Origin of the sequence: Flavobacterium sp. ABG, assembly GCF_001027725.1 — a bacterium.
Taxonomy (GTDB): domain Bacteria; phylum Bacteroidota; class Bacteroidia; order Flavobacteriales; family Flavobacteriaceae; genus Flavobacterium; species Flavobacterium cupriresistens.
In genome coordinates this window covers 1-57,671 of sequence record NZ_LEKS01000005.1, presented here as the reverse complement: position 1 = coordinate 57,671, position 57,671 = coordinate 1, and the positions used below count along the sequence as shown (strand labels likewise).

The following is a 57,671-nucleotide window of genomic DNA, read 5'->3' as shown; positions in this document are numbered from 1 at the left end:
GCGAACAATTAAGTACTTAAGAAGAGGGAGACCATAAATTATACGATTGTTATTTTTTTAAAAAGGGAATTATCATATATTTGACAAGTCATTTATACGCTGCCAGAAATGAAAATCTTTTTTGTGTTTTTCTTCAAAAACAGAAACAAGAGAATCGTTAACAGGAACAGCTACAAATAAATATTAAATTTAATTTTGAATATGAAATTACTAGAAGGAAAAGTTGCCATCATTACAGGCGCTAGTCGTGGAATTGGAAGAGGAATTGCAGAAGTTTTTGCTAAACATGGCGCAAATGTTGCCTTTACATACAGTTCATCTGTCGCTTCAGCAGAAGCTTTAGAAGCTGAATTGAACAGTTTAGGAGTTAAAGCCAAAGGATACCAATCTAATGCAGCTGATTTTAATGAGGCTCAAACTTTTGTCGAAGCAGTTTTGGCTGATTTCGGAACGGTAGATATTTTAATTAACAACGCCGGAATTACAAAAGACAATTTGTTAATGCGTATGTCTGAAGCTGATTTCGATCAGGTAATTGATGTTAATTTGAAGTCTGTTTTTAATATGACAAAAGCAATTCAAAAAACTTTCCTAAAACAACGCGCAGGTTCAATTATCAATATTAGTTCAGTAGTAGGGGTATCCGGAAATGCGGGACAAACCAACTATGCAGCTTCAAAAGCTGGTGCAATTGGATTTACAAAATCGGTAGCACTTGAATTAGGTTCACGTAATATTCGTTGCAACGCAATTGCTCCAGGATTTATTGAAACAGAGATGACAGCAAAATTGAACGAAGATGTAGTAAAAGGATGGAGAGAAGGAATTCCTTTGAAACGTGGCGGAACTACTGAAGATGTTGCCAATGCTTGTTTATTCCTGGCTTCAGATATGAGCGCTTACATCACAGGACAAGTTTTAAATGTTTGTGGAGGAATGTTAACTTAAAAAAGTTCCGGTCCAGATTTCAGTTTTTACTGAAGACTGAAAACCGTCACCGAATACTATAAATATGACTACAAACACGATTCTATTATTGTTGCTTTCTTTAGTAATAGCTGGTGCTTTGTCGTATTTTCAATATTTTTATAAAGCCAAAAGCAATTCAAAAGTGAATTTGTTTTTGGCTTTTTTGCGCTTTTTGACCATTTTTGCGATACTCCTTTTATTGATTAATCCGATTGTAACCAAAAATACTCTTGAAGTAACCAAAACACCTCTGGCAATCGCAGTAGACAATTCCAGTTCGATTCTGGTTTTAAAATCAGACAAAAAAGCAATCGAATTGTACCAGGATTTAGTTTCAAACCCTGCACTTCAGGAAAAATTTGAAATTCAGTCTTATCAATTTGATGCAGATTTAAAACCTTCCAAACAATTTGATTTTAAAGGAAAACAAACGAATTTAGATGCCATTGCCAAAAACTTAAAAAGCATCAACAGGAATACTATTTTTCCAACGGTTATTATTACAGATGGAAATCAAACCACCGGAAATGATTATGTGTATCGTTTTGATCCAATAAACAAGGTTTATCCGGTAATTGTAGGTGATACGACCACTTTTTTTGATTTAAAAATCAATCAATTAAATGTAAACAAATACGCTTTTCATAAAAACAAATTCCCTGTAGAAGTTTTTCTTCAGTATTCCGGAACTAAAAATACGACAGCCGATTTTTCTATTGTTCAGGGAAGCAGTGTTATTGCGAAAGAAAAAGTTTCTTTTTCACCGTCTAAAAAAACAGCAACAATCAATTTACTTTTACCCGCTGATAAAGTTGGACTGCAAGTTTTTAAAGCGAGTATTTCTTCTAATGTAAAAGAGAAGAACAGCTACAACAACATCAAGAACTTCGCAGTTGAAGTAATGGATCAAAAGTCAACAATAGCAATTGTTTCAGCAATAAACCATCCTGATATTGCTGCTTTGAAACGTTCTATTGAGTCTAATGCGCAACGCAAAGTAATACTGGTAAAACCTAACGAAATCAATTCATTACAAGATGTTTCCGTTTTGGTTTTATACCAACCGACAACCGCTTTTAAAGCCATTTTCGACACTAATAAGTTGGCAGGCATAAATACCTTTATTATTACAGGAACTAACACGGATTTTAATTTCTTAAATCAGCAGCAGTCTAATTTGGTCTTCAAAATGAGCGGCCAGAAAGAAGATTATCTAAATGAGTTCCAATCGCAGTTTAATTTATTTGCTATTGATAATATTGGTTTTGAAAATTTTCCGCCTTTGCAAAATTTATTTGGGACCATAACCACTAATGGAAATGTTTCGGTTTTACTTTCTTCAAAAATCAGAAATGTAAGTACCAATGCACCATTGTTGGCTTTCGCTGAAAATCAAGGCAAACGAACGGCTTATCTTTTAGGAGAAAACAGTTGGAAATGGCGTTTACAAAGTCATGTAGACCATCAGTCTTTTGAAAAATATGATGTTTTTATCGATAAAATAGTTCAGTTTTTAGCTTCATCAACCTCTAGAAAATCATTGGTGGTGACACACGAAAGTTTCTATAATTCTGGCGAAGCAATTGCCATCAATGCGCAATATTTCAATAAAAATTATGAGTTCGATGAAAAAGCAAGACTTACGATCAGCGTAACAAATGCAGCAACGAAACAAACTAAAAACTACGATTTACTAAAAGGAAACAATTCTTTTTCTGTAAATTTGGATGGATTAACGGCAGGTAAGTATAATTTTTCTGTAAAAGAATTAAACACCAATACCAGTTATTCCGGTCATTTTGAAATTTTAGATTTTGATATTGAAAAGCAATTTGTAAATCCTGATGTTTTAAAATTGAAACAATTGGCTCTACAAACCAATGGAAAAGCCTTTTTTGAAGATCAGTCAGCAGAATTGATAAAAACACTTTTAGAAAATAAAGAATACAAATCGATCGAAAAAAATATTGCAACAAAAACACCTCTCATTGATTGGATTTGGTTACTAATTATACTTGTTGCTCTACTGACAACCGAATGGTTTGTTAGAAAGTACAATGGATTATTATAAGGTAAGCTCAGAGTGGCAAAGGTCTTAACAAAGACCAACGTGAAACTTGAAACTTGAAACTTGAAACTTGAAACTTGAAACAAAACTAACCTAACACCCTTCCAGAATGGACTTCAGGCTAAAAGTATTCTACACTGTCGCTTTAAGGCTTAACTTTACAAAAGCCGCAACGGAATTGTATATTACGCAGCCCGCAGTTTCTAAACACATTCAGGAACTCGAAGAAACCTATAAAACAAAACTTTTTGAACGAAACGGGTCTAAAATAGCCCTGACACCGGCTGGCGATATGTTATTGCAGCACACTAAAAGCATCTTTGAAATCTATCGCAAAATTGATTTTGACATGAGTGTTTTTGCCAGTAACCGCCAAGGTTTATTACGTCTAGGGTCGAGTACCACAATTTCACAATATATTATTTCTCCTGTTTTGGCGCAATTTCATCAAAAGCAGCAAGAAATAAAAGTCAATTTACTTAATGGTAACACTGAGCAAATTGAAAATGCCTTAATCAACAAAGAAATTGAAATTGGAATTGTGGAAGGACAGTCAAAAAACCAGTCCATCAAATACATTCCATTTTTAAAAGACGAATTGGTTTTGGTTTGCAACAGTCAAAATCCTATGGCTCAGCAGAATGAAATTTCATTAAATGATCTCAAATCAATGAAATTCATCACGCGAGAACGTGGCTCAGGAACACTTGAAGTTATAGAATATGCTTTAAGACAAGTCAATTTAAAAATAACGGATTTGCAATTCGAAATGCAATTAGGAAGTACCGAAAGTATCAAATCCTATTTATTAAATTCCGATTGTTTTGCCTTTATGTCAATACATGCAGTAGGTAAGGAGTTAAAAAACAACGAGCTAACAGTCTTGGATGTAGAGAATTTAACCATTGAAAGATACTTCTATATCATTACATTAGTCGGAAAATCAGACCCTTTATCAGAGCTATTTATTCAAAGTATGTCAGCTTACTATAACCTGAAGTTATAGTCTATTGTAATTTACGATTGGTGATTTTAATAGAATCGTCAGATCTTTGCTGAGTAATTAATAAGTATATTATTTTGAAAACGCAAGAACATTCAACACCGCAATTATTAGACGTTAGTATTTACTTTCAACAGGCCGTATTTGCCCTGGTTATTATTCTGTGTATATTCTCCATTATTTCTCCACCTGTCGCATTGTTATTGGGCGTTCTTATAGTTAACGTTTTTGGAAACCCTTTTTTAGCTTTCAATCATAAAGCCATTACATTTCTATTGCAATTTTCTGTTGTAGGTCTTGGTTTCGGAATGAATGCAGCCAGTGCCATTTCAGCAGGAAAAGAAGGTTTTCTACTAACCATACTCTCTATTTTCAGCACTTTGATTTTCGGTATTCTCTTAGGAAAGTGGCTTAAAATCGAAAAGAAAACGTCCCATTTAATTTCTTGCGGAACTGCTATTTGTGGTGGTAGCGCCATTGCAGCAGTAGCTCCGGTTATCAAATCAAACGAAAATCAGACTTCAATTGCTTTGGGAGTCATTTTTATACTGAATTCTGTCGCTTTATTTCTTTTCCCATATATTGGTCATCAACTTGATTTATCACAAAAAGAATTTGGTTTATGGTGCGCGATTGCGATTCATGATACGAGCTCTGTAGTTGGAGCAGCGAATAGATACGGGGCTGAAGCCTTGCAAATTGCTACAACAGTAAAATTAGCAAGAGCTTTATGGATCATTCCAATTTCAATTTTCACTGCTATTGCATTTAAAAACAAAAACAGCAAGATCAAAATTCCTTATTTTATCGGACTGTTTATTGTAGCCATGCTTTTAAACACTTATGTTCCTGCAACAGCTATTGTGGCGCCGCATATCGTAAGCATCGCAAAAATTGGTCTAACGATAACTTTGTTCCTTATTGGTGCAACTCTAAATATAAAAACGCTCAAAGCGGTAGGAGTAAGGCCATTGCTGCAAGGTGTTTTCCTTTGGATCTTTATTGCCATTTTAGGATTGACCACCATTGTATACCTGAATTAAGAACCTATTTAACGTTTGAAAATTTTACTACCGGTTTATTAATCATTTTATAAAATTTCCCTTTAAACGAAAACCGTCTTTCCATCTCAAAATTGAAAGACTTTTTCGTTTTGGCCATAACAGCTATTTCTTCGGGTAAAACAACTTCAAACTCATCATTAGCTTGCTCCGCTTTATTAAATGAACCTTTTGTTGTAATTATAATGTCTCTAAAATGTATTTTTTTGTCATCCTTTACAACTTTGTAAGAACTTGACCAGTCCACACTTTGTACATTGGTGAGCTGATAATTATTAACTTCCATTATGGACTGGTATTTACCATCAAAACCGGCAATCAGATAAAGATAACCTTCAAAAGGACCACCGGCACCACCATTGACATGCAACAGGGTAAAAGCATATTGATCTTCTCCAATTTGTAAAAGTTTCGGAGTAGGGCATCGTGCGAAGGCTCCAAAGCCGGCAACAGCGGGCTGAAAAGATCTCATTTCCCAAATAGTATTATTCTTTGCAAATTTAGCAAGGCCCAACAATCCACCGGAAAAACGGCCTGTTTGTAATCCGTCTTCATCATGAAACGAATGATTAAAAGCAAGTATTTTAAACTCATTTCCTTTGGAGTCCGAATAGTCCAGCGTCGTTAACAATCTTGTAGCAACGCCTGCTTCATACGGAAAAAGCTGATCCCCTTCGACCTCATTAACGTCTGTATAAGCAGTAGTCTTGCAATTTTTGCACTTCCAGCTCACAAAAGTATTTTTATCAGCAAAATGGTATAAATTACCCGGAAACAATTTTTGCATTGTTTTCTCACCATTTAAAGGATCCGGAATTTTAAGTGTTCTTTTTGGATTCAGAACAGTATCGCTGACGTTTTTTAGCTGTATTTCAGCCTCTTGAGCCAAACAAAAAGGTGCTAAAAAAAGAAAGAAATTTAAAACAATAAGACGCATAACATTCGATTTAACTAAGACAAACATACAAAGAAAATGACTGATAAGATGGAATTAGCCACTCCGGTATAGTCCAAAAAATAACAAAAAGTTAAATTACTATAATAATTAGTCCCGTTTTCTTTGTAGTGTGCATAAATGGGATAAATTTGCAGTCCAAATAAAAATTTAAAATGAAAAACTTTAGAATGAAACCAAGACTAATTGCCTTTCTAGTAGTAGGAATTGGTTTTTTGACATTATCATGGGGAATTGTAGGTCATGAACGTATCAACAAAGCAGCGGTAATGGCTTTGCCCCGTCCACTTCAGGTGTTTTTTTACAATCATATTGACTTTATTACTCAGGAAGCTTCTGTGCCGGATATCCGTAAATATGCATTGAATTATAAAGATGAAAATCCAAGACATTATTTTGACATGGAAAATTTCGGACCTGTAGAAAGTATACCACAAACTTTTGAAGAAGCAAAAAAGAAATACGATGCCAAATTTTTGAATGACAATGGAATTTTACCATGGTACATTGAAGATATGATGGAAAAATTGACAAAGGCATTCAAAGAAAAAAACAGAGCCGAAATTTTATTCCTTGCAGCAGATTTAGGTCATTATATTGGAGATGCCCACATGCCATTGCACACTTCTGCAAATCATGACGGTCAGTTAACCGATCAGAAAGGAATTCATTCACTTTGGGAAAGCAAATTACCGGAGTTATTCGTCAAAAATTATAAGTTAAATGTTCCGGAAGCGCAATACTACGAAAATGTACATAAAGCAACCTGGGACATGATTAATGACACCCACACTCTTGTTGAACCTTTATTAGCGGTTGATAAAAAACTAAGAACTTCAACTCCTGAAAATAAGATTTATGTTATTGGTGCAGACGGAAAAGTTGTTAAAACTAAATACAATGCAGCTAAATTCTCTGATGACTATGCCGAAAAATTACACAAGGAATTAAACGGAATGGTTGAAAGCCAAATGAGAAAAGCAATCACGGCAACAGCAAGTTTTTGGTACACGGCTTGGGTTAACGCAGGAAAACCGGATTTAAGTGATTTGGACGCATCGACAGTTACACAAAGAAACAACCAAGCTTTAAGAGACGATTTAAAATTGTTTCAAAGCGGATATCTTTTCGGAATGCAAAATCAGAATGACTAATACGGTCTCTTGATTCGAGCATGAGCAAAACAAAAAAGTCTCAAATTCATTTAGAATTTGAGACTTTTTTTTACTTTATAATATGGATTGCATTCCGTTGAAAATTACAATTTCACTTTCTCTTACTTTTGATACTTCTTATGCTTAAGAACATCAGAAGCGGTTTGATAAAAAGATATGGTTTCATTAACCAAATCAGTTCTTTCCTTCTTTAATGGTACCTCATCATAATAAATATAATATTCCGATGAAAGACCTGCTGTTGGTTTTACTTTCAATTCAAATTGTTTGACCTGTTGCTTAGGCGATAAAATAGTCAGAACATTGTCTTTTATTAAACCCAAATCCTGATAAGTCGCAATAAAAGCTCTTGGTTTATAATCTGGTTTGAAAACATCTTGTCCGAAAAACTTACTTTGATAATTAAAGTGAAGCAATCCAAACACTGTCGGCATAAGATCAATCTGTGACATTACCTGATTGTATTTTTCAGGTTTAACTCCGGGTCTGTAAATGAATGCAGGAATCCTGTATTTATCTACCGGGAGCTGTGTTTTACCCGCACTCGAGGCACAATGATCCGCAACAATGACAAAAATAGTGTTGTTAAACCAAGGTTGTTTACTGGCCATTGCAAAGAATCTTTTAAGCGAATAATCGGTATATTTTACACCTCCATCACGTGACTTGATGTCTCCGGGAATATCAATTTTATTATTAGGGTAGGTAAAAGGCCTGTGATTACTGACGGTCATGATGTGATTAAAGAAGGGTCTGTTTTCTTTTGCTTCGGTATTCATAACCTTTATGGCTTTGTTGTACATATCCTCATCGCAAACGCCCCAAACGTTAGAAAAGGTAATTTCTTCGGCTGTAAAATTTGATTTATCTATGATTTCATAGCCATTTCCGGTATAAAAATCCCTCATATTATCAAAGAACGCGTCACCACCGTACATAAATTTCACATTGTATCCTTTTTGCTTGAAAAGAGCTCCGGTCGAAAATTTGTTTTTATTGTCTTCTCTTTTTACAACACTTTCTCCGGCAGTTGGCGGAAGACATAAGGTTACTGCTTCAAGTCCACGTACGGTACGGTTTCCGGCAGCATACAAATTAGTAAACTGAAGACTCTTTTGAGATAAACTATCTAAAAACGGCGTTATCTTCTCTTTGTTTCCATACATTTCCATGAATTCGGCACTGTAACTTTCAATCGTGATAAGCACCACATTTTTTCGATTTTCAGCCGAATCACTTTCTATTTTTCGGATCGTGCTATTCCCCGTAATCGCAGGTAATTGCTGTTTCAAAACTGTAAAAGCTTGCTGGTTCGGAAGTGTTTTATAAAATTTAAAATAATCTAAACTGTTATTATGAAAAGCTAAATAAAACTTATACAAACCATTCGATTGCAATTCATTGACGAATACATTTTTTGAGTTTTCTGTCAACGCCAAAGCCGGAATTAAAATCAAAGAGGCAATCAACAAGTTGATATACAGAGCAGAAATTTTAACTTTCTCTTTAAATGTTGGAATTGCATCAATATAGCTTCTGGATTTTCTCAGAATAAAATAGGTAAAAGCTCCCGTTATCAGAAACAGAATAGAAAATAACGGAATCACAGGATACGATTCCATAATATTACCAATCACCTCATTGGTATAAATCAGATAGTTTACTGCGATAAAATTGTATCTGACTCCAAATTCATTCCAGAAAAAATACTCACTCAATGCATTTTGAAGAATCAGTAAAACATACAAGAAAATTACAAAAGCAAATAACCAGAATCGGATTTTGTCGCGGTGTTTTGGAAGAAAAAGCAAAAGAGCAAAAAGCATTGTTTTAATTCCAACAAAAATTAGGACAATTCCAGGTAACGCACCACCGTATTCATCCAATATACTTCTTCCGGAAGCGATGTAAAGAAACAGCAGCACAAAAACACCCAGAATAATAAACCCCGAGGGCTTGTTGTATTTAGAATTAGAAATAAAAATCAGATAAAGCCAAAGAAAGAAACTGGCCACAACAAATACGAAAAAATCAGAAATAAGACCTAAAACAAAAATTTTAAGACTCTCCACAATACTAAAAGAACTCTGTGTGATAGGATGAAAAAACAAAACAACCCTAACTATAAAACTTACAATAAAGTAGAATAATCCAAGATAGTAGAACGGGGCAAGTTTCTTATAAAATATCATTATTATTTTTTTAAACAAAAGTAATTTTGATTGATTAACGCCAGATTAAGTTCCTCTTTTACCTTCCTTAGTGTTAACTTAATGTTCGCTTAAGATGTTCGTTTCATTAATAGAGAAAGGTTTTAGAGATTTTCTAATTTTTTAAATTTGTATCTTTGAATTGTAAATCAGTAAAAAATGTAGTACATTTCCTAATTAAAATCTTAAAAAATGCATATTTTAATAATTGAAGATGAATTAGGTATAGTTCAGTTTCTGCAACAAGGTTTGCAGGAGGAAGGATATAAAGTAACCACAGCAAATGATGGTGCAAAAGGGTTTGAGCTAACGCAAGAACAGCAATTTGATTTAATCTTACTGGATTGGATGCTACCAAAAATTAATGGTTTAGAACTCTGTAAAGCTATTAGAATTAAAGACCAGACCACACCAATTATATTTCTAACAGCCAAAGACACGGTACAGGAGACCATTGAAGGCCTCAAAGCGGGGGCAAACGATTACATCAAGAAACCCTTTAGTTTTGAAGAATTGGTCGAGCGTATTAAAATTCATTTTCGAAAACATAAAGGCAAAGAGATTCTTTCACTTGGCACTATCAAAATTGATTTGACAAAATACATTGTACTAAAAAACAATGAAGAAGTTTCCCTAACACAAAGAGAATTTGAGTTATTGGCGTATCTGATTCGCAATAAAGGAAAAGTATGTACCCGAAATCAGATTCTAAAAGATGTCTGGGAAATCAATTTCGAATACGACACAGGTGTTATCGATGTCTTTATGAATGCCATCCGAAAAAAACTCAATCTGAAAATTGAAGAAGATTATATAAAAACAATTCGCGGTGTTGGTTACATTGCTAACGACTAATAAATGGCGCAACTTTCCTTTAAAAACAGAATTGCTTTTAACTACATTATCACAACAGGTTTGCTGATTTTAGTGGTTTTTTTTACTATTTACGCTATTGTTAAACACTCCGTTTACAGTCATATTGATGAAGGTATAAATGTAGAAATACAAAATCACCTCAAAGAAATTAAAGTAACAAATGGCACGGTAATTTTAGTAGACAAGGAAGAGTGGGAAGAACGAGAACATAATACAGTTGATGTAAACCCTGTTTTTGTTCAATTCCTTGATACCAACAAAAGAATAACTGAAAAATCTCCAAATCTCAATACAGCAGTACTCGTTTTTCATGACAGCGTAGAAGATTACGAATTATTCGACACCAAAATTGGCAATAATATTATTCGGCAAGTTCAGGTTCCTCTTATCATCAAATCTAAAAACATTGGCTATCTCATGATCGCTATGTCACTGACTAGTTCTCGAATGGTCCTTAATAATCTATTCGAAATTATGTGCCTGGCATTTCCGGTAATTTTATTGCTGTTGTTTTTTATAGCCCGCTTTTTTGCCGGACGAAGCATCAAACCAATAAACGCCATTACCAATACCTCTAGGAGTATTACCAGAGATAACCTGAAAACAAGAATCCCGTTACCCAAAACGAAAGATGAATTATACACGCTCTCCGAAACAATAAACAGCCTGTTAAACCGAATTGAAGACGCTATCGAACGCGAAAAACAATTCACTTCAGACGCCTCACACGAGCTAAGAACACCTCTAACTGTTATTAAAGGAACGCTTGAGGTACTGATACGCAAACAAAGAGACAGCAAGGAATACGAAGAAAAAGTAAACTTTTGTATTGCAGAAGTTGATCACTTGAACAGGTTGGTAGACCAGCTGCTTTTAATGGCACGTTCTGAGAACAAAAATGACAATATAAAATACGAATCCGTTTATTTGAATGCTTTGATTTTGGATGTACTGACTTTAAATTCAGAAAAAATAAACCATAAAAAAATCAACATGAAATTTGAAGCCGAAGCTGATTATTATATCCATTCGGACAACTATTTGGTATTGACAATTTTGAGAAATATTATTTCAAATGCTATAAAATACACCAGTGAAGCCGGAGAAATCTCAATCTCATTAACCAGACAAGAAGATCAGATCCGCTGCACCGTTACCGATAACGGAATTGGCATTGATCAAGAAGATCTCGAAACGATTTTCAACCCTTTTTATAGATCAAAATCATCTGAGCATCCCGAAATCAAAGGAACCGGCTTAGGACTTTCTATTGTGAAAAGAATCGCAGATTTGTTGTCTATTACATTTAAGGTAAATAGCGATAAAGGAAAGGGAACCACTGTAATTTTAGATTTTAAGCAGCCTATGAAAACGTTATCGTAAATTAAAAGAACGTAGTAAAAACAGCACTTCAGACATTATTTAACAATAAAATATCATTAAGTTAAATTAAAAAATGCTTTTTTATGAAATTAACTAGTATATTTGCAACCGAATCAAAGAATTATAAAACAAATCAAGTCATGATTTCTATTCAATTACATCATCATCATTTTCATTATTGCTCTCAAGCGATGTGTTAATGATATGCGTGTAAATCATCATATTTTAAAACCCGTTTGAGTACATCAAACGGGTTTTTTATTTCCAACTCTTTGTACTCAGACTATTTAATCCAAAAAAACTAAAAAAATGAGTACTTTAAAAATTGCAATTCAAAAATCCGGTCGTTTAAACGAAGACAGCATTCAAATTCTGAAAGATTGTGGCATCTCAATCAATAACGGTATTGATCAACTTAAAGCCGAAGCTTCTAATTTCCCTCTCGAAGTGCTGTATTTGAGAAATTCAGACATTCCGCAATACTTAATCGACGGGGTTGTTGATCTGGCCATAGTCGGAGACAATCTTCTGGTTGAAAAAGGAAAAGGAATAGAAGTGGTTCAAAAATTAGGTTTTTCTAAATGCAAGGTTTCTGTAGCAGTTCCGAAAACCTTCGAATACAACTCCGTTAAAGACCTTGCCGGTTTACGAATTGCTACTTCTTATCCCAACACAGTAAATGAATATTTTAATTCTTTTGGTGTAACGGTCGATATTCACCAAATTTCAGGTTCTGTAGAAATTGCACCTAACATTGGTCTTGCAGATGCAATCGTTGATATTGTCTCCAGCGGAAGTACTTTATTCAAAAACAATCTGAAAGAAGTTGAAGTAATATTAAAAAGCGAAGCCGTTTTGGCCGTTTCTCCAAAAGTTTCTCCCGAAATTCAAAAACACATTGATACGTTGAAATTTAGAATTCAGGCTGTTTTAAGAGCCCGAAATTCAAAATACATCTTAATGAATATTCCCAACAATAAAATTGAAGCCGTTGGAAAAATCCTTCCGGTTTTAAGAAGTTTAACGGTTCTGCCTTTAGCGCAGGAAGGCTGGAGCAGTGTACACTCCGTAATTGATAAAGATACTTTTTGGGACGTAATTGATCAATTAAAAGAAGCAGGAGCAGAGGGAATTCTGGTTTGCCCAATCGAAAAAATGGTACTGTAAATTAAATTCCAACGTTAAAAAAACAAATTCCAATAATGAAATCCCAAATTCTAAATTTAGAACTTGATAATGACTTTGCGAGTCTTTGCAGTTAAAAACCAAGCAAGAATTTGAAATTCAAATAAAAATACAAATGAATAGAATAGATAATCCCAAACCGGAAACCTGGTCAGAACTATTACAAAGACCTACCAAAACGATAGACGATATTGAAGTTACCGTTAAGGAAATCTTCAAAGAAGTACAAAAAAAAGGAGATGAAGCCATCGCAAAATACACTTCTATTTTTGACGGAATCACTTTAGATACTTATGTAGTTACTAACGAAGAAATACAAGAAGCGATCGATCTGGTTTCAAGTGAATTAAAAGAAGCCATTCAACTTGCAAAAGACAATATTTACAAGTTTCACACAGCCCAGAAAACAGACAGAATCTCCATAGAAACAATGGAAGGCGTAAAATGTTGGCAGGAAAAAAGACCTATTCAGAAAATAGGATTGTACATACCTGGCGGAACAGCACCTTTGTTTTCGACTGTTCTGATGTTGGCTGTACCGGCTGAGATTGCTGGCTGCAAAGAAATTGTTTTATGTTCACCTCCGGACAAAACAGGAAAAATTAACCCTGCAATATTGTACGCAGCTACTTTATGCGGTGTAACCAAAATAATAAAAGTAGGCGGTATTCAGGCAATTGCCGGAATGACGTTTGGGACACCATCTATACCAAAAGTATATAAAATTTTTGGCCCCGGAAATCAGTTTGTTACAGTTGCCAAACAACTCGCCACTCAATTTGGTGTTGCGATTGATATGCCTGCGGGACCTTCAGAATTATTAGTTGTGGCCGATAACACATCGGTTCCTGCCTTCGTAGCCTCTGATTTGTTATCACAGGCGGAACATGGAACAGACAGTCAGGTAATTTTGGTTTCGACTTCAAAAAAACTAATTGATGCGGTAGAAAAAGAAATTCAGATTCAGATTGAGGCTCTTCCAAGAAAAGCAATAGCAAAAAAGGCGATCGAAAATTCCAAACTAATCTTAGTCGAAAATGATACAATTGCCTTGGACTTAATTAATGATTACGGCCCGGAACACTTTATTATTTGCTCCGAATATGATGATTTTTATTGCAATGGCGTACTAAACGCAGGCTCTGTTTTTATCGGGAATTACACCCCTGAAAGTGCTGGAGATTACGCATCAGGAACCAATCACACACTACCGACCAACGGATATGCCAAGAATTACAGCGGTGTAAACTTGGACAGTTTCATGAAATCAATGACGTTTCAGAAAATATCAGAAAAAGGAATTCAAAATATCGGAAAAGCAATCGAACTTATGGCGGAAGCAGAAGGTTTGCAAGCCCATAAAAATGCAGTAACACTACGATTGGAAAGTTTAATGGAAAGCGTGAAGTAAGTTGGAAAGAGTAAAGAGAATAGAATAAAGAACATAGAGAGTGAAGATTCTTGAACTCAAAATCATCCATACTAGTTTGTTTTGTCTTCAGCTCACACCTTTAAAAAATGAAAAAATGAAATTCAACCTAAATACAATAACACGTGAAAACGTAAAAACCTTAAAGCCGTATTCGTCTGCACGAGACGAGTTTGAGGATTTTAATACTGCGAACATGATTTTTTTGGATGCGAATGAAAATCCGTTTCAAAATGGTGTAAATCGCTACCCGGATCCACAGCAAAATTCGGTGAAAGCTATTTTAGCAAAAAACAATAAAGTCAACCCAAATCAGATTCTACTGGGAAACGGTAGTGACGAAGTCTTAGATTTGCTTTTCAGAGCTTTCTGTGAACCTAAAAAAGACAATATCATTTCGTTGCCTCCAACCTACGGCATGTATGGCGTTCTAGCCGACATAAACGCAGTAGAAAACAGAGAGGTTTTGCTTTCGACTGATTTTCAACCACAAGTAGAGAAAATTTTAGATGCCGTTGATGACAATACCAAAATCATCTTTTTATGCTCTCCAAATAATCCAACAGGGAATTCTTTTTCGGATGAAAGCGTGGTAAAATTACTTCAGAACTTCAAAGGTTTGGTCGTAATTGATGAAGCCTATATTGATTTTTCAGACAAAGAAAGTTGGCTCACCGAAATGGATGAATATCCAAATTTAGTCATCACACAAACACTTTCTAAAGCCTACGGTTTGGCTGGAATCCGATTGGGAATTTGTTATGCTTCAGCAGCTGTAATTTCGGTTTTGAATAAAATAAAGCCGCCTTATAATGTAAATGAATTGACACAACAAAGAGCGATAGTTCGTTTGAATGATTCCGAAAAAATAAAATCAGAAATTAGTTCTATTATTGAACAAAGAGAGGAGTTACTTAAAGTTTTACTCGAAGTTTCTTTTGTAGAGAAAATATATCCCACAGAGGCCAATTTCATTCTTGTAAAAGTAGACAATGCCAACAAAAGATATGATGAATTAATTGCAAAAGGAATCGTAATCAGAAACCGTACAACACAAGCTTTATGCGAAAACTGTCTTCGATTCACAATCGGAATCCCAGAAGAAAATGCAGTTTTAATTAAGGAATTGAAGTTGTTGAAGTAAAAAATTAACCGCAAAGTTCGCAAAGAATTACGCAAAGAACGCAAAGTAGCGGCAAAGAAAAAAAATCAGTTTAATCTGTGTTAATCTGTGGCCAATTAAAAATTCACCTTCTGCAATCAAATTAGTGCAATTCGCGAAATTAGTGGCAAAAAAAAGAATCAAACTATGAAAAAAGTACTTTTTATCGATCGTGACGGAACGATTGTTTTAGAACCCGAAAATTATCAATTAGACAGCCTGGATAAAGTAGAATTTTATCCAAAAGCATTTCAATATTTAGCCAAAATCGCCAGCGAACTCGACTATGAATTGGCTATGGTAACCAATCAAGACGGATTAGGAACAGACAGTTTCCCCGAAGATACCTTTTGGCCAACACAAAATTTTATTCTGAAAGCCTTTGAAAATGAAGGCGTATTGTTTGATGATATCTTCATTGATAAGTCTTTCCCTGAAGAAAATGCACCAACACGCAAGCCCAGAACCGGAATGTTAACTAAATATCTGAATAATCCCCAATATGATTTAGAGAATTCATTTGTTTTAGGAGATCGTTTAACCGATGTTGAACTGGCTAAAAATTTAGGAGCAAAAGCCATCTTCATAAACGATGCTGATGGAATCGGCACCAATGAAATAAGCATAAAACGAGAAGAATTAAACGATACCATCATTCTTCAAACAACAAGCTGGAAAACAATTTATGAATTTCTGAAATTAGAAGAACGTTCAGCCTCAATTACCAGAAAAACAAACGAAACCGATATTTTTATTGGTTTAAACTTAGACGGAACCGGTAAAAGCAAGATCGAAACCGGAATTGCCTTTTTTGATCATATGTTAGATCAGATTGCACGTCACGGTCAAATGGACTTAGAAATTACTGTAAAAGGGGATTTAGAAGTCGATGAACACCACACCATTGAAGATACTGCAATTGCTTTGGGCGAAGTATACGCAAAAGCATTAGGCAATAAGTTAGGAATAGAGCGATATGGTTTCTGTCTTCCAATGGACGATTGCCTCGCGCAGGTTGCCATTGACTTCGGCGGAAGAAATTGGTTGGTTTGGGAAGCCGAATTCAAACGTGAAATGGTTGGAAAAATGCCAACAGAAATGTTTTATCACTTCTTCAAATCATTCTCTGATGGAGCCAAAGCCAACATCAACATAAAAGCCGAAGGAACAAACGAACACCACAAAATCGAAGCGATCTTTAAAGCCTTCGCCAAAGCCATAAAAGTAGCAGTAAAACGAGATACAGAGAAAATGATTCTACCATCAACGAAAGGGATGCTTTAACAAGTTTAAAATTGTTCAAAGTTTCAGGTTTCAAGTTTCAGGTTTCAGGTTTCAGGTTACGCACAGAACGTGAAACTTGAAACCTGAAACAAAAACAAAACATACCAAAGAATAAAAATGAAAATAGTTATCATAAATTACGGGGCAGGAAATATTCAAAGCATCATGTTTGCTATTGAAAGACTGGGTTACAAGGCCGTCCTGAGCAATAATCCGGAAGAAATTCTGGCTGCCGACAAAGTGATTTTTCCCGGAGTTGGCGAAGCAAGTTCAGCAATGGAAAAACTGATTGAGAGTGGTTTGGACAGTTTGATTCCAAATCTAAAACAACCTGTATTAGGAATTTGTCTGGGAATGCAGCTGATGTGCCAATCGTCTGAAGAAGGAAACACCAAAGGATTAGGTATTTTTGATGTTGATGTCGTAAAATTCACATCTAACGTAAAAGTGCCTCAAATGGGTTGGAATCAGATCTATAATTTGAAATCAGATTTGTTTAGAGAAATTCCAGAGAACGAATTCATGTATTTGGTACACAGTTTTTATGCTCCAAATTGCCCTGAAGCCATAGCAACAAGCCATTACGATGTTGAATACGCCTCAGCCTTACATAAAAATAATTTTTACGGAACCCAATTTCACCCCGAAAAAAGCGGAGACATTGGAGAGAAAATACTGGGGAATTTTTTAAATATTTAAATATTTTAAATTCCAATTTAACCAAAACATCCATTTCAATTCCAATTTTAGAATCTAAAATCTAAAATCAGAAAACTAAAATAATAAACATGAGAATAATACCAGCCATAGATATCATTGACGGAAAATGTGTTCGTTTGTCAAAAGGAGATTATGACACTAAAATAATTTACAATGAAAACCCGCTTGAAGTCGCAAAATCATTTGAAGCACACGGAATTGAGTATCTGCATTTAGTAGATCTGGATGGCGCCAAGTCAAGCAAGATTGTCAATTATAAAATCTTAGAACAAATAGCAACAAAGACCAAACTGAAGATTGATTTCGGAGGCGGACTAAAAGCAGATTCCGATCTGAAAATTGCTTTTGAAAGTGGTGCAAATCAAATCACAGGTGGCAGTATCGCAGTAAAAAACAAAGAATTATTCCAAAAATGGATTGCAGAATACGGTTCTGATAAAATCATTCTGGGAGCAGATGCTAAAGACGAAAAAGTGGCAGTTTCAGGCTGGTTAGAAGACTCAAATGAAGATTTGGTTCCGTTTATTCAGGACTATCAAAACAAAGGAATTCAATACGTTATTTGCACGGACATTGCCAAAGACGGAATGCTAGAAGGCCCAAGTTTTGATTTATATAAAAAAATAATAGAGAATTGTACCGTCAAATCGAACGCAGTAGAGATTAAATTAATCGCATCAGGAGGAATCTCAACCTTTGATGAATTACCAAAATTAGCCGAATTGGGCTGTGAAGGAACCATCATAGGAAAAGCGATTTACGAAGGACGAATTTCGTTGAAACAATTGGAAAATTACATATTATCAATGTAGAGACGCACAGCAGTGCGTCTCCACGGTGCGTCTATGCGGTGCACCTCTACGGTACATCCAATGGCACGTATCCACGATGCGTCATGACATGCAAATCATAACAACAAAAAAAATGTTATTTTCAAGAAAACCATATGTATCAAGTAATTATATAATTTTAAAATTATCCAATTGACACATTATCTAATTAACACACTAAAAAAATGTTAGCAAAAAGAATCATACCTTGTTTAGATATAAAAAACGGTCGAACCGTAAAAGGCGTCAATTTTGTTGATTTGCGCGATGCGGGAGATCCTGTAGAACTTGCTGCGTTATATTCAGCTGAAGGGGCAGATGAGTTGGTTTTCCTGGATATTTCCGCTACGGAAGAACGCAGAAAGACTTTAGTAAATATGGTGCGCCATGTTGCGGAAAAAATCAATATTCCGTTTACGGTCGGAGGAGGGATTTCTTCGGTCGAGGATGTTGAAATCCTTTTGAACAATGGAGCTGACAAAGTATCAATCAATTCATCGGCTGTAAAAAACCCGCAATTAATCAATGATTTGGCACAAAAATTCGGAAGTCAATGTGTTGTGGTAGCAATCGATGCCAAACAAATTAACGGACAATGGATTGTACACTTAGTAGGTGGAAAAGTACCAACAGAGTTAAATTTATTCGATTGGGTCGTAGAAGTTGCAACACGTGGTGCAGGCGAAATTTTATTCACATCAATGGACAATGACGGAACCAAAAACGGATTTGCAAACGAGGCTTTGGCAAAACTCTCGGAACTGGTAAATATTCCGATTATTGCATCAGGAGGAGCCGGGAATATTCAGCATTTTGTCGATTCATTTAAAATTGGAAAAGCAGATGCTGCTTTGGCTGCGAGTGTTTTTCACTTTAAAGAAATCGAAATTAAAGCTTTAAAAAGAGAACTTAAAAACAATAGTATTGAAGTTAGAATTTAAATCCCAAATTTCTTAAATTCCAAATTCCAATACTTATTAATTAAATTATAACAGGATTCAGCAATCTAAGATCTGAATTCAAAAATATAAAATCATAATGAACATAGATTTCTCAAAAAACACAGACGGTTTAATTCCGGCAATAGTTCAGGATTCAGAGACTAAAACAGTTTTAATGCTGGGTTATATGAATGCAGAATCATTTCAAAAAACGATTGAGACTCAAAAAGTTACTTTTTTTAGCCGTTCCAAACAAAGACTTTGGACAAAAGGCGAGGAGAGTGGTAACTTTTTAAACTTGGTAGACATTAAAAATGACTGTGATGGCGATACCTTATTAATTCAGGCAAAACCCGTTGGACCAACGTGTCACACAGGGGCAGATACCTGCTGGCAGGAAGAAAACAAAGAGTCTTATGGTTTTATTTCCAATTTGGAGGAAACAATCAAAGTCCGCAGAGAAAATGCTGATTCCGAGAAAAGTTATGTGGCTTCACTATTTGAAAAAGGCATCAATAAAATTGCCCAGAAAGTAGGGGAAGAGGCCGTAGAAGTGGTAATCGAAGCCAAAGACGATAATGATGATTTGTTCTTAAGTGAAAGTGCTGATCTACTTTTTCATTATTTAATTTTGTTACAAGCCAAAGGTTTTCAGCTGGAAGACGTTGTAAATGTTTTGAAGAAGCGTCAGAAATAGTAATTTAAGAATGCATTTTTTTGTCATTTCGAGCGAAGGCGAGAAATCACACCAGAAACTCCTTACAGTTTGTCATCCTGAAGAACGAAGGATCTACGCTTGCTGAATCGATACCGCTGAACTTCACTTTACGGAATTACTTGTGAAGATACTTCGTTCCTCAGTATGACAAAATTGAGGAAAATAGAAACGGAGCAGCTTGTGTGATTTCTCACTTCGCTCGAAATGACAGAATTGCAACAACCCTAAAACTAGTATGCAGTAACTTGAAACTTGAAACCTGAAACCTGAACCCTTGCAAAATAAACTGTATGAATTGTCATTTCTGCAAACGCACAAGAAATCACACCAGAAGCTCCGTGCAGTTTGTCATCCTGAGGAACGAAGGATCTACGCTTGCTGAATCGATACCGCTGAACTTCACTTTACGGATTATCTCATGAAGACACTTCGTTCCTCAGTAGGACAAAATTGAGGAAAATAGAAATGGAGCAGCTTGTATGATTTCTCGACTTCGCTCGAAATGACAGAATTGCAACAACCCTAAAACTAGTAAACAGTAACCTGAAACCTGAAACTTCAAACCTGAAACTTCAAACCTGAAACCTGAAACAAACCATTAATAACGTTTTTCACTCCACAAACTCCAAAACTGCAAACTCCTCCGGTTTATGGAAACCAAATACAGAATTCTTATAAGACTGTACTGCAAGATATTCAGTCGTATTACCGTAATCGATTCTAAAAGCATTTCCTTTCCATTTGGTGCCGATTTTCGGTTTGTTAAAATTCCCATTCGGAATGTTTTTCAACCCCGAAAAAGGAATTTTTATTTCGGTAGAAAAGCCTTTTGAATTCATTTTACTAACTGCTTGCAAGCCGGAAAGGTTAAACGATATAGAAGTATTCCAGCCTCCACAACCAGACGAAATACATTTAATGAGCATATCGTAATGTGTTGAGAAAGCATTAACTCCGATTTCCAGATAATTTTGCCTATCTCCATCAGGATCTATAAAAATTTCAACTAAATCATCACTATTAAATATTTGCGAGTCGTTTTGCTTCTTTGATCCGACAATTCTAGCATCTTGAGAACGATACGCCACATAAAGATTTTCATCATCCCAAGCAAAAGAAACAGTGGTTTGTTGGGTAGCCTTTCCACCTGAATTATGTATAACAAACGGACCTTTAAATGGTGTCTTCCAATCAGCTAAATCACCATCGATACTTATTTTCCCTCTTGTTTTATGAATTGGAATTGTTTGGGCACCAGCTGTTACAGAAAAAACTAAACATAAAACAAATAGTATTAAATTGGATTTCATAAAGTAAGCGGTGTTTTTTAGAAAAGCTAAAATACTGAAGAATAATGAATTTTAACATTAAATATTTCGAAGAGAAATCATAAAATTTCAGATAACTTAATCTGAATGTTTACATTTGTTACAGATTAAGTTGGCTTAAATACCTTATTTATTACAAATTTCTAAATTTATGAAAAATTACTTTGGAGGCTTTGTTATAGCCTTTCTGGTTAGTTTCGGAACCAATGCTCAAGGACTTCTTAATAAGTCTGAAACTACTTTTACACATCAGGACACCTTACGCGGAAGCATCACAAAAGAAAGAGCCTGGTGGGACTTGAAATATTACCATCTGGATATTAAAGTAAACCCTTCTGAGAAAACGATAACCGGATCTAATACGATTCGATATACGGTTTTGTCAACAGGGACGAAAATGCAAATAGACTTACAGCAGCCCATGCAGATTTATAAAGTCACTCAGGATGGGAAAGAGCTAAAGTTTGTGAGAGATGGCAATGCTTTTTTCATCGAATTAACTGCTGCTCAAAAAGTAGGAGACAAAAAGGAAATTGTTGTTTCATTTGGAGGAAAACCAAAAGAAGCGATAAAACCACCTTGGGACGGAGGAATTACGTGGAAAAAAGACAAAAACGGGAAAGACTTCATTGCTTCCTCTTGTCAGGGTCTGGGCGCCAGTGTTTGGTGGCCTAACAAAGATCATATGTATGACGAAGTGGAGAACATGTTGATTAGCGTAAATGTTCCCGGAGATTTGACCGATGTTTCTAATGGAAGATTACAAAGTGTAAAAAAAGAAAAAGACGGCACGAGAACCTTTAATTGGTACGTGGCCAATCCGATTAATAATTACGGTGTAAACATTAATATTGGAGATTATGCTCATTTTTCGGAGAAGTATAAAGGAGAAAAAGGAGATCTGGACTGCAGTTATTATGTTTTAAAAGACAATTTAGACAAAGCCAAAGAGCACTTTAAAGATGCACCAAGAATGCTAAAAGCATTTGAAAACTGGTTTGGACCTTATCCTTTCTACGAAGACAGCTATAAACTGGTTGAAGCGCCTTATTTAGGTATGGAGCACCAAAGTTCTGTAACCTATGGTAATGAATACAAAAACGGTTATTTAGGTCATGATCTAAGCGGTACCGGATGGGGAATGAAATTTGACTTTATCATCATCCATGAATCTGGTCACGAATGGTTTGCTAATAATATCACCTACAAAGACATTGCAGACATGTGGATTCACGAAAGTTTCACCAATTACTCGGAGAGTCTTTTTGTAGAATATTACTATGGCAAAGAAGCAGGAGCTGAATATGTTATCGGATGCAGAAGAAACATTCAAAACGACAAACCGATTATAGGTAATTATGAAGTAAATAATGAAGGTTCCGGGGATATGTATCCAAAAGGAGCCAATATGCTTCATACGATTCGTCAGATTGTAAATGATGATGCCAAATGGAAATCAATTTTAAGAGGTTTAAACAGTACTTTTTATCATCAAACCGTTACGACTAAACAGATTGAAGATTATATGAGTACACAAACCGGAATTGATTTGAGTAAAATTTTCAATCAGTATTTGAGAAGTACCAAAATTCCGGTTTTTGAATATATGTTTAAAGACGGACAACTAGGATACCACTGGACAAACTGCGTAAATAAGTTTGACATGCCGGTAAAAGTAACGGTAGACGGAAAAGAAATCTGGTTGAAACCAACTCAGGAATGGAAATCAGAAAAAATTGAAGGCAAAGAACCTAAACTGGAAGTAGACAAAAACTTCTATGTTACGACTTCTAATATTATAGAATAACATTGTAGTAAATTCCAATAATTTAAAATCCCAAATTCCAATTGTTGGAGGTTGGGATTTTTTTTATGGTTTTCATTACCTTAAAATAGAATTTCGTTTACAAATTTAAACCCGACAGGTTTTAAAAACCTGTCGGGTTTGTTTTTAATTTTTGGAATTTGGAATTTCAAAATATTGGAATTTTAATTTCACCTGTTAAGTTTCGCCTTTTCCCTCATAATATCGGCAATTTTCCTATTTTCTATTTTGCTCTCCAACCATGAAATAATGTCTAAATACAGAAAAGCTCTTTTTTCATAGGTAATTTTTTCCAGTTCTATAAAACGAGTCCTCATTTTAATAAACTCCTTTTTAATATCGGCAGGATAAAAATTGTTCAGGTTCTTTAAGAATTTGATAATCTCCTTTTGAACCTCGTGCAGGTCGTTCATTTTTAGTAAAAACTTATACGTGTTTTTAAGGTGATTTTCCAAGTAATAATCTTTCCCTAACTCATAATGTACAATCAAAGACAAGATACGCGCAAAGCACATTAAATCCTCGCGCATCGATAAATTTTTGTTGTTGATGATTTTATCCAAATAATGAATAGACTCATTGTACTTCTCATTCCCAAAATAAATACACGCAATTTTATAATAGAACACCATTTCGTGATGTTCATCAAGATGTTCGTTGTGCAGTTTTATTTTCTCCAGAATCTCCGGGATCAGGTATTCGCTTTCGGCAAAAGTACCTTCCAGGATATGCAAATTTAGTTTGTTGTTATAAACGTATAAAAAGGATAACGATGCAATATTATCATTCACAGGGAATTTAGGATCCTGAATGGTTTCTTCCAAAAGTGTCAAATATTTCTTGAAATTCGTTTTATACTTCAACATATAAAGCGATTCCAGAAAATAATGATTCCCTTTTAGGAAAAATACAGGATTCAAATAAATCATATTAGGGTTATCGTAAAACAAGGTCACCCATTTATAAGCATATTTATAACTTGCTACAAAATCCTGAACAAGGAAACTACGCCACAGATTGGCATTATAAAACCAATACTTCTCACGGAAACCAAACTTAGACTCGTCCAGCTTGGCGATGTGTTTATTAAAGTAATCGTCTATATACTTATATTCCTCATCACTTTTTACGTAACCCGTTTTTAACATGATTCCGTACAATTGCAGTGATAAATTCGATAATTTACTTGAAATTGTATTGCGATAGTTCAATTCTTTGGCCTGTACGACTAATTCATCTGCACGACCCTGAATACTTCTGGTTATATACTGTGATTCGATTAGTTTTTCGAATTCGACAATCTCATACGCCATATATTTTTCATCATTCTCCAGCGCCAGAATTTTTGTCTTGTCAAGGATCTTTAAACTCTGTCTATAAAGACCTTTATTATAAAGAATAACAGCAAAATCAATCTGTTCCCGCAACTGATAACGAATGTTCTGACTTGGAATATTCAATCGAATACTGACCAATATCTGCTTGTACAAATATGATTTTAAGTTAGATAGCTGTACTTTTTTTATGATTCCGCTCTTAAGAATGAGTTTTTCATCATAAGTTTCGGACTTATCTAAAATATTAAACAATTCAATAAATTTTGTATTTGAACTCGTTTCCAAACGACTTGCAAAAATTTTAAACTGCCTTTTTTCAGATTTTGAAAGTGATTTTATCAGAACAAATAAGAAATCTTTTTGATGGTTAGCCATTGTAAAATATAATAATGTAACTTATTGATTTTTAGTTATTTAATAGCGTATAAATTGTTTTATAAACAGTATAATCTCATTAAAATGAATTTCATACAGAAGTAGTACAACATATATTTGTTATCAAGATGTGAAATTACATTAAATAAATGAATATGAATAGAGAGAAAGTTCAAATTTTTGACACCACTTTGCGTGATGGTGAACAGGTCCCGGGATGCAAGTTAGATACGAAACAAAAATTAGTTATCGCAGAACGACTTGATAAGATGGGAGTTGACATCATTGAAGCAGGTTTCCCTGTGTCAAGTCCGGGCGATTTTTTATCGGTCTCTGAGATTTGTAAAATTGTAGAAAACGCAACCGTCTGTGGACTAACAAGAGCCGTAAAAAACGACATCGATGTTGCTGCAGCTGCCTTAAAACATGCTAAAAAACCAAGAATCCACACCGGAATCGGAACATCAGAATCTCACATACTCCATAAACTAAATACGACAAAAGAAGATATTATCGCCAGAGCAAAATATGCCGTATCACATGCAAAATCTTATGTTGAAGATGTGGAGTTTTATGCCGAAGATGCCGGTAGAACGGATAACGCTTTCCTTGCAAAAGTTTGCGAAGAAGTAATAAAATCGGGAGCAACAGTATTAAATATCCCCGACACTACAGGCTATTGTTTGCCTGAAGAATACGGTGCAAAAATTAAATATTTAAAAGAAAACGTAAAAGGAATCGAAAACGTAATCCTTTCCTGCCACTGTCATAATGATTTAGGAATGGCGACTGCAAACTCAATTGCAGGTGCTATAAATGGAGCAAGACAAATAGAATGTACTATAAACGGTATTGGCGAAAGAGCCGGTAATACAGCGTTGGAAGAAATTGTAATGATTTTCAAACAACACCCATATCTGAATTTAGATACCAATATCAATACCCGAGAATTAAACGAAATGAGCCGTTTAGTTTCTGAAAGTATGGGAATGATTGTTCAACCCAATAAAGCTATTGTTGGCGCGAATGCTTTTGCTCACAGTTCCGGTATTCACCAGGACGGAGTAATCAAAAACAGAGCAACTTATGAAATCATGGATCCACTTGATGTGGGAGTTAATGAATCATCTATAATATTAACAGCAAGAAGTGGTAGAGCTGCATTGGCTTACCGTGCTAAAAAGGTAGGTTATGAACTTACCAAAACACAATTGGATATTGTATACATCGAGTTTTTAAAATTCGCAGATATCAAAAAAGAAGTATTAGATGTAGATATTCATCAAATCATTGAAGCTTCTAAGATTGAGGGTGATTTGATCAGAAATTAATTAGAGAAAAAAAAGATTTAAATACATAAAGAACGAGACGTTATGAATTTGAAAATAGCAGTTTTACCAGGAGATGGTATTGGACCGGAAGTAATTTTACAAGCCAAAAAAGCTTTACACGCCATAGGCGAGGTGTACAATCATGAATTTGTTTTTGAAGAAGCGCTTATGGGAGCGATCGCTATCGACAAAACAGGAAATCCTTTACCGGAGCAAACACTAAACTTGTGTCTGAATACAGATGCTGTTTTATTTGGCGCGATTGGAGATCCTAAATATGATAACAATCCAAATGCAAAGGTGCGTCCGGAGCAAGGATTATTAAAACTGCGTAAAGAACTGGGTTTGTTTGCCAATATCCGTCCAATTAAACCTTATAAATCATTGATTGATGCTTCTCCATTAAAAAGAGAAATTATTGATGGTGCTGATTTTACTATTTTCAGAGAATTAACAGGCGGAGCTTATTTCGGAGCTAAAACCCTAAACGAAGAAGGAACACATGCTTCTGATCTATGCGAATATTCAGAGGAAGAAATTACCCGAATTGCACATTTAGCGTTTAAAGCGGCACAAAATCGTCGTAAAAAACTAACCATGGTAGACAAAGCCAATGTTTTGGAAACCTCAAGATTGTGGAGAAAAGTAGTTCAGAAAATAGGGGAGAGTTATCCCGATGTTGCTTTAGACTTCTTATTTGTTGATAATGCCGCCATGCAGATCATTTTAAATCCAAAACAATTTGATGTGATTTTGACAGAAAATTTGTTCGGTGATATCTTATCTGATGAAGCCAGTGTTATCACAGGTTCTATCGGTTTATTAGCTTCGGCTTCTTTAGGAGAAAAAAATGCGTTGTTTGAACCCATTCACGGTTCTTATCCACAGGCAAAAGGAAAAAATATCGCAAACCCAATTGCTTCCATCTTATCTGCTGCAATGTTATTAGAACATTTCGGACTGTTTAAAGAAGCAAATGTGGTGTATCAGGCGGTTGAAAAAGCAATTGAATTTAAAGTAGTCACAACAGATTTGAAAGCAGATTCAAAATTTGGCACAAATGAAGTAGGAGAGTTCGTTTCCAATTTCATTTTCAGCAAAGACGACTTACTTTATTTCAATAATGATAATGTTCACATTGGACAATCAACAATTGTTTAGTGTTTTTATTAAAATAATACAAAAAACAACAATAAGTATCATAAATGTTGAGATTTTATTTTTTTAGTCCTTTAAGTTTTTATACTTTTGTGAAACTAAAAAAGAAAAGATGCAAATCTCAATTATTATTATTTCTGTTATTGTTGTCAATGTGATTAACACATCTGCATCAGGAATGGTATAAATATAATTGAAAAAATATATTAGAAACCTTCCAAATATTGGAAGGTTTTTTTTTGGATAAAATTTAAATAAAAAATACATAATGGAATTAAATAAGTACAGCAAAACCATCACTCAAGATCAAACACAACCAGCAGCGCAAGCCATGTTGTACGGTATTGGTTTAACTGAAGAAGATTTAAAAAAAGCACAAGTAGGTATTGTTAGCATGGGTTACGATGGTAATACCTGCAACATGCACCTGAATGATTTAGCAAAAGATGTTAAAAAAGGTGTTTGGGATGCAAATCTGGTCGGACTTATTTTTAATACCATTGGTGTAAGTGACGGAATTTCTAATGGCACAGACGGAATGCGTTTTTCTTTAGTGTCCCGTGATGTAATTGCAGATTCTATCGAAACCGTTATGGGAGCGCAATGGTACGACAGTTTGATTGCGATTCCGGGTTGTGATAAAAATATGCCAGGTGCTTTAATGGCAATGGGTCGAGTAAATCGTCCGGCAATTATGGTCTACGGCGGAACAATTCACTCCGGAAAATGGAAAGGGGAATCTTTGAATATCGTTTCTGCTTTTGAAGCATTAGGAAAAAAATTCAACAACACCATTTCTCCTGAAGATTACAAAGGCGTTATTCAAAATGCATGTCCGGGAGCAGGTGCTTGCGGCGGAATGTATACGGCAAACACCATGTCATCGGCAATTGAAGCTTTAGGAATGAGCTTGCCATACAGTTCGTCAAATCCAGCTTTAAGCGAAGAGAAAAAACAAGAATGTCTTGATGCCGGAAAAGCCATCAGAGTTTTATTAGAAAAAGACATTAAGCCCAAAGACATTATGACCCGCAAGGCTTTCGAAAATGCAATTACGCTGGTAGCTGTTTTAGGAGGTTCTACCAATGCAGTAATGCACTTAATTGCGATGGCTCATGCGGTTGATGTTGAAATTACTTTAACAGATTTCCAAAAAATTAGCGACAAAACACCAGTACTGGCTGATTTAAAGCCAAGTGGAAAATATATGATGGAGGATTTACATGCAGTTGGAGGAGTTCCGGCTGTTTTGAAATACTTACTAAAAGAAGGATTAATTCATGGAGATTGTTTAACCGTAACCGGAAAAACAGTAGCCGAAAATTTAGCCAATATTCCGGACTTACAAGACGGACAAGAGGTTATTCATGAGATTCAAAAAGCACTAAAACCAACCGGAAATATTCAGATTTTGTACGGAAATCTTGCTGCTGAAGGTTGTGTTGCTAAAATAAGCGGAAAAGAAGGAGAATATTTTCAAGGAACAGCAGTTGTTTTTGAAAGCGAATTTGATGTAATTCCGGGTATTCAGGCCGGTAAAGTAAAACCGGGAGATGTAGTCGTCATTAGGTATTGTGGACCAAAAGGTGGTCCGGGAATGCCTGAAATGCTAAAACCTACATCAGCTATTATTGGAGCCGGCTTAGGAAACAGCGTTGCTCTGATTACAGACGGTAGATTTTCTGGAGGTTCACATGGCTTTGTGGTAGGACACATCACACCCGAGGCTTATGATGGTGGTGGTATTGCACTGGTTAATGATGGGGATTTAATTGCCATTGATGCTGTGAAAAACACCATTGATCTTAAAATATCTGATGCTGAATTTGCAGCCAGAAAGGCAAGTTGGATTCAACCGCCTCTAAAAGCTTCAAAAGGAGTATTACTGAAATACGCGAGATCGGTCTCCAGTGCCTCAACAGGTTGCGTTACCGATAAATAATGATTCAATAACAACATCAAAAATCAATTGTATATAAACAACAATAAAAGCAAAAGTAAATTTCAAAGAGAAAACTAGAAATTGATTTTGATTTTAACATTAGACGAGATTTTTGAAAAAAACAGATACAATGAAAATATCAGGGGCAGAAGCCGTTATAAGATGTTTATTAGAAGAAGGAGTAGACTTAATATATGGATATCCGGGAGGAGCCATAATGCCGGTTTACGACGAATTATATAAATTCCAGGAGCAATTACACCATGTTTTAGTACGTCACGAACAAGGCGCAACACATGCCGCTCAGGGATATGCGAGAGCTACAGGGAAAGTCGGAGTTGCAATTGCTACTTCAGGCCCCGGAGCAACCAACTTAGTTACCGGAATTGCCGATGCTCAGATCGATTCAACACCAATGGTTTGTATCACAGGTCAGGTTGGAAAACATTTACTGGGCTCTGATGCTTTTCAGGAAACAGACATTATCGGAATTTCAACTCCGGTAACCAAATGGAATTATCAGATTACGGAAGCTTCCGAAATTCCTGAGATTATGGCAAAAGCCTTTTTCATAGCACGTTCTGGTCGTCCAGGGCCTGTTTTGATTGACATAACTAAAAATGCGCAGTTTGATGAATTTGAATTTAGTTATGAAAAATGCACCGCCATCAGAAGTTATACTCCGGTTCCAAAATTAAAATTAGATAAAGTTGCCGAAGCTGCGGCTTTAATCAATAGCGCTAAAAAACCTTTTATTGTTTTTGGTCAAGGGATTATTTTAGGTGAAGCCGAAGCACAATTAAAAGCATTCATCGAGAAGTCAGGAATTCCTGCAGGGTGGACGATTCTTGGACTTTCCGCATTACCTACAGCTCATCCTTTGAATGTGGGAATGTTAGGCATGCACGGCAATTATGGCCCTAATTTATTGACTAACCAATGCGATGTTTTAATTGCACTTGGAATGCGTTTTGACGATCGTGTTACCGGAGATTTAAAAACCTATGCCAAACAGGCAAAAGTGATTCATTTTGAAATTGATCCGGCAGAAGTAGATAAAAATGTAAAAACAGAAGTGGCTGTTTTAGGCGATGTAAAAGAAGCACTAAATGCTTTATTGCCTCTAATTGATGACAGAGCACATGATGCTTGGCACAACGAATTCAAAGAAAAATATAAAATCGAATTTGATTCGGTTATCGATGAGGAGTTAAAACCAACAAACAACAAAGGAATCTCGATGGGTGAAACCATCGAAATGATCAACAAACACTCAAAAGGGGATGCGATTATCGTTTCAGATGTTGGTCAACATCAAATGTTTGCCTGTCGTTATGCGAAGTTTAATTCAACCAAGAGTAACATTACTTCGGGAGGTTTAGGAACTATGGGATTTGCTTTACCGGCTGCAATTGGAGCTAAAATGGGAAGACCGGATCGTGAAGTTGTCGCTGTTATTGGTGACGGTGGTTTCCAAATGACGATTCAGGAATTGGGAACCATTTTTCAGACAAAGGTACCTGTAAAAATTGTTGTTTTAAATAACGAATTCCTAGGAATGGTGCGCCAATGGCAGGAATTGTTTTTTGATAACAGATATGCTTCAACAAAAATGATCAACCCCAATTTTGTTGCAATTGCCGAAGGATATCATATTAAATCTAAAAAAGTCACCGAACGTGAAGATTTGGATGCTGCTGTAGCCGAAATGATGGCTTCAAAAGATTCTTATTTTTTAGAAGTTATGGTAGAAAAAGAAAACAACGTATTCCCAATGATTCCAACGGGAGCATGTGTTTCTCAAATTAGATTAAGCTAAAAAAAAGGAAGTTTCAAGTTTTAGGTTTCAAGTTTCGAGTGTAACAACGTGAAACCTGAAACCTGAAACAACAAAAGCTAAAACAACATGGAAGATAAAACATTTACCATATCGGTATACTCGGAAAATAACGTGGGCTTGTTGAATAGAATATCAGGAATATTCTTAAAGCGCCACATTAACATATTAAGCTTAAATGTTTCAGAATCAGAAATTGAGAATGTTTCACGATTCATAATTGTAGTAGACACTACTGAAAAATGGGTTAAGAATATTGTCGGTCAAATCGAAAAACAAATTGAGGTTATTAAAGCATTCTATCACACAGATGAAGAGACTATTTATTTAGAAAATGCTTTGTTCAAAATCGCTTCGAATCTGCTTTTCGATGAAAAACAAATTCAGAATATCATCAAAGAAAGTCAATCTACCATTGTGACCGTATCACGTGACTTTTTTGTGATTTCAAAATCAGGAAGACGTTCTGAAATCGAAGAATTATACACAAAAATTAAGCCTTACGGTATCATGCAGTTTGTACGTTCGGGAAGAATATCCGTTTCTAAAGAGAAAATGGAAATATCAACAATGTTAGAGACACTTAAATAGTATCAATTATTAAATTACACATTCATTAAATAGTATTAAAAAAATGGCAAATTATTTCAACACACTACCACTTAGATTACAACTAGAACAATTAGGCGTTTGCGAATTTATGGAGCAATCAGAATTTGCTGACGGAATTGCAGCATTGGCTGGAAAAAAAGTTGTTATTGTAGGTTGTGGTGCACAAGGTTTAAATCAAGGTTTAAACATGAGAGATTCCGGATTAGACATTTCATACGCGCTACGTGCCGATGCAATCGCTGAGAAAAGAGCTTCTTTTAAAAACGCTACAGAAAATGGTTTTAAAGTGGGAACTTACGAAGAATTAATTCCAACTGCCGATTTAGTTTGTAATCTTACTCCAGACAAACAACACACTGCTGTTGTTACTGCGATTATGCCATTAATGAAAAACGGTTCTACTTTATCGTATTCTCACGGTTTTAATATCGTAGAAGAAGGAATGCAAATCCGTAAAGACATTACCGTAATTATGTGTGCTCCTAAATGCCCTGGATCTGAGGTTCGTGAAGAATACAAGAGAGGTTTTGGTGTACCAACTCTTATTGCGGTTCACCCTGAAAATGACCCAAATGGTACTGGTTTAGATCAGGCAAAAGCATATGCAGTAGGTACAGGTGGTCATAAAGCAGGAGTTTTAAAATCATCTTTCGTTGCAGAAGTAAAATCTGACTTAATGGGAGAACAAACTATTCTTTGTGGTTTGTTGCAGACAGGTTCTATTTTATGTTTTGATAAAATGATTGAAAAAGGAATTGACGCAGCATATGCATCAAAACTGATCCAATACGGATGGGAAACCATCACAGAAGCTTTGAAACACGGAGGAATCACTAATATGATGGACCGTCTTTCTAACCCTGCAAAAATTGAAGCTTATGAACTTGCGGACGAATTAAAAGACATTATGCGCCCATTATTCCAAAAGCATCAGGATGATATTATTTCAGGAGAATTCTCAAGAACAATGATGACTGACTGGGCTAATGACGATGTTAACTTATTGAAATGGAGAGCAGCAACCGGAGAAACTAATTTCGAGAAAACAGCTCCACAAGAAGCTCCAATAGCAGAACAAGAATATTTTGACAATGGCGTATTAATGATTGCCATGGTAAAAGCGGGAGTTGAATTGGCTTTTGAAACCATGACCGAAGCAGGTATCATCGAAGAATCAGCTTACTACGAATCCTTACACGAATTGCCTTTGATTGCGAATACGATTGCAAGAAAAAAATTATTCGAAATGAACCGTGTTATTTCTGACACAGCAGAATACGGTTGTTATTTATTCGACCACGCTTGTAAACCGTTGTTGACTGAATTCATGAAAAAAGTAGAAACAAACATAATTGGAAAACCATTCTCAACTTCAAACGGAGTAGACAATGCGGTTCTAATAGCAGTTAACAAAGAAATTCGTCAACATCCTATCGAAGAAGTAGGAGCATGGTTGAGAGAATCGATGACTGCAATGAAAAAAATTGGATAATAAATTGGGGTTTGCACTGTATCTCTTTTACGTAATATTTTGAATTAGTAAGCATTTATTAAGATAATATAGATATAGATGCATATTGTAATCACTTAACTTTTAAGTTTCTGAGTTAGGTGAAGGTAGTCCCAATTAATGGGGTATGTTTAGCAATAAACATACTTGTATCGATTTCTATATTGATTAATCAAAATGTTGCTATTTTCAAAATAGAAAAGAGCATTGTAATGCAGCATTACAAAAAAAAATTAATTGTTATTGAAATTGTTAAAACGAAAAGGCATGATATTAATTTATTATGCCTTTTTTATGGTGTTGTTTTGCCATAAAACCCTTATTTTTATGAAATACCCATAAAAAAGTAACATTTTTTTTACTATGTGTTTTTTTATGCTAAAATTTATAAATTAAATAATTTTAAGAATACATACAGATTTAATACATTTATAAAAAAAAAAAACCATCCAAAATGAGTTATTATAAAATTGAAAATTTAGAACAATATTTTAAGCATTACAATAAGTCAATAAGAGAACCAAGAAAATTTTGGGGAAAAATAGCTGAAGAAAATTTCACTTGGTACCAACAATGGGAAAAAGTAGTTGATTTTAATATGGGCGATGCTGAAGTAAAATGGTTTACTGAAGCTAAAGTGAATATTACAAAAAACTGTATCGACAGACATTTAAGCAAAAGAGGAGAAAAAACAGCGATTATTTTTGAACCAAACGATCCTTCAGAAAGCGCTTTACATATAACTTATAACGAATTATACGAACGTGTATCTAAAATGACCAACGTGTTGCGTGAGCAAGGCGTTCGTAAAGGAGACCGTGTTTGTATTTATTTACCAATGATCCCGGAATTGGCCGTAGCTGTTTTGGCTTGTGCCAGAATAGGGGCAATACATTCTGTTATTTTTGCGGGATTTTCGGCATCAGCAGTATCGGCAAGAATTAACGATTGTGAATGTAAAATGGTCATCACTTCTGATGGTGGTTATAGAGGAAACAAAACAATTGACCTTAAAGGAATTGTAGATGAAGCATTAGAAACCTGTCCGTCTGTTGAAAAAGTTCTGGTTGCGAAAAGAACACAAACAGCAATTAAAATGAAAGAAGGCCGTGACATTTGGTTGCAACCTTTATTAGATGCTGCTCTGGACAATAGTGTTGCAGAAATCATGGACGCAGAAGATCCTTTGTTTATTCTATACACTTCCGGATCAACCGGAAAACCAAAAGGAATGGTGCATACCACAGCTGGTTACATGGTTTATACCGCCTATACTTTTAAAAATGTTTTCAATCACGAAGAAAATGATATTTTCTGGTGTACCGCAGATATCGGTTGGATTACAGGTCACTCTTATATCTTATACGGACCATTATTAAACGGAGGAACAACCGTAATTTTTGAAGGAGTACCTTCTTATCCTGATTTCAGTCGTTTTTGGGAAATTATCGAAAAACATAAAGTAACTCAGTTTTATACAGCGCCAACAGCGATTCGTTCTCTGGCAAAAGAAAGCTTGGATTACGTTCAAAAATATCCTTTAAAATCACTTAAAGTAATCGGATCAGTAGGGGAGCCTATAAACGAAGAAGCTTGGCACTGGTTTAATGATCACGTTGGAGACAAAAGATGTCCGGTTGTTGATACTTGGTGGCAAACTGAGACTGGTGGAATCATGATTTCGCCAATCGCTTTTGTAACACCTACAAAACCAACTTATGCGACTTTGCCATTACCAGGAATTCAACCTGTTTTAATGGATGAAAAACGCAACGAAATTGAAGGTAATCAAGTAGTGGGTAGTTTGTGTATTAAATTCCCTTGGCCCGGAATCGCCAGAACAATCTGGGGAGATCACCAACGTTACAAAGACACTTATTTTTCTGCTTTCCCTGGTAAATATTTTACAGGAGACGGTGCTTTAAGAGACGAAGTAGGGTATTACAGAATCACCGGTAGAGTAGATGATGTTGTGATTGTTTCGGGTCATAATTTAGGTACAGCTCCAATTGAAGATGCAATCAACGAGCACCCGGCAGTTGCAGAATCTGCTATTGTTGGATTCCCGCATGATATTAAAGGAAATGCTTTGTATGGTTTTGTGATCTTAAAAGAAACAGGCGAATACAGAGACAGAGCCAATTTAAGCAAAGAAATCAATCAGTATATTTCGGACCATATTGGACCAATTGCTAAATTGGATAAAATTCAATTCGTGTCCGGTTTACCGAAAACACGTTCAGGAAAAATTATGCGTAGAATTTTACGTAAAATTGCTGAAGGAGACTTCTCTAGTTTTGGAGATACTTCAACACTATTAAACCCTGAAATTGTAGATGAAATCACCAAAGAGAAAATCTAATATTCTCAAACTAACAGATACAAAAAAGCCTCTTAAATTTTAAGAGGCTTTTTTTATTTTATTCCCAATCGGGATTTTAATTTTAAGAACAATAACGAAATTCTGTACGCGTCTTCGGTAGAGGAATTTCGGTCACTTTTTGGAATTTTATAGATGTCACACAAATCATCTAGTGAAAACTGTTTGTCATTGATATCCATTAACTTTCTGTACATCATGTCGACGTCAAGTGCTTCATTTTTAAGCCTTCCGCAATCCAAACGTTCCAGGGCACTGTTTAGCATTTCGAGATCAAAATTAATGTGATGTCCGACCAAAACAGCATTACCCAAAAAACTAATAAAAGCTTCAATTGCTTCAGGTTCCGGCATTTTTATCATTTTAGTTTCAATGATAAATTCATTAGAAAGCCCATTATCCTGTAAAAACTTATACTGTAATAAAACAGATTCAAAACTATCCTTAATATGGATACTGTCATCAACAACAGAAAATGCTCCCAAAGACAAAATCACATCCTTATTCGGATTCAAGCCAGACGTTTCTGTAGACAAAACGACAAACCGATTGGGTTTTGTTTCGAATTTAGCCAGATAATCTTTCCAGAATTCAGGATGTTCTTTGTTAATATTTTTAAGCCAGTCTAGCATATATTAAGAGAATTGTGTAAGTTGAAATTTACTTTTAATTAATTCTTCCAGATCTTTCATTGGCGACAAAGCATTTTTTAATTTCTCTTTATCGTTTTTAGACATTTCTTTTAAATTGATATATTGTCCCGAATCATCATTTCGCAGTCCTTCAACCGTTCTAAATTTTGATAATGTCAAGAAAGCATCAGCACAACTTAAATAAATCTCCGCATTTTTAGAATCTGTTATCGCTAATTGCTTAAATCTTAAATAAGTGTTTTGTATTCCTTTTATATTTGAATTCAAAATTAACAAACGCGCTCCATCAATCAAAGGCATTAAAGCACGGGTTTTAATATCAAATGCTCCTTTATGCGGACCTTCTTCTTCAATAAGAAACTTTTTGAAAAAACTCAACGGGGAGTTTCTCTTCAAAGCATCATTTCCTAGAAAGTCAAAAAACAAGGTATTGTTGACTGCGTTTTTGAAAATAACATTTTCTATAGCTTCTTCAATTTTTGGTTCCCCAAAAACAATTTCATAATCAAAGAAAATACTACTCAAATCGTTACTGTTTTCACCTGGAGTATTCATCCAACTGTTGTACTGTTTCGTCCAGTCTGTCAGTGACTTACACCACAACATATTACTTCCCATATGCCCATTTGGACAAAGTTCGTAACCTACTTTTTCTAAGATAGCAGTAGTTCTTTTTGCCAATCTTAAAAAGTAATCCTTAACGTCTCTGTATTTATCAGCAGTTACATCTTCAAAGATTAAAATACTATCCTGATCCGTAAGCAACAATTGCTCCTTACGACCCTGACTACCAATACTTAACCATGCAAAACGAGCAGGAGGTGAGCCCAAATCTAAAATTGACAATTCAACAGATCGTTTGATTATAGCTAAATTAATTTCACTGGCAATATTACTAACATGTGAAATTGGAATATTCTTTTGAATCGAATTCTGAATAAGATCAGACAAACGATCACGTATTTGTTTTAAATCTTTCGGAAGTTGTGAACGCTTAATTTCCTTGATTAACACTCCCGGATTACTGGCCTGAGCCACAATCAAATCGTGTTCAGAGATAATTCCTCGCACGGCAGATTTACTTGTACCGTCTTTTGTCACACATAAATGCGTTACATTGTGTTTCAACATCAATAATTGTGCTTCCGCCAAAGAAACATTTTCTAATACCGTAACAACCGGCGACGACATGATCTTGTCAATCGTTTCCGTAATAGGAAAGCGGCCTGTCGCAATTTTAGACGATAAATCGGCGTCGGTAACAATACCAATTGGATGGTTTTTTTCGCAAACGACAATATTATCCACCATTGATTCCGTCATTAAAATCGCCACATCTTTTACAATATGATGCGCTTCTGTTTTTAATGGAGCAACATTATAGGTAAGGGATTGAATATATTGCATTTCTGACTGCTGATCTACATAAAAAGAAGTGTCAGAAATTGCTTTTCCGTTTGAACTTACGTTGTCTTTGGTGTGTCTTGAATTTGTTGCAAAACTTTCCAATAAGAAGTTTAAAACATCCGAATTATTAGCCACAAAAGGCCTGAAAACAGCAATTGGTATCGCATAAACGATACTTTCTTCACGCGCTTTGGCCGACATCATATAGTTATTTTTGGCAAAAAACGGACGTAAGCCAAAAATATCACCTTCATTACATTTGTTTATAATCGTTTCCTCAGCATCGGCAATCGTTGTTAAATTTATAACACCCGAAGCGACTACATAAAAACTATCATGCAGCACATCATTATTTTGAAACAATACTGCGTGTTTTTCTAAATTAATAACACGAATATTGGTTGCAATATCTGATAGTTCTTGAAAAGTCAGATTTTTAAACGGCTGGTATTCTTTTAAAAAATCCGCGATATGCTCAGCAATTGTATTCATAGATTTGATAATTTTTTTTAAAGTATCGAATGTAAAAATAATAAAATAAACTCTTACAATGAAAGCATCTTCATGATTTTAAATAAATCTCAGAATATCTGATTTAATAGTCATTATTTTTGTTATTTATTATTCTAAACCTATGATAGTGAAGTATATGTTAATCAGGATATTCTTGAACGTTATATTGTTTCTATTACAAATCTGTGATAAGTTAGTCCAGTGGGGTTCTGAAAAAGTCTATTTTACATAATATAAATTATGGTTCAAAAGTGTTGCTATCTATTTAGCAGTCAATTTATTAACCTTAATTCTGTTGTTATGTTTAATACTGGATTAATAGATTCGTTAAAGATTCGAGTAAAGCTTGAAAAAGTTAAAATTCTCGATAAACGTCTGATAACTGACTTCATTGCATATTACCCAGATATTGAAACTTTGGATAATGATGGAAATGAAAATCAAAAACTTGGCGATAATTTTCGCAAAGCTGAACCATTCACAAAAATTATTAACGGAATTACTTATAGGTTTTACATCAAAGCCTTTATTGATTCAAAAAAACTCGCTCATGAATATGTTGTATTTCAAATCTCAGCTAAGATGCTTAAAGAACGTTATTTTGAAGGAATTACGTCAGATAATTATGCAAGTATTGTTACTGATATTAATTCTTTCGGTGTCCTGCGTATTTCTAATAAAGACTTTTTGGAAGGTCTTGTTTCTGATATTGACATTTGTATTAATCAGCTAATTGACTTAAAAAGCTTAAAAACTGCATTTAGTTTAATCCTGCAAAATCCAAATTCAGGAAAAAAACCACTGTTACATCATATTTCCCAATCAAACACTTTAAAAAACACAAATAATTTAGGACTAGATTTTAATAAACGTGAAAAAGCAACAAATACAACACCTTACTGTAAAATTTATCATAAAGGCTTTGAACTTTTATCAAAGTCAATCACCTTTTATAAGGCTTTTCTTGAACCTATGAGAACAAGCGTAATTGATAATCTTGTACGCTATGAGTTTACAATTAAAGCACATAAGCATAAAGAATATCTATGTAAACAAGGTTTTAAAGCTGATTTTAAAACACTTTTTGATTTATTAAAGGCAAATCCTAAAGAGTTGCATTTAATCGCTAAAAGCGGCATTAAACACTACATAGAGCCTAAAACCAAATCTAAAGTCGATTCTGAGTTAAATCCAAGTGATGTTATGGTTCAATTTTATATTGAAAATCTCATAAAATTGGGTTTTGATGAAGAAAAACTTTTAGGCTTCACCTACTTAATTAACTGCCCTGTATCAAAATCACGTACAAAATCAAAAGCAAAAAAATTGATTGATGATTTAAAAAACCGTGATAAGAATCTAAATATTAAAATTCAAAGCAACGAACGTAGTAACCAATTTTTACAAAACTTAGGTGTAGACCTTTAAAACAAGACACATGGAGATATTTAATGACTTTTACGAAAAAAGGCTGCAAGCCCTAAATGAGTACTCAGATAACTTGCAAAGAGAATTAGATCGCGGAGAGTATTCTTTCATTTTAAGAAAAGAGTATACAGGCGAATACAAAGCAGTTCAAAAAGAAATTGCGCTTTTAAAATGGATTAAAAGCGAACTTAATATCCACCAAAAACAAATGATATGAATATAGATTTAAGAAACATCTCTTTAGAGTTTGAAACCGAAGTTAACAGGATAAAGAAAGAATTTGACATTAGTACAAATTCTAAAGCGGTTGAACATTCTGTTATAAATTATTTCAAGAAGCTGGAAGAAATTAAAACGCTAAAAGAAGAATTATTTAAAACAAAACAAAGCTTGTCACATTATGAAAGAAGATTAGATAATTTGAAAGATTTATTTGGTTGGATTATGGAAAAATAACGTGAAAGTTGTTTCCGGATCTTTTCTGCAGCTGACTAAAACAACGTTAAAAAGCACCCATTTGTCCAGGAATAATAAGATTAAATAACGTGAAACTATTGACAAGCAAAATAACCGTCCAAATTCTTACAAAAATGAATGACATTTTTATATATATAATTTGCCTTTTAATCGGCTTAATTCTCGGTCTTAAAATTTCCCAAAATCCCGACTAATGATAGTCGGGATTCATTTAACAAATTTGTTAATCTGCTAAAATCTAAAATATGAAAAAAACATGTGAAAATTGTGCCTCATTCGACCGAACCAAATTCCTACATCATCACGCCACTCGAGACGCTGGAATGTGCGGAAAATTCACGGAGGTAACTTTTAAAAGAAATTCCTGTAAATGGTTTCTCGAGAAACAAAATTTGTCTGAAAAGGAAATCTTCGAGCCCCTCGTCGACTTATCAAAATTGCCGCCAGTAAACCAATTAAATTTATTCCCATGATTAAGAAAAAAGTAAAAACTAGAATTAAAATGATTGATATGCAAATACAAAATCATTCTGCGCTAATTATATATAGGCCGTTCTCACTCTTTGGAATGAGTAAAGATTTAGAAATGCTAAAATTTGAAAAAAAAATATTAAAAAATCTATTAAAATAAAAAAGAGAGGGTTGCACCCCTCTCCTATCCAAACCCAAAAAATCTACAACCTATGGAACTATTAAAAGTCATTACTGCTAAAGAATTAGCCAATTCAATGGGTGTTCATGTGAATACCGCAAAAAGTTTTATAAAAGATATAAAACAGGAATACGCTATTACAACCGTTTTATTATGTCATGTTAATTCGTATTTCAAAGTTAATGCCAAATAAGTACAAAAAGACACATTAGCGCACAAATTAGCACAAGCCCCGAATTACGGGGTTTTTTTATGCTCAATTTTGACCCAATCATCAATCAAAAAACATTTATAAAAATGGAATTATTTACTTCACAAGGCAAAAACTTGACTAAATCAGGTGTTTTGCTTTTAACCAAATCAGTTGGTTCTTTAATTGTTTCTATGTCATTGGATTTGGAAGCTTTAACAACGGAGCAAATTAAAATTGAGGTCGAGCGTAAAACGGGTAACTTGGAGATTACCAAAGGATTTATGTCGCTCTTTGATTTTATTGCTTTAACTACTTTCAACGATGACGCTGTAACGGCTGATACAACCTTTAAAACAACCGCAGTATGTGAAATCGCTGAGGATGGTTTTGTCTTCTTGGAAGAAAAAGACGTTATCAAAATCGAATTAACGGGTTTAAAAGCTGCCGAGACCTATGTTTTGAATGGTATCGAAGAGCCTCAAATGTCTGAAAAAGTATTATCCTTTGAAAACAAATCAATGGCATCGGACGATAAAGACAAGAATTTCGAAATTGAACATTGCGATCTCGCTTTAATTGATAACTCTGATACTATCACGGAAATTGCTTATACATTTTTCAATGATGTAGTAGTAAAATACACACTTCATGAGTTAAGATGTCTTAGCCGTCAGGTTGACCCTGTAGCGTATGTTCGTCAAGATGGAACAACAAAGAGTGCTTTTGCTTCAAAATTGCAACTTCCATTATTTGGAGTTAAATCGATTAACGTTAGAAAAGCACAGGGCGCTATTGTTAACCTTTTATGCCGAATTGAATCGTAATGGGTTTGTTTAAAAAAATCGGAAAGGCTGTCAAAAAAGGACTTAAACAAGTCTCTTTAAAAAACGTGGTAAAGATAGGAACTCCACTCTTATCAATGATACCAGTTGTTGGCGGTTTAGCTCAAAACGTTGTGGGAGGTATCTCAGAAGCGCATGAGGCGAGAAAACAAGAAAAAGCAGCAATTGAAGCGGGAAATCAACAGCAAGCAGAATACTGGGCGCAAGTGGCTCAGGAAAAAGCGGCTACCTCAGGTGCTTTAGTAGGACAACAGGCGGGTGGTGTCTTTAAAAATTTTGCAAAAGGGGCAACAAATGAACTCATTGCGCAAACCTCTGCGGGAACAAAAGAAGCTGCGGGTAGTATTGGGGCAGAAATCGCAGACCAATCCATTAAAGCTTGGTTTACCAAACACTTAAATAAATTATTAATCGGTTTAGGTGTCTTAGTCGGTGCAATCTTCTTGTACAAACAGACCTCAAAAAAGACAACGCAAAAAAGGAGGTTTTAATATGACTTTATTAACTGGAACAATGGGTATTGGCGCAATTCAAGGAGTTGAAGCCATGCCCTCTCCCACTCCAACGAGTGAGATTATTAAAATTGCTATTCAATTGATAATCGGAGTAATTACAGCATGGAAAATGCTTAAAAAACCTAAAGAAGTAATCAGTAATCAAAACACAGAAATCTAATGTCACAAACTTTTTATAAAGGCTCAGACGGCAATTTTTATCCCGTAGGCAATCAAAGAAATACAGCAAATAATTTCCAAAGAAATAACTCTTTTGTTGCTGCGCCAAATCAGACTCCACAACAGGGGCAAATATTCAAGCGTAGCGGAGCGGTTTACTCTAAAATCAGAAACGGAAATTTTGAAGGCAATACAATTGTAAACGCTTGGAGAAAGACTAAAATGGGGCTCATGCAAGCAACTGTAACCCCTTATAGCGGTGGAAATGGTAAAGGTTTAGAAATCGTCAATTCTCAGGGAAAATCGGGCAATCAAGACAAAGAATACCAAAAAATGATTTGTACCATTAAAAACACTTCCATAGGTACGAATCAAACCTATCATGTTTTAATGAATGTGAAAACACAGGTCATTGTAATTCAGGATTTAGGTTTGTGCATCACCCCTAACGGTAGCGGTGTAACGAGAAGCGGTAAACGTGTAACGGGCTATTTTGGTAAAAACTTTAAATCGAGATAAATATGAAAAAATTAGGAGGCATTTTAAACGGCTTAAAAACCGTCGCTAAATTCAGCATTTACGCTGTGGCATTCTTGAAAATTATTCAATATGCTATCGATACAATAGAAGATTTACAACCAAAAGAACCACAAAATTTAGAAGCAAATGAGCAAATCGTTCCTGAATAACCACGCTGTAAGAGGCTTAAGAAACAATAACCCGGGCAATCTAGTGAGAACCCCTGATGCGTGGCAGGGAAAAATACCGTTCCCGCAGAGTAAAGACGCTAAATTTGAGCAATTTAATTCTTTAAAATGGGGTCTTAGAGCCATGTTAAAAGACCTAATACACGATATCAATAAAGGCAAGAACACCGTTACTAAATTAATAAACGAATATGCGCCGAAATCAGAAAACAATACTAAAGCTTACATCTTGAGTGTTTGTAAGTCTATAGGTGTCAAGCCTGATGATAAAATAACAGCCATTAATAACGAGTTCTTGACCTTATTGGTTCGTGCAATTTTAAAAGTAGAATTAGGTGGAGCACATACAGAAGTAAAAGATTCTGATATCCAACAAGCTTTAGAATTACTCGGAGACGTTTCCACAAAATCGCTAACTGTGACTATTAAAAAGAATTTCAAACCACTATTACCAGTCTTAACATTCCTAGTGCTTTTTTTTTGATTAATCAGCAACGCAGTAAAAAAACAAATTTAAAAACTTATAAAAATTATTAAAAATGGAAAAATTTAAAACATTCATCATCGCTAATCAAGTCGTAATTATCGCTGGCTTAATCGTTGGTGTAATTGCAGTAGGATACAAAGTTTTTATTCATGATAAAAAATAGTAAAAACAATCAAAATCATGCGTTTAATGATGCTTTTGACTTCATTAAACGCAATTGGTTAATTATAGCGGCTATGCTTTTGGTTATCCCATACCTTAAACGCTATTTAGAAGACCAAGCGACCAAAAACATTATCAATCAAGGTGATAACTATGTAAAAGAAGCTGAGGCCAAAGCTGAAGTTTTAAAAGATATCAAACTTGTTGAAAATGGCAATCCATTATCTCAGAATCAAAAAAGAAAAGCAATAACCTCCAGTAGTGCCCTTTGGGCTGCTAGTACGTCATTAGCCCATGATTTAGGCGTAAAATATAAAGATGCGGGTAATTGGTATGATTTCTTAGACCCTCGAGGTTGGACAGAAAATGACAAATCGGCACGAAAAACCTTAGTATACCAAAGGAATAATTTTGCGATTCTTGAAAAATTATACTACGAAGTAGACACTAACTCAAGAAATCTAAGAAATGACATTTTGAAATACATGGACAAAGACGAATTAACCTATCTCAGACGATATTTAAAAATTTAATCTATGGCTTTACCATCAGCAGACGAAGGATATACCCTGTATTACCTAAACAGGAATTATACCATAAACACTATTAAGTGCGATACATTAGATACATCAATTCTTATTCCAGAAGATTTAATCTTCATAAACATACGACAAGGCGTTTTTTTTAAGAGAGAACCGCACCCATGTATTGATTTAACGGATTTGGAAAGATTGATAATGTCAACCGAATTTTTTGACATGCAAATTATCAAAGATGGTGACTTTAGAAAAGCAAATACTTATTTATCACCACTTTGCAATATTGACTTCATCCCTATGTAAGAATTTTTTTAAATATGCCCTATCGAGTAGGGGAGGTAAAAACTCTTACATTTTAACATTTAAATTGAAAATAGTATGTATATTTGGGGAAACTTCTACGAGATTTAAAATGACTGCGCTAACAGTCTCTCGTTGATAAAATACATATCATGTCTACAAAACTAAAAAACGGCTTATTAAAAGTCACTTTTTCGCATATACTAGCGAATGGAACTAATTCCTGTTGGTTTAAGTTTAAAGAAGCCTCTTTGCAATATCTCAGTTACTACTGGAGAAGCAAAGAGGATTTTCGCTATTTAAAAATATACCAAAAGTTAGAAAATGGCCAATGTGGTCCAAAAATCGGATTTATTACCAGAGATAAAGCAGAGCTAAATTTTTAGGTTATATTATTAATTCGTTAACTGGCGTAGCCCTAAGCGCTACAATATCAAATACTTAAGTTTAACCCAAAAAAAAAGAGCCTCAAACGATGCGCTAACATCTTGGCTCTTATTGATAAAATACAATGACAAAGATACAAATTACTTCCGAAAAAAACAGTTTTCCATACTATAAATTATGGTTCATTTATACTGTAATTAATTAAACAATCACCATATGAACTAAAAACGATTTGTTTTAAGGAATTACACCAAGTGTTATCTATAGAATTAACAAAATACAATCGAAAACTGGTAATTATACTTCTCGACAATACTTCAATGATTAAATAATAGATAAGCTTTTGTATTAATTTACAAAGGCTTATTAATGTTAGTGAGGTTCCTATACTGAAAAGATCATTTTCATAGTATTTTGTTTTATTGTTTAGAATTTGCCTCTTTAATTTTTTCTACAACAGTTATGTAGTCCAGCTTGATATCTTTTTTTTCACCATTGGATAACATTATTTTAGTAGATGATAAATTTTCTTCTACATACATAATATGTTCTATGTTAATCAAATGTTTTTGTGGTTTCCCGTGTGTAATAAGATCAAATTCAATAATTTTCATTAGTTATATTTTTTTTTGTAATTAATATTCTTACTAAAGTAATAATAAATATACTATCGATTCTTTTTCTAAGGTATAATTATTTATTCTTTTATAGCAATTGGTAAAGTGAAATTAAAATTATTGGCATTATATTTGAAAATATTTAACAACCATAAACCCACAAAACAATACCACATGAAAAAAAACACTTTATTAAAAATTTTGATTGGATTAGTAGCTGTTCTTATTATTCTTGTTTCTGCGTCTTTTATAAACTCTCATTCTCCTGCTGGTTTTAAAAATGAAATGGAGCCTCAGAAGTATGTTGACTCTGTTTCTAGTTCTTTAGAAGATCTAACTATTAAAAATAGAGAGATAAGGAATAATTGGAATACTTATTTTAAGGTTAGTAACAATAAATTTAGTTATTATGAAATTGGAGGTATTGAGAATTTACAAATTTCATTTACAAACGATTCTGATTATGTGGTTGATAATGCTTATGTAGATGTTTGTTATGTTATTGACAACGGAAGTTGTTATAAAACAGAGAGTTTACTTTTTAAACACGTAGCGCCTCATTCTATTGTAACTCAAGACGCTCCTAATTCTTCAAGAGGTACAAATATTCGTTTAGAGTTTTCTCAAATATATTCAGACAAACTAAACTTTTTATACGGTCAAAATATTGTTGGTACAAGATCTTCTATTGATCCTTATTTTTCGAAAGATTAATAATTTCTAATTGATTGAAGGGAAATAATATTTTCACGCAGATTTGGCAGATTTAGCAGATTTTTTCAGTGATCTTCCGCTAAAATCCGCTAAATCTGCGTGCGTATTTTTTTTAATCATACAACTTAGTCAAAATCGTTTCTTGCGGAATCAAGTCTGAACCGGCTCTTTTAGTAAACTGAATATTTTTATCACTTACATCAAGAATAATACTTGCACCAATGCCATTTTTACCTTTAAGTTTTACTATAGCTTTTTCGCCAAGAGGATAAACAAATCCGGTGACCTCCATGATACCGGTGTTCTTTTTTTCGTCGTTGTTGATTATTTCAGCTGTCCCAAAAATGTTTGAATTTGATTGGGCCAAGATGAGATTCAAAATGTATTTTTTACTGCAATCTTTGCAATTTTCGTTGCTCCAGGTTCCGGTAAACAAATTGGTTTGGGAATATCCTGCCAAAGAAAAAAATAGAAAAAGTAAGCTGATTTTCTTCATATAAAAAGAGTTTTTTTTGTAAATTACTTTTCAAATATACTGCAAAAAAAACCTCTGTAAACTAATTACAGAGGTTTTTGAAAAGCAATTTCTATTGTTTTATTTTTTAACGTAAACTGATTTTCCGTTTACAAACAATTCAAACTCTTTTTTGTCGTCATAGTAAATTGTTTTATAATAATCTCCGTCAAAAAGAGTTACATCACCATGAGATTTTCCATCGGCTTTTGTGGTGTAATTGAACGTGACTTTTTGATTATAAGGCCCAAGTCCTAAGCTATATGCACTAAATGGTGTGCCTCTCAGGTCAAATTCCTGCTTAGAATCGATAATCTTGCCGTCTGCATAAAAATTGGTGATTTGTTTTGTAAGTGGAATATCCGAATAATATTCACTGACTTTTTTAAGAAATTCATACTGCTCGGGGCTTGTCGTCTCAATTTTTGAGCTAATGGTCTGAGCAAATGAAATTGATGTAAATACAAGCGATAATAATAAAACGTACTTTTTCATAATTTTTAATTTTAGATTAGTAATCACATAGCAACTTAACCAGGTTTAAAAATTCAGTCTTTCCATAAAAAAGACTTTAATCACTTAGAAAGATATGAAATCTTTACCTTTGCAAAAAATTAAAAGCCTTTTTTTAAGATAATGACAACAAAAAAATACATAAAACTGATCCTAATTTTAGGTTCTTTGACAGCTCTTGGTCCATTTTCAATAGACATGTACTTGCCCGGATTCTCAGAAATAGCCAAAGATTTAGATACTTCTGTAGCTCAGGTTGCAATGAGTTTATCCAGTTATTTTGTCGGAATCTCTGCCGGACAATTACTTTATGGACCATTATTAGATCGCTTTGGACGAAAAAAACCACTATTTATTGGTTTAATGGTCTATATCTTAGCTTCTTTAGGTTGTGTTTATGTGACCGATATTGACTCGTTTATCTTTTTGAGATTCATTCAGGCAATCGGAAGCTGTGCGGCGACAGTTGCTTCAGTTGCGATGGTACGAGATTTATTTCCTGTAAAAGACATTCCCAAAGTTTTTTCTATGTTAATGCTTGTTGTCGGGCTTTCGCCAATGTTGGCGCCAACAGTCGGTGGTTACGTTACCGAGGATTATGGTTGGCATATGGTATTTCTTATTTTGATGTTTATGGGAATTCTTATTTTAATCGCTTCCCAAGTTGGTTTACCAAATTCATATAAACCGGATACTTCAATTTCATTAAAGCCAAAACCTATAATCACCAACTTTTTGTCGGTTTTAAAAGAGCCTCAATTTTATACGTATGCATTTACGGGTGCGATCGCATTTTCGGGCTTATTTTCGTACGTAGCGGCCTCCCCTATCGTTTTTATGGACATTTATCATGTTGACCCTAAGACCTATGGATGGATTTTCGCCTTTATGTCGCTTAGTTTTATTGGTTCGAGCCAGTTGAATTCGATTTTACTAAAGAAATTCTCAAGCGAACAAATGATTTTTGGGGCTTTAATTTCACAATCAGTCATAAGCATACTATTCCTAATCTTGTCTTTAAAGAACCTTTTAGGACTGTATGAAACAATCGGAATGCTCTTTATATACCTGGCTTGCCTGGGAATATCAAATCCAAATACTGCAGGACTTACTATGGCTCCGTTTGCAAAGAATGCCGGAAGTGCCTCGGCCTTAATGGGTGCTATTCAACTTGGCTTAGGCGCATTGGCTTCATTTGCAGTGGGAGTTTTTGTGAAAGATTCGATTACCCCAATGGTAGCCATTATGACTACAACAACGATTACGGCTTTTATTGTTTTAAATATCGGAAAACGTTTTATCAAAGAAAAAGTAGCTCTTTCTGATCAAGACGACATTATAATTGGGCACTAGAGGTTTTAAATTCCAATATTTTAAATTCCAAATTCCAACTTTTAAATCAAAAAAGTCGCTGCTTCACATTTATTAGGCAGCGACTTTTTTGATTTCTAATAAAGCTTCTTTTATTTATAGAGATCCTCTTTTTTAAAGTGCAAGATCAAGAGATAATAAACTACAACTCGGTATTTATTCCTATTCGACTTACCGTACTTTTCCAGAACGGCTTGAATACCTTCGTCTAAAGCTGCATTTTCAGACAGTCCTAACTTCTTGATTAAAAAATTATTTCGTACCGTTTCCAGTTCCGATCGCTGTGTTCCGGCAACCGTAGAGGAATCATCATTATAAATCGATGGTCCACAGCCTATTGTTACTTTTGTCAATAGTTCCATTTTTGGAACAATACCACATTTCTCTTTCAGATCTTCTGCATACTTTGCGATTAATTCTTCTCTTGTATTCATAATAAAATTTATAAAGATTTGGTACTATTTAATAACATCAAACTTATAGCTTTATCTCTTATAATCAAAAGAATACGGCAATTTTAACACTTATTTACTTACAAATAAACTAAATTAGTTCTTTAAAAAACTGTTTTAAAATAATATCGTTATCAGAAGTCGGCGTGAAAATTTCCAGCAACACCGGAACATCATTCTCGGCATAAAGCAATTCTATACTTTTTTCCAACGAATTCAAATCCGAAGCGGCATAATAACGCAACTGATACATTTTGGCCAGATGCTCCGCCGTTAAGTGATGTGAAGTTTCGAAATACGTATTAAAAACCGGTTTTTCTTCATGTCCGGGTAAAATTCTGAAGATCCCTCCTCCTCCATTATTAATTAAAATAATCTTGAAGTTTTTAGGGATATAAGCATTCCACAAGGCGTTACTGTCGTATAAAAAGCTAATATCACCCGTTATAAAAACGTTTTGTTTTCCGCTTCCTACTGCAGCACCAATCGCTGTTGAAGTACTACCGTCAATTCCACTTGTGCCTCTATTGCAAAAAACCTCTATCGAAGAGTCAATATCTATCAATTGCGCATAGCGAATGGCAGAACTGTTGCTAATCTGAAGCTGGCTGTTTTTAGGCAAAGATGCTATTACTTTCTCAAAAACTTTAAAATCTGAAAACGGAATCTTATTTAAATATTCCTTTTTCCTTATTTTTCTTAATGCGTAGCTATTGTTTATAGTATCAAAATAATCACTTTCTGTAGTTACTGCTTTTGATAATAGGTCTTTAAAAAAATGATTTGGTTGCATTACAAAATGCTTTGTTAGCGCATTAAAAGTGTCGTAAGCTCGCAAAGTATCAATATGCCAATGGTGTTTTGGTTTGTATTTCCTCAAGAATCCTTTGATTCTTTTTGAAACGATCATTCCTCCAAAAGTTACTAAAAGATCGGGGTGAAAGTCCTTAAATTCAATATCATCAAAGGGTGTAATTAAAGTATCAATGCTGTTAATAAAACTCGGATGATGTAGATTTGAAGTTGTTTCTGTCAGTACCACAACCGAAGGGTCTTTGGCTAAACTTTCAATTACTTCCTCTGCAATCATGTTGACTTCATTTACGCCAACCATAATTAATTTTCGCTTGGCTGAATTCCAAATCGAAACAAATTCTTCTCCGTTTCCTATGTTTTTAGTTTCTGCTAAAGGTTCTGAATTTGTAATTTTTGAGTTTACAGAAAGTGCTTCAACTGTTTCGTATAAAGGTTCTTCGAAAGGCGCATTAATGTGTACCGGACCTTTTTTAGAAATGGCAGTGTCAATTGCGGTATTGATTTTTAAATCGTTTTCAACGGAAGCATCTTCCGTTAAATTGGCATTAAAAACGGAATGATTTTCATATACATTTTGCTGCCTGATGGTTTGTCCGTCTCCGATATCAATTTTACTCTGAGGACGGTCAGCCGAAATTACAATTAAGGGTATCTGACTATAGAAAGCTTCGGCAACAGCCGGATAATAATTTAATAATGCTGATCCTGACGTACAAACAACTGCGGTTGGCTGTTTGGTTTGCTGGGCAATTCCCAATGCAAAAAAAGCAGCACATCGCTCATCTGCAATACTGTAACAGGTAAAATCAGGGTTTTGAGCAAATCCAATTGTTAAAGGAGCATTTCTGGATCCCGGAGAAATTATAATATTGGTGATTCCTTTTTTCAAACAAATCTCAATAATGCTTTGAGCAAGCGGTATTTTGGGGTAAATCATTCGTATAACGTATTATTTTTGAAAGAAAATCATCAATTTTCTATACTACAAAGTTACAAACTTCGACGTTCATTTAACTTATAAATGGCGAGATATTAAGACAATTTCTGGAAAAAGAGAATATATTTGTAAAAGCTAATTTTTCGAATAAAACAGAACTACTTATGCGCTATCTCTATTTGCTTTTACTTTTCGTTACACTACAAACTATAAATTCGCAGAATCAGTTTATTCCCGATGACACCACTTACAAAACGGGCCTCGAGACTGCTAAAAAAGAAAACAAATCTCTTTTTGTAATGCTTTATGCTGATTGGTGTCCGCATTGCAATCTGATGAAAAAAGAGGTCTTTAGTGATCCGACCGTGATGGATTTTTTAAAAAAGAACTATGTGTGCGTTTGGTTGAATATTGAAAAAGAAGAAGGAAAAGCGATCCAGAAAAAGTTCAATACCAAATCGCTGCCTACGTTTTTGTTTTTGGATGCCAATGAAACACTTCTTTACACTTTAAAAGGCGAAATGAAAACAGCAGAATTTATGACGGAGGCGAATAATGCTCTAAATCCAAAGCTGCAATTGCCTTTTTTAGAGAAAGAATTCTTAGCTGACCCAAGCAATTCAACAAAATTTTTTGCTTATTTGAACACTCTAAGAAAAGGCAAAGACAGAACCGATTTATCACCGGCTACTCATACCTATCTTAACACCCAATCGGATGCACAACTGATTAGTGAGACCAACTGGCGTGTGATTGCCAATGGGGTTACCGATATTAACTCGAGAGAATTTCAATATGTTTTAAATCATCAAAAAGAATTTGCTGCTGTGGCTTCGCAAAACCGTGTTGATCGTAAAGTGGTGAGTATCGTTAGTGAATTATTGCGTCCTCTTGTGGATAATTTAGATACGGTAAACTATTACAAACAAAGGGAAATTGCGAAATCTATCCGATTACAGAAAACCGATTCTTTGGTTTTTAAATTTGATCTGACTTTGGCTGAACGCACTGAAAAATGGAAATTCTATAAAAAAGTAACCTTAGAAGATACTCAAAAATTGGTTTGGAATGATGCTTCTTTTCTGAAGGATATCGGACAAACCTATCTCAAACACATCGAGGATATTGATGCGTTGAAAAAATCCATTTTTTGGGTCAATCATTCCTTAGAACTTACTGATTCTTATGATGGAAACTTACTTCTGGCCCGACTTTACAACAAAATAAAAGATAAAAAAACAGCCTTGAAATACGCAAAAAAAGCAAAGGTAATCTGCACTGAAATGACCTGGAGCACCAAAGATGTGGATGCTTTATTGGCTGAATTAGGCACGAAATAGTGCTTCAAAACTTAAAATAAATATGGACATTGTACTTAGACCTGCTACAACAAACGATTTAAAGAAAATTCTTGACATCGTAAATCATTCGATTTTGCATACCACTGCCAATTATAGTTATGACATTCAAACATTGGAGGTACAAACCAAATGGTTTGAGGACAAACAGGCTAAAAATCTACCAATAGTTGTGGCTGATCTTGATGGCGAAGTTGTTGGTTTTGGCAGTTATGGCCCTTTTAGAGAGAAAATTGGATACCAATATACTGTTGAACATTCTGTTTACGTTGTTGACACTGTGATTGGAAAAGGAATAGGTTCTAAATTGTTAACAGCAATCATTCGATTGGCCAAAGAACAAGGCTATCACGTCATGATTGGCGCTATAGACGCTGATAATGCGGGAAGTATTGCTTTTCATGAGCGATTTGGTTTTGTGGCAACAGGAACGATTCGTGAAGTTGGGTATAAATTTGATCATTGGCTTGATCTTGTTTTTATGCAGTTGATTTTGATTTAGTTGCGGACTGCGTTCGGGAATATTTGCTTAACCGCAAAGTGCACAAGGGAATACGCAAGGTTCGCAAAGTTTTGGATTAAGTCCAAAGGTTGTGGAGCTACTTACGAAGATTTACCTAGATAGTTATAGTACCGAAGCGTCAAGGCCTTATTTCATATCGTTCTGTCATTTCGAGGCACGAGAAATCACACTCTAAAACCAACAAAGACTGGTAATTTCTGCGCGGAATTCCTTGTGTGATTTCTCGTGCCTCGAAATGACAAAAAAAGGGGGTGAAATTCCAATACTAAAATTCCAAATTCCAAACTTCCCCTAAATGTCACCCTGAGCGAAGTCGAAGGCTTATCCCCAAAATCGCCTATATTTTAAACATAATGCCTCTAAATTCGAAATGACAAATTGAGTATATGTTTTCTAAACAAGGTGCTTTTTCTTATTCTTTGAGACGGAGAAACTTTAATAATAAAATCCACAAATCTGATTAACAAATTTGTGGATTTTATTTTTTGGATAATTTCAGCTTTTAGCTTTTTATCCAATTGATGATTTCGGGATCTGTAGGTAAAGTTCTTGGTTTGATTACTTTTACCAGTTCTCCTTTTTCATTGATCAGGTATTTTTGAAAATTCCATTCTACTTCTGAATCTTCTACGCCATTTTTTGCTTTTTGCGTTAAGAATTTATAGACCTCACACATATCGTCTCCTTTTACAGAAACTTTGTCCATCATAGGGAAAGTCACTCCGTAGTTTTGCTGACAAAAAGCACCTATTTCTTCGTTTGTTCCAGGCTCTTGTGAAGCAAAATTATTTGCCGGAAAACCTACAATCACGAAGCCTTTATCTTTATACTCTTTGTAAATTGCTTCCAAATCTTTGTACTGAGGCGTTAAACCGCATTTTGAAGCGGTATTTACGATCATTACTTTTTTTCCTTTTAAAGAGGCGAAATCAAAAGGGTTTCCTGATAAATCTTCCACTTTAAATTGGTAAATAGTTTCTTTTGCCATGACGTTATCCGTTTTAGGAGTTTTTGTTTTATTTGTTTGTGCTTGATTTTGGCAACTAAATAGAAATAGTGCGCCATAAACCATAAATAATACTTTTTTCATTGTTCTAATTTTTTATAAAATTAATCAAAAACAGTTTTGTTGGTACTTTTTACTCCCTATATTCTGTATTAAACATAAGTTAAATAAAAAAACGAAGCCTAACGTTAATCAGACGTTAGGCTTCTCCCCATACAAACAAATCAAACCATGAAATTTGAATCTTTTAAGCATCTCTGCTTTAGATTTTCAGGGAGTTCCGGGTGCTTTACTGAATTTCTTCGACACTTCCGAACTCGTTTTATATTATTCGATCTTCTTTCAAATAGCAGCTAAATAAGTCCTCTACTAAAATTCCGATTCTCTTTTTAAATAAAATCAGGCGCCATCGTAGTGTACTTTTCTCCTTCGGAAACATCTTCACTTTTAATGGCTTATAATCGGCGCCTAATTTTTCAGAAGTTAAAAAAATACAACCCTTCATAAATGTTGACCAGTTTAACTTCCGCCCCAAATACTCTTTGTTTACTAATTCAAAGTATTCTCTTTTATTTCTTATCTGCTTTGCTTTTACAAGACAACTGAAAAATTTAAATTCGGTTTATGCCCCTCTACCCTCTCTTGCCTAAAATGACTCTTATTAAAATTGGCAAGTGCTAAAACACTTGTTAATCCTACAATCAATATTATTAGATTTTTCGATTTTTGCATAACTCCGTTTTTAATGAGATTTACTTTACTATTTATTTATTAAAAAATGAAAACTATAATTATCTGTTTAAAACAAAACCACTGTCAGTCCATTCATTTTATAAGAAATCTTGACCAGTTTGCTATATGATATGATCTTTTTCACATGTCATAATAGCATTTACGTAATTGGTTTGCTTTTGGTTTTAAAAAAAGTAAAAAAAAATGATTTTTTTCTCAAACCCCTTATTTTACTAAGGATAAGCCTGTTAAAATAATTACCATTTACAGAAAAAAATAAATTACCTTTATCTCAGGTAATAAAAAAACGTTTTTAAAATTTTGTTTAAGCTTAAAAATCCAACCTATGAGTCAAGAAGAATTATTAGTTTTAATTTACAAGAAAGACGAAAGAGCTTTTACCCATTTGTATGATATGTATTCGAAAAGTTTATTTTCGGTCATAAACGTGCTAATAAAAAATCGTGAAGAAGCTGAAGATGTTTTGCAGGAAGTTTTTGTCAAAATCTGGAAAAACATTGATTCGTATAATGAAAGTAAAGGTCGTTTTTACACGTGGATCCTTAATATTGCTAGGAATACTTCTATCGACAAGCTGCGATCCAAAAATTTTAATAACAGTCAAAAAAACCTTTCCTCCGATAATTTCGTAAATCTGTTAGATGACAGTAATAAGTTAGTCAACAAAATTGATACAATTGGTATTCAGGAATTTGTAAAAAAATTAAAGCCGAAATGTATTGAGATCATCGATTTATTATTTTTCAAAGGATACACCCAACAAGAAGCTTCAGAAGAATTGGCAATGCCATTGGGGACTATCAAAACGAACAACAGAAACTGTATTAACGATTTACGTAATTATTTAAAAATATAATGGAAGCACAAGAGTATATTGAATCAGGAATTCTGGAATTATACGTTTACGGTTTATTAACCGAAAAGGAAAATATGGAAATAGCAGAACTGGCTAAAAATAACCCCGAAGTAGATCAGGAAATCCTATCGATCGAGAAAGCGATTGTTGCTTTGTCATCCAGTTTTTCTCCTTTCCATTCGGTGTCTAATTTTGAGAAAATCAAAGCGCGCCTAGAGCTTAAACATGGCAAAGTAGTCGAGATGAAACCGACTTCAAACTGGTCTCAATATGTGGGCTGGGCTGCAGCGGTCTTACTTCTTTTAGGTCTTGGGTACCAAACTTTGGAATTGACCCAAACAAAAGAGGCTATTTCGACTGTTGGTAATGAGAAAACTAAAATCGAAAGAGAGTTTGCTTATTTAGATCAGCAAAACAAAGAGACAGAAAAGAGTTTGACTATTGTAAGAGACATCAAGAATACCGGAGTTACACTTGGTGGTCAGGCTGTTTCGCCAACGTCATTTGCAAAAGTATACTGGAATAAGGATACTAAAACGACGTATATTGATGCTGCAGGTTTGCCAAAACCTCCAAAAGGAATGGTGTATCAGGTATGGGCGCTGAAATTAAGTCCTGTATTAACTCCTACCAGCATTGGTTTGTTAAGCGATTTTGAAGGTAACAATCAGAAAATATTTGCTGTAAACCAAACCGTTTCAGCGGAAGCCTTTGGAATTACACTTGAGCCTGCGGGAGGAAGTTTAACTCCGACAATGGAACAGTTGTATACTTTAGGAAAAGTTTAAAAACTAATTTATTACATACTAAACGCATATTAATCAATTTAATATGCGTTTTTTTATTATTTTAGATTGAAAATTAACTATAACCACCAAACAATGAATGGAACTTTACTCTTAAGAATTTCGGTTGCGATTATCCTTCTAACGCATTCCGTATTTGGAATGTTTAACAACGGTATTAATGATTTTGGCAATTTGTATCTGAACCAAATTGGCTTTGCCCCTTTTGGTGTAGCATTAGCCTGGTCCATAAAACTATCGCATGTAGTTGCAGCGGTGCTGCTGTTATTAAATAAATATATAAAATTAGCCGGCTTTGTAACCATACTGGTCCTTATCATGGGTATAATTTTAGTACACTTCCAGGAAGGTTGGTTTGTTGTTGGAGGAGGCAGAAACGGTATGGAATATAATTTTTTACTCATCGTAGTACTTGTCGCTATTATGTATCCGAATGGTTTTAAAAAGAATAATGCTTAGAAATAAAATTGATCCATTCCTTACACTTTCATTATAACTATTAAAATAATGGAGATTACCTGCAAAAACTGCCATCAAATTTATACCGGCCACTATTGTAATAATTGTGGCCAATCTGCTGAAACTCATTTAATAAATTGGCATTTTTTATGGCATGATATCCAGCATGGATTACTTCATTTTGATAAAGGTATTCTTTACACGGTCAAACAATTGTTTACAAGACCGGGACATAGTATCCGTGAATTTATTGAAGGTAAACGTGTAAGACATTTTAAACCCCTTTCGTTAGTCGTTGTTTTGGCAACGTTATATGGGGTTTTGTACCATTTCTTCCACGTTGACTTAGTTCAAACTGATTCCGATAATCCCTTAGATTTAGTTAAGTTTAATGAATGGGTTTCTACTCATTTCTCCTGGGTTACCATTGCCTCCATTCCGCTTTTTACGATCGGAACTTACATCTGTTTTAGAAATCAAGGCCGCAATTTTGTGGAGTATTTTGTATTGAATACTTTCAAAGCGTCTCAAAAATTAGTTATTGGAATTCTATTATTTCCATTAGCCTATTTTTTTAGTGAAACTCCACAAATTAAAACCGTCACCGTTATTTTGTATGCTATTGATCTCGTTTTGATTCTATGGACCAACATGCAATTCTTTAATAAATTATCCAAAACAAAAGTCTTCTTTTTGTCTCTTCTAAGTCATCTCATTTTTCTATTTCTATTCTTTCTGATTGCAGCTCTTGTTCTGTGGATAACGGGAAATTTATAGGTGAGAAGTTTTCTATTCTATATTTAGCTACGATTTACAAGTTGCTCCGTCTTTTTTTTCGCAATTTTGTCATACTGAGGAACGAAGTATCTTCACGAGTAATTCCGTAAAGTAAAGCGCAACGGTATGGATTCAGCAAACGTAGATCCTTCGTTCCTCAGGATGACAAACTGT

56 protein-coding genes are annotated in these 57,671 nt (G+C 34.5%); 44 read left to right on the top strand and 12 right to left on the bottom strand.

The features are described 5' to 3' along the window. The first annotated feature begins 201 nt into the window (after positions 1-201). From fabG to AB674_RS06830, 4 genes are all read left to right on the top strand, one after another. The gene (gene fabG / locus AB674_RS06845) at positions 202-948 is read left to right on the top strand and encodes a 3-oxoacyl-[acyl-carrier-protein] reductase (RefSeq protein WP_047775088.1); all 747 of its coding nucleotides are present in this window, start codon (positions 202-204) and stop codon (positions 946-948) included. Between the two features lie 64 nt (positions 949-1,012). Beyond that, complete coding sequence (locus AB674_RS06840; protein ID WP_047775086.1) at positions 1,013-3,040, top strand: hypothetical protein; 2,028 nt, start codon at positions 1,013-1,015, stop codon at positions 3,038-3,040. Positions 3,041-3,146: 106 nt separating this feature from the next. Beyond that, positions 3,147-4,043, top strand: coding sequence for a LysR family transcriptional regulator (locus tag AB674_RS06835; RefSeq protein ID WP_047775083.1), 897 nt, complete (start codon positions 3,147-3,149; stop codon positions 4,041-4,043). Positions 4,044-4,117: 74 nt separating this feature from the next. Continuing rightward, complete coding sequence (locus AB674_RS06830; RefSeq protein ID WP_047775081.1) at positions 4,118-5,083, top strand: YeiH family protein; 966 nt, start codon at positions 4,118-4,120, stop codon at positions 5,081-5,083. A 4-nt stretch (positions 5,084-5,087) separates the two neighbouring features. Here AB674_RS06830 and AB674_RS06825 read toward each other — a convergent pair whose 3' ends face one another. After that, positions 5,088-6,038 carry a hypothetical protein gene (locus AB674_RS06825; protein WP_047775075.1) on the bottom strand — a complete coding sequence of 317 codons (951 nt, stop codon included), beginning with the start codon at positions 6,036-6,038 and terminating at the stop codon, positions 5,088-5,090. A gap of 173 nt (positions 6,039-6,211) precedes the next feature. Here AB674_RS06825 and AB674_RS06820 point away from each other — a divergent pair, with 173 nt between their 5' ends. Then, positions 6,212-7,210 (top strand): zinc dependent phospholipase C family protein, encoded by a 999-nt coding sequence (locus AB674_RS06820; RefSeq protein WP_047775073.1) that lies wholly within the window; start codon positions 6,212-6,214, stop codon positions 7,208-7,210. A gap of 122 nt (positions 7,211-7,332) precedes the next feature. Here AB674_RS06820 and AB674_RS06815 read toward each other — a convergent pair whose 3' ends face one another. Then, positions 7,333-9,423 (bottom strand): LTA synthase family protein, encoded by a 2,091-nt coding sequence (locus AB674_RS06815; protein WP_082210602.1) that lies wholly within the window; start codon positions 9,421-9,423, stop codon positions 7,333-7,335. Positions 9,424-9,633: 210 nt separating this feature from the next. Here AB674_RS06815 and AB674_RS06810 point away from each other — a divergent pair, with 210 nt between their 5' ends. The 10 genes from AB674_RS06810 (at position 9,634) to hisIE (ending at position 19,948) form a co-directional block, all read left to right on the top strand. After that, on the top strand, positions 9,634-10,296 hold the full coding sequence (locus tag AB674_RS06810) for a response regulator transcription factor (RefSeq protein ID WP_047775072.1): 663 nt from the start codon (positions 9,634-9,636) through the stop codon (positions 10,294-10,296). Positions 10,297-10,299: 3 nt separating this feature from the next. Beyond that, positions 10,300-11,700 carry a sensor histidine kinase gene (locus AB674_RS06805; RefSeq protein WP_047775070.1) on the top strand — a complete coding sequence of 467 codons (1,401 nt, stop codon included), beginning with the start codon at positions 10,300-10,302 and terminating at the stop codon, positions 11,698-11,700. Positions 11,701-12,009: 309 nt separating this feature from the next. Then, the gene (gene hisG, locus AB674_RS06800) at positions 12,010-12,867 is read left to right on the top strand and encodes an ATP phosphoribosyltransferase (protein ID WP_047775068.1); all 858 of its coding nucleotides are present in this window, start codon (positions 12,010-12,012) and stop codon (positions 12,865-12,867) included. 133 nt (positions 12,868-13,000) lie between these two features. After that, positions 13,001-14,296 carry a histidinol dehydrogenase gene (gene hisD, locus AB674_RS06795; RefSeq protein ID WP_047775370.1) on the top strand — a complete coding sequence of 432 codons (1,296 nt, stop codon included), beginning with the start codon at positions 13,001-13,003 and terminating at the stop codon, positions 14,294-14,296. A gap of 115 nt (positions 14,297-14,411) precedes the next feature. Further along, positions 14,412-15,458, top strand: coding sequence for a histidinol-phosphate transaminase (gene hisC / locus AB674_RS06790; protein ID WP_047775067.1), 1,047 nt, complete (start codon positions 14,412-14,414; stop codon positions 15,456-15,458). 165 nt (positions 15,459-15,623) lie between these two features. Further along, the gene (gene hisB, locus AB674_RS06785) at positions 15,624-16,760 is read left to right on the top strand and encodes a bifunctional histidinol-phosphatase/imidazoleglycerol-phosphate dehydratase HisB (RefSeq protein WP_047775066.1); all 1,137 of its coding nucleotides are present in this window, start codon (positions 15,624-15,626) and stop codon (positions 16,758-16,760) included. 117 nt (positions 16,761-16,877) lie between these two features. Beyond that, complete coding sequence (gene hisH, locus AB674_RS06780; RefSeq protein WP_047775061.1) at positions 16,878-17,459, top strand: imidazole glycerol phosphate synthase subunit HisH; 582 nt, start codon at positions 16,878-16,880, stop codon at positions 17,457-17,459. An 89-nt stretch (positions 17,460-17,548) separates the two neighbouring features. Then, a complete protein-coding gene (gene hisA, locus AB674_RS06775) occupies positions 17,549-18,292 on the top strand; it encodes a 1-(5-phosphoribosyl)-5-[(5-phosphoribosylamino)methylideneamino]imidazole-4-carboxamide isomerase (RefSeq protein ID WP_047775060.1) in 744 nt (247 codons plus the stop codon). A 203-nt stretch (positions 18,293-18,495) separates the two neighbouring features. Beyond that, positions 18,496-19,251 carry an imidazole glycerol phosphate synthase subunit HisF gene (gene hisF, locus AB674_RS06770; RefSeq protein WP_047775059.1) on the top strand — a complete coding sequence of 252 codons (756 nt, stop codon included), beginning with the start codon at positions 18,496-18,498 and terminating at the stop codon, positions 19,249-19,251. 97 nt (positions 19,252-19,348) lie between these two features. After that, positions 19,349-19,948 carry a bifunctional phosphoribosyl-AMP cyclohydrolase/phosphoribosyl-ATP diphosphatase HisIE gene (hisIE, locus tag AB674_RS06765; protein ID WP_047775057.1) on the top strand — a complete coding sequence of 200 codons (600 nt, stop codon included), beginning with the start codon at positions 19,349-19,351 and terminating at the stop codon, positions 19,946-19,948. 632 nt (positions 19,949-20,580) lie between these two features. Here hisIE and AB674_RS06760 read toward each other — a convergent pair. Beyond that, positions 20,581-21,279 carry a carbohydrate-binding family 9-like protein gene (locus tag AB674_RS06760; RefSeq protein ID WP_047775055.1) on the bottom strand — a complete coding sequence of 233 codons (699 nt, stop codon included), beginning with the start codon at positions 21,277-21,279 and terminating at the stop codon, positions 20,581-20,583. Positions 21,280-21,448: 169 nt separating this feature from the next. Here AB674_RS06760 and AB674_RS06755 point away from each other — a divergent pair, with 169 nt between their 5' ends. Beyond that, the gene (locus AB674_RS06755) at positions 21,449-23,104 is read left to right on the top strand and encodes a M1 family metallopeptidase (protein WP_047775053.1); all 1,656 of its coding nucleotides are present in this window, start codon (positions 21,449-21,451) and stop codon (positions 23,102-23,104) included. Positions 23,105-23,292: 188 nt separating this feature from the next. Here AB674_RS06755 and AB674_RS06750 read toward each other — a convergent pair whose 3' ends face one another. Then, positions 23,293-24,834, bottom strand: coding sequence for a hypothetical protein (locus tag AB674_RS06750; RefSeq protein WP_047775051.1), 1,542 nt, complete (start codon positions 24,832-24,834; stop codon positions 23,293-23,295). Between the two features lie 155 nt (positions 24,835-24,989). Here AB674_RS06750 and AB674_RS06745 point away from each other — a divergent pair, with 155 nt between their 5' ends. The 7 genes from AB674_RS06745 (at position 24,990) to acs (ending at position 35,586) form a co-directional block, all read left to right on the top strand. Further along, positions 24,990-26,165: a 2-isopropylmalate synthase gene (locus AB674_RS06745; protein WP_082210609.1), complete on the top strand. Its 1,176-nt coding sequence runs from the start codon at positions 24,990-24,992 to the stop codon at positions 26,163-26,165. Between the two features lie 42 nt (positions 26,166-26,207). Continuing rightward, positions 26,208-27,326 (top strand): 3-isopropylmalate dehydrogenase, encoded by a 1,119-nt coding sequence (gene leuB / locus AB674_RS06740; RefSeq protein ID WP_047775049.1) that lies wholly within the window; start codon positions 26,208-26,210, stop codon positions 27,324-27,326. A gap of 265 nt (positions 27,327-27,591) precedes the next feature. Next, on the top strand, positions 27,592-29,265 hold the full coding sequence (gene ilvD, locus AB674_RS06730; RefSeq protein ID WP_047775046.1) for a dihydroxy-acid dehydratase: 1,674 nt from the start codon (positions 27,592-27,594) through the stop codon (positions 29,263-29,265). 130 nt (positions 29,266-29,395) lie between these two features. After that, positions 29,396-31,084 carry a biosynthetic-type acetolactate synthase large subunit gene (gene ilvB / locus AB674_RS06725; RefSeq protein WP_047775044.1) on the top strand — a complete coding sequence of 563 codons (1,689 nt, stop codon included), beginning with the start codon at positions 29,396-29,398 and terminating at the stop codon, positions 31,082-31,084. Positions 31,085-31,171: 87 nt separating this feature from the next. After that, positions 31,172-31,693, top strand: a complete 522-nt coding sequence (gene ilvN / locus AB674_RS06720) for an acetolactate synthase small subunit (RefSeq protein WP_047775043.1) — start codon at positions 31,172-31,174, stop codon at positions 31,691-31,693. Positions 31,694-31,736: 43 nt separating this feature from the next. Further along, entirely contained in the window at positions 31,737-33,206 is a 1,470-nt protein-coding gene (gene ilvC / locus AB674_RS06715) for a ketol-acid reductoisomerase (protein WP_047775041.1), read from the top strand. Between the two features lie 472 nt (positions 33,207-33,678). Beyond that, entirely contained in the window at positions 33,679-35,586 is a 1,908-nt protein-coding gene (gene acs, locus AB674_RS06710) for an acetate--CoA ligase (RefSeq protein WP_047775039.1), read from the top strand. Positions 35,587-35,639: 53 nt separating this feature from the next. Here acs and AB674_RS06705 read toward each other — a convergent pair whose 3' ends face one another. Then, on the bottom strand, positions 35,640-36,236 hold the full coding sequence (locus AB674_RS06705) for a PolC-type DNA polymerase III (protein WP_047775038.1): 597 nt from the start codon (positions 36,234-36,236) through the stop codon (positions 35,640-35,642). Positions 36,237-36,239: 3 nt separating this feature from the next. Continuing rightward, on the bottom strand, positions 36,240-38,156 hold the full coding sequence (locus AB674_RS06700; RefSeq protein WP_047775036.1) for a DUF294 nucleotidyltransferase-like domain-containing protein: 1,917 nt from the start codon (positions 38,154-38,156) through the stop codon (positions 36,240-36,242). A gap of 321 nt (positions 38,157-38,477) precedes the next feature. Between AB674_RS06700 and AB674_RS06695 the strand changes: the two genes are divergently transcribed. The 13 genes from AB674_RS06695 to AB674_RS06640 all read left to right on the top strand — a co-directional run bounded on the left by AB674_RS06695 (position 38,478) and on the right by AB674_RS06640 (position 45,024). Continuing rightward, positions 38,478-39,605, top strand: a complete 1,128-nt coding sequence (locus AB674_RS06695) for a hypothetical protein (protein WP_047775035.1) — start codon at positions 38,478-38,480, stop codon at positions 39,603-39,605. Positions 39,606-39,615: 10 nt separating this feature from the next. After that, positions 39,616-39,822 carry a hypothetical protein gene (locus AB674_RS06690; RefSeq protein WP_047775033.1) on the top strand — a complete coding sequence of 69 codons (207 nt, stop codon included), beginning with the start codon at positions 39,616-39,618 and terminating at the stop codon, positions 39,820-39,822. Further along, complete coding sequence (locus AB674_RS06685; RefSeq protein WP_047775032.1) at positions 39,819-40,061, top strand: hypothetical protein; 243 nt, start codon at positions 39,819-39,821, stop codon at positions 40,059-40,061. Before AB674_RS06690 ends, AB674_RS06685 begins: the two co-directional genes overlap by 4 nt. A 704-nt stretch (positions 40,062-40,765) precedes the next feature. Then, the gene (locus tag AB674_RS22815; RefSeq protein ID WP_165579361.1) at positions 40,766-40,927 is read left to right on the top strand and encodes a hypothetical protein; all 162 of its coding nucleotides are present in this window, start codon (positions 40,766-40,768) and stop codon (positions 40,925-40,927) included. Between the two features lie 104 nt (positions 40,928-41,031). Further along, complete coding sequence (locus AB674_RS06675; RefSeq protein ID WP_131701519.1) at positions 41,032-41,751, top strand: hypothetical protein; 720 nt, start codon at positions 41,032-41,034, stop codon at positions 41,749-41,751. Positions 41,752-41,756: 5 nt separating this feature from the next. After that, positions 41,757-42,260 (top strand): hypothetical protein, encoded by a 504-nt coding sequence (locus AB674_RS06670; RefSeq protein ID WP_131701518.1) that lies wholly within the window; start codon positions 41,757-41,759, stop codon positions 42,258-42,260. A gap of 1 nt (position 42,261) precedes the next feature. Beyond that, positions 42,262-42,444 (top strand): hypothetical protein, encoded by a 183-nt coding sequence (locus tag AB674_RS06665; RefSeq protein ID WP_047775025.1) that lies wholly within the window; start codon positions 42,262-42,264, stop codon positions 42,442-42,444. Beyond that, positions 42,444-42,962 carry a hypothetical protein gene (locus tag AB674_RS06660; RefSeq protein WP_047775024.1) on the top strand — a complete coding sequence of 173 codons (519 nt, stop codon included), beginning with the start codon at positions 42,444-42,446 and terminating at the stop codon, positions 42,960-42,962. The genes AB674_RS06665 and AB674_RS06660 overlap by 1 nt, the downstream gene beginning before the upstream one ends. 2 nt (positions 42,963-42,964) lie before the next feature. Beyond that, the gene (locus AB674_RS22810) at positions 42,965-43,132 is read left to right on the top strand and encodes a hypothetical protein (RefSeq protein ID WP_165579360.1); all 168 of its coding nucleotides are present in this window, start codon (positions 42,965-42,967) and stop codon (positions 43,130-43,132) included. Beyond that, entirely contained in the window at positions 43,110-43,634 is a 525-nt protein-coding gene (locus AB674_RS06655; RefSeq protein ID WP_053004211.1) for a hypothetical protein, read from the top strand. The genes AB674_RS22810 and AB674_RS06655 overlap by 23 nt, the downstream gene beginning before the upstream one ends. A gap of 152 nt (positions 43,635-43,786) precedes the next feature. Further along, positions 43,787-44,332, top strand: coding sequence for a hypothetical protein (locus AB674_RS06650; protein WP_047775023.1), 546 nt, complete (start codon positions 43,787-43,789; stop codon positions 44,330-44,332). A gap of 3 nt (positions 44,333-44,335) precedes the next feature. Beyond that, positions 44,336-44,641: a hypothetical protein gene (locus AB674_RS06645; RefSeq protein ID WP_047775021.1), complete on the top strand. Its 306-nt coding sequence runs from the start codon at positions 44,336-44,338 to the stop codon at positions 44,639-44,641. Between the two features lie 149 nt (positions 44,642-44,790). Continuing rightward, positions 44,791-45,024 carry a hypothetical protein gene (locus AB674_RS06640; protein WP_047775020.1) on the top strand — a complete coding sequence of 78 codons (234 nt, stop codon included), beginning with the start codon at positions 44,791-44,793 and terminating at the stop codon, positions 45,022-45,024. 420 nt (positions 45,025-45,444) lie between these two features. Here the strand turns inward: AB674_RS06640 and AB674_RS06635 are convergent, their stop codons facing one another. After that, positions 45,445-45,639, bottom strand: a complete 195-nt coding sequence (locus tag AB674_RS06635) for a hypothetical protein (RefSeq protein WP_047775018.1) — start codon at positions 45,637-45,639, stop codon at positions 45,445-45,447. Between the two features lie 177 nt (positions 45,640-45,816). Here AB674_RS06635 and AB674_RS06630 point away from each other — a divergent pair, with 177 nt between their 5' ends. Then, on the top strand, positions 45,817-46,356 hold the full coding sequence (locus AB674_RS06630) for a hypothetical protein (protein ID WP_047775016.1): 540 nt from the start codon (positions 45,817-45,819) through the stop codon (positions 46,354-46,356). Between the two features lie 112 nt (positions 46,357-46,468). On the opposite strand, the gene AB674_RS06625 is transcribed toward AB674_RS06630, so the two are convergent. Together AB674_RS06625 and AB674_RS06620 are read right to left on the bottom strand one after the other, a co-directional pair. After that, a complete protein-coding gene (locus AB674_RS06625; RefSeq protein WP_047775014.1) occupies positions 46,469-46,852 on the bottom strand; it encodes a hypothetical protein in 384 nt (127 codons plus the stop codon). Positions 46,853-46,951: 99 nt separating this feature from the next. Beyond that, the gene (locus AB674_RS06620) at positions 46,952-47,365 is read right to left on the bottom strand and encodes a hypothetical protein (protein ID WP_047775013.1); all 414 of its coding nucleotides are present in this window, start codon (positions 47,363-47,365) and stop codon (positions 46,952-46,954) included. A gap of 141 nt (positions 47,366-47,506) precedes the next feature. Here AB674_RS06620 and AB674_RS06615 point away from each other — a divergent pair, with 141 nt between their 5' ends. Further along, positions 47,507-48,736 carry a multidrug effflux MFS transporter gene (locus tag AB674_RS06615; protein WP_047775012.1) on the top strand — a complete coding sequence of 410 codons (1,230 nt, stop codon included), beginning with the start codon at positions 47,507-47,509 and terminating at the stop codon, positions 48,734-48,736. 110 nt (positions 48,737-48,846) lie between these two features. Here the strand turns inward: AB674_RS06615 and AB674_RS06610 are convergent, their stop codons facing one another. Continuing rightward, the gene (locus tag AB674_RS06610; RefSeq protein ID WP_047775010.1) at positions 48,847-49,188 is read right to left on the bottom strand and encodes a DUF2853 family protein; all 342 of its coding nucleotides are present in this window, start codon (positions 49,186-49,188) and stop codon (positions 48,847-48,849) included. Positions 49,189-49,297: 109 nt separating this feature from the next. Then, the gene (gene menD / locus AB674_RS06605; RefSeq protein WP_047775008.1) at positions 49,298-50,959 is read right to left on the bottom strand and encodes a 2-succinyl-5-enolpyruvyl-6-hydroxy-3-cyclohexene-1-carboxylic-acid synthase; all 1,662 of its coding nucleotides are present in this window, start codon (positions 50,957-50,959) and stop codon (positions 49,298-49,300) included. A 164-nt stretch (positions 50,960-51,123) separates the two neighbouring features. Between menD and AB674_RS06600 the strand changes: the two genes are divergently transcribed. Together AB674_RS06600 and AB674_RS06595 are read left to right on the top strand one after the other, a co-directional pair. Next, positions 51,124-52,299, top strand: coding sequence for a thioredoxin family protein (locus AB674_RS06600; RefSeq protein WP_047775006.1), 1,176 nt, complete (start codon positions 51,124-51,126; stop codon positions 52,297-52,299). A gap of 22 nt (positions 52,300-52,321) precedes the next feature. Further along, the gene (locus AB674_RS06595) at positions 52,322-52,819 is read left to right on the top strand and encodes a GNAT family N-acetyltransferase (RefSeq protein ID WP_047775005.1); all 498 of its coding nucleotides are present in this window, start codon (positions 52,322-52,324) and stop codon (positions 52,817-52,819) included. 523 nt (positions 52,820-53,342) lie between these two features. Here the strand turns inward: AB674_RS06595 and AB674_RS06590 are convergent. Next, the gene (locus AB674_RS06590; protein ID WP_047775003.1) at positions 53,343-53,930 is read right to left on the bottom strand and encodes a glutathione peroxidase; all 588 of its coding nucleotides are present in this window, start codon (positions 53,928-53,930) and stop codon (positions 53,343-53,345) included. Between the two features lie 994 nt (positions 53,931-54,924). Between AB674_RS06590 and AB674_RS06580 the strand changes: the two genes are divergently transcribed. From AB674_RS06580 to AB674_RS21835, 4 genes are all read left to right on the top strand, one after another. Beyond that, the gene (locus tag AB674_RS06580) at positions 54,925-55,455 is read left to right on the top strand and encodes an RNA polymerase sigma factor (RefSeq protein WP_047775000.1); all 531 of its coding nucleotides are present in this window, start codon (positions 54,925-54,927) and stop codon (positions 55,453-55,455) included. Continuing rightward, positions 55,455-56,243, top strand: a complete 789-nt coding sequence (locus AB674_RS06575; protein ID WP_047774998.1) for an anti-sigma factor domain-containing protein — start codon at positions 55,455-55,457, stop codon at positions 56,241-56,243. Before AB674_RS06580 ends, AB674_RS06575 begins: the two co-directional genes overlap by 1 nt. Before the next feature lie 93 nt (positions 56,244-56,336). Continuing rightward, positions 56,337-56,720, top strand: a complete 384-nt coding sequence (locus AB674_RS06570; protein ID WP_047774996.1) for a DoxX family protein — start codon at positions 56,337-56,339, stop codon at positions 56,718-56,720. A gap of 48 nt (positions 56,721-56,768) precedes the next feature. After that, positions 56,769-57,497 (top strand): DUF3667 domain-containing protein, encoded by a 729-nt coding sequence (locus AB674_RS21835; protein WP_053004210.1) that lies wholly within the window; start codon positions 56,769-56,771, stop codon positions 57,495-57,497. Positions 57,498-57,671 lie beyond the last annotated feature (174 nt).

Bases quoted from the DNA above. Each gene is read 5' to 3' on its own strand.
- AB674_RS21835 (WP_053004210.1), top strand. From the start codon at position 56,769: ATGGAGATTACCTGCAAAAACTGCCATCAAATTTATACCGGCCACTAT.
- hisD (WP_047775370.1), top strand. From the start codon at position 13,001: ATGAATAGAATAGATAATCCCAAACCGGAAACCTGGTCAGAACTATTA.
- AB674_RS06590 (WP_047775003.1), bottom strand. From the start codon at position 53,930: ATGAAAAAAGTATTATTTATGGTTTATGGCGCACTATTTCTATTTAGT.
- AB674_RS06755 (WP_047775053.1), top strand. From the start codon at position 21,449: ATGAAAAATTACTTTGGAGGCTTTGTTATAGCCTTTCTGGTTAGTTTC.
- menD (WP_047775008.1), bottom strand. From the start codon at position 50,959: ATGATTTACCCCAAAATACCGCTTGCTCAAAGCATTATTGAGATTTGT.
- hisA (WP_047775060.1), top strand. From the start codon at position 17,549: ATGAGAATAATACCAGCCATAGATATCATTGACGGAAAATGTGTTCGT.
- hisG (WP_047775068.1), top strand. From the start codon at position 12,010: ATGAGTACTTTAAAAATTGCAATTCAAAAATCCGGTCGTTTAAACGAA.
- AB674_RS06705 (WP_047775038.1), bottom strand. From the start codon at position 36,236: ATGCTAGACTGGCTTAAAAATATTAACAAAGAACATCCTGAATTCTGG.
- AB674_RS06575 (WP_047774998.1), top strand. From the start codon at position 55,455: ATGGAAGCACAAGAGTATATTGAATCAGGAATTCTGGAATTATACGTT.
- AB674_RS06835 (WP_047775083.1), top strand. From the start codon at position 3,147: ATGGACTTCAGGCTAAAAGTATTCTACACTGTCGCTTTAAGGCTTAAC.
- AB674_RS06655 (WP_053004211.1), top strand. From the start codon at position 43,110: ATGAGCAAATCGTTCCTGAATAACCACGCTGTAAGAGGCTTAAGAAAC.
- hisIE (WP_047775057.1), top strand. From the start codon at position 19,349: ATGAACATAGATTTCTCAAAAAACACAGACGGTTTAATTCCGGCAATA.
- AB674_RS06745 (WP_082210609.1), top strand. From the start codon at position 24,990: ATGAATAGAGAGAAAGTTCAAATTTTTGACACCACTTTGCGTGATGGT.
- AB674_RS06615 (WP_047775012.1), top strand. From the start codon at position 47,507: ATGACAACAAAAAAATACATAAAACTGATCCTAATTTTAGGTTCTTTG.
- AB674_RS06815 (WP_082210602.1), bottom strand. From the start codon at position 9,423: ATGATATTTTATAAGAAACTTGCCCCGTTCTACTATCTTGGATTATTC.
- AB674_RS06635 (WP_047775018.1), bottom strand. From the start codon at position 45,639: ATGAAAATTATTGAATTTGATCTTATTACACACGGGAAACCACAAAAA.
- AB674_RS06580 (WP_047775000.1), top strand. From the start codon at position 54,925: ATGAGTCAAGAAGAATTATTAGTTTTAATTTACAAGAAAGACGAAAGA.
- AB674_RS22815 (WP_165579361.1), top strand. From the start codon at position 40,766: ATGGAACTATTAAAAGTCATTACTGCTAAAGAATTAGCCAATTCAATG.
- AB674_RS06600 (WP_047775006.1), top strand. From the start codon at position 51,124: ATGCGCTATCTCTATTTGCTTTTACTTTTCGTTACACTACAAACTATA.
- hisH (WP_047775061.1), top strand. From the start codon at position 16,878: ATGAAAATAGTTATCATAAATTACGGGGCAGGAAATATTCAAAGCATC.
- AB674_RS06695 (WP_047775035.1), top strand. From the start codon at position 38,478: ATGTTTAATACTGGATTAATAGATTCGTTAAAGATTCGAGTAAAGCTT.
- AB674_RS06660 (WP_047775024.1), top strand. From the start codon at position 42,444: ATGTCACAAACTTTTTATAAAGGCTCAGACGGCAATTTTTATCCCGTA.
- AB674_RS06625 (WP_047775014.1), bottom strand. From the start codon at position 46,852: ATGAAGAAAATCAGCTTACTTTTTCTATTTTTTTCTTTGGCAGGATAT.
- AB674_RS06630 (WP_047775016.1), top strand. From the start codon at position 45,817: ATGAAAAAAAACACTTTATTAAAAATTTTGATTGGATTAGTAGCTGTT.
- AB674_RS06840 (WP_047775086.1), top strand. From the start codon at position 1,013: ATGACTACAAACACGATTCTATTATTGTTGCTTTCTTTAGTAATAGCT.
- ilvN (WP_047775043.1), top strand. From the start codon at position 31,172: ATGGAAGATAAAACATTTACCATATCGGTATACTCGGAAAATAACGTG.
- ilvB (WP_047775044.1), top strand. From the start codon at position 29,396: ATGAAAATATCAGGGGCAGAAGCCGTTATAAGATGTTTATTAGAAGAA.
- leuB (WP_047775049.1), top strand. From the start codon at position 26,208: ATGAATTTGAAAATAGCAGTTTTACCAGGAGATGGTATTGGACCGGAA.
- AB674_RS06675 (WP_131701519.1), top strand. From the start codon at position 41,032: ATGGAATTATTTACTTCACAAGGCAAAAACTTGACTAAATCAGGTGTT.
- AB674_RS06610 (WP_047775010.1), bottom strand. From the start codon at position 49,188: ATGAATACAAGAGAAGAATTAATCGCAAAGTATGCAGAAGATCTGAAA.
- ilvC (WP_047775041.1), top strand. From the start codon at position 31,737: ATGGCAAATTATTTCAACACACTACCACTTAGATTACAACTAGAACAA.
- AB674_RS06820 (WP_047775073.1), top strand. From the start codon at position 6,212: ATGAAAAACTTTAGAATGAAACCAAGACTAATTGCCTTTCTAGTAGTA.
- fabG (WP_047775088.1), top strand. From the start codon at position 202: ATGAAATTACTAGAAGGAAAAGTTGCCATCATTACAGGCGCTAGTCGT.
- AB674_RS06640 (WP_047775020.1), top strand. From the start codon at position 44,791: ATGTCTACAAAACTAAAAAACGGCTTATTAAAAGTCACTTTTTCGCAT.
- AB674_RS06620 (WP_047775013.1), bottom strand. From the start codon at position 47,365: ATGAAAAAGTACGTTTTATTATTATCGCTTGTATTTACATCAATTTCA.
- AB674_RS06665 (WP_047775025.1), top strand. From the start codon at position 42,262: ATGACTTTATTAACTGGAACAATGGGTATTGGCGCAATTCAAGGAGTT.
- hisB (WP_047775066.1), top strand. From the start codon at position 15,624: ATGAAAAAAGTACTTTTTATCGATCGTGACGGAACGATTGTTTTAGAA.
- AB674_RS06570 (WP_047774996.1), top strand. From the start codon at position 56,337: ATGAATGGAACTTTACTCTTAAGAATTTCGGTTGCGATTATCCTTCTA.
- AB674_RS06760 (WP_047775055.1), bottom strand. From the start codon at position 21,279: ATGAAATCCAATTTAATACTATTTGTTTTATGTTTAGTTTTTTCTGTA.
- AB674_RS06825 (WP_047775075.1), bottom strand. From the start codon at position 6,038: ATGCGTCTTATTGTTTTAAATTTCTTTCTTTTTTTAGCACCTTTTTGT.
- AB674_RS06810 (WP_047775072.1), top strand. From the start codon at position 9,634: ATGCATATTTTAATAATTGAAGATGAATTAGGTATAGTTCAGTTTCTG.
- AB674_RS06650 (WP_047775023.1), top strand. From the start codon at position 43,787: ATGATAAAAAATAGTAAAAACAATCAAAATCATGCGTTTAATGATGCT.
- ilvD (WP_047775046.1), top strand. From the start codon at position 27,592: ATGGAATTAAATAAGTACAGCAAAACCATCACTCAAGATCAAACACAA.
- acs (WP_047775039.1), top strand. From the start codon at position 33,679: ATGAGTTATTATAAAATTGAAAATTTAGAACAATATTTTAAGCATTAC.
- hisC (WP_047775067.1), top strand. From the start codon at position 14,412: ATGAAATTCAACCTAAATACAATAACACGTGAAAACGTAAAAACCTTA.
- hisF (WP_047775059.1), top strand. From the start codon at position 18,496: ATGTTAGCAAAAAGAATCATACCTTGTTTAGATATAAAAAACGGTCGA.
- AB674_RS06685 (WP_047775032.1), top strand. From the start codon at position 39,819: ATGAATATAGATTTAAGAAACATCTCTTTAGAGTTTGAAACCGAAGTT.
- AB674_RS22810 (WP_165579360.1), top strand. From the start codon at position 42,965: ATGAAAAAATTAGGAGGCATTTTAAACGGCTTAAAAACCGTCGCTAAA.
- AB674_RS06645 (WP_047775021.1), top strand. From the start codon at position 44,336: ATGGCTTTACCATCAGCAGACGAAGGATATACCCTGTATTACCTAAAC.
- AB674_RS06595 (WP_047775005.1), top strand. From the start codon at position 52,322: ATGGACATTGTACTTAGACCTGCTACAACAAACGATTTAAAGAAAATT.
- AB674_RS06700 (WP_047775036.1), bottom strand. From the start codon at position 38,156: ATGAATACAATTGCTGAGCATATCGCGGATTTTTTAAAAGAATACCAG.
- AB674_RS06690 (WP_047775033.1), top strand. From the start codon at position 39,616: ATGGAGATATTTAATGACTTTTACGAAAAAAGGCTGCAAGCCCTAAAT.
- AB674_RS06750 (WP_047775051.1), bottom strand. From the start codon at position 24,834: ATGGCTAACCATCAAAAAGATTTCTTATTTGTTCTGATAAAATCACTT.
- AB674_RS06805 (WP_047775070.1), top strand. From the start codon at position 10,300: ATGGCGCAACTTTCCTTTAAAAACAGAATTGCTTTTAACTACATTATC.